Raw genomic sequence first — 56,946 nt, forward strand, 5'->3', positions numbered from 1 at the left:
CCGGAAGCCATCACCTTTGCGCCGCACCAAAGCGCCCTGATTGTGGTGGATATGCAAAACGCCTATGCCAGCCAGGGCGGCTATCTGGATCTGGCGGGATTTGACGTCTCCGCCACCCGACCGGTGATTGAGAACATTAAAACCGCAGTCAACGCAGCCCGCGCGGCAGGCATGCTGATCGTCTGGTTCCAGAACGGCTGGGACGATCAATATGTGGAGGCCGGTGGCCCGGGCTCTCCCAATTTCCATAAATCGAACGCCCTGAAAACCATGCGCAAACGGCCCGAACTGCAGGGCACACTGCTGGCGAAAGGCAGCTGGGATTACCAGCTGGTGGATGAGCTGGTGCCAGAGGCAGGCGATATCGTTCTGCCCAAACCGCGCTACAGCGGCTTTTTCAACACCCCGCTCGACAGCCTGCTGCGCAGCCGGGGGATCCGTCATCTGGTCTTTACCGGCATCGCTACCAACGTCTGCGTGGAATCCACCCTGCGCGACGGCTTCTTCCTGGAATATTTTGGCGTGGTGCTGGAAGACGCCACCCATCAAGCCGGGCCGGCGTTTGCGCAGCAAGCGGCCCTGTTCAACATCGAAACCTTTTTTGGCTGGGTCAGTAACGTCGCGGATTTTTGCGACGCTCTGAATCCACCGTTAGCCCGTATTGCCTGAGGAACAAGACCATGCCGAAATCCGTGATTATTCCGCCAGGAACCAGTACCCCGATTGCCCCGTTCGTGCCCGGCACGCTGGCCGATGGTGTGGTGTATGTATCCGGCACGCTGCCGTTTGATCAGCACAATAACGTGGTCTACCCCAACGACCCAAAGGCGCAAACCCGCCACGTGCTGGAGACGATCAAAAAAGTGATCGAAACAGCGGGTGGCACAATGGAGGATGTGACGTTCAACAGTATCTTTATCACCGACTGGAAAAACTACGCCGCGATTAACGACATTTACGCCGAGTTCTTTCCCGGTGATAAACCGGCCCGGTTCTGCATTCAGTGTGGGCTGGTGAAGCCAGATGCGCTGGTTGAAATCGCGACCGTTGCACACATCGCAAAGTGAGGCGGCCATGAAGCTCTCTGTCTCACCTCCCCCTTACGACGGCGCGCCCACGGTTGTCCTGATTGCCGGGCTTGGCGGGGGCGGCAGCTACTGGCTACCGCAGCTTGCCGTCCTGGAGCAAGAGTACCAGGTGGTGTGCTACGACCAGCGCGGGACGGGCAATAATCCCGACGTGCTGCCGGAAGCCTACAGCCTGGCGATGATGGCCGACGAGCTGGCCCGGGCGCTGAATGCCGCCGGGATCGTTCGTTACTGCGTCGTGGGTCATGCGCTGGGGGCGCTGATCGGCCTGCAGCTGGCGCTCGACCACCCCGATGCCCTCAGCGCGCTGGTGTGCGTGAACGGCTGGCTCACTCTGAATGCACATACCCGACGCTGTTTCCAGATCCGCGAACGCCTGCTTCATGCAGGCGGCGCACAGGCGTGGGTAGAGGCACAGCCGCTGTTTCTTTACCCGGCCGACTGGATGGCCGCCCGCGCGCCGCGTCTGGAGGCCGAAGAGGCTCTGGCACTGGCCCACTTCCAGGGCAAAAACAACCTGCTGCACAGGCTGAATGCCCTGAAGAAAGCGGACTTCAGTCGCCACGCCTCACGCATTCACTGCCCGGTACACCTCATCTGCTCCGCCGACGATCTGCTCATCCCTGCGGTCTGTTCCACTGAGCTACAGGCGGCCATCCCCGGCAGCCACAAGGTGGTGATGCGTCAGGGCGGGCACGCCTGCAACGTCACCGAGCCAGAAACCTTTAATACGCTGCTGCTGAACGGGCTTGCCAGCCTGCTGCACAGCCCTGAACCCGCTTTATAAGGAGCCCTGATGAGCGAAGCGATTACCCCTGGCGCGCTGGCATCACTGTTTACCGGCGCACGCACCCATAACGGCTGGCAGGCGATCCCCGTCAGCGACGAGACGCTGCGCGAGATCTACGACCTGATGAAATGGGGTCCCACGTCCGCCAACTGCTCGCCAGCGCGGATTGTGTTTGTACGAAGCGCTGAGGGAAAAGAAAAACTGCGCCCGGCGCTTTCCAGCGGCAACCTGGAGAAAACCCTTACCGCCCCGGTCACGGCGATTGTCGCCTGGGATAGTGAATTTTATGAACGCCTGCCCGCCCTGTTCCCCCACGGGGATGCGCGGAGCTGGTTTACCTCAAGCCCGGCGCTTGCCGAAGAGACCGCCTTTCGCAACAGCGCGATGCAGGCGGCTTACCTGATTTTCGCCTGTCGGGCGCTGGGGCTCGATACGGGCCCGATGTCAGGCTTTGATCGCCAAAAAGTCGACGACGCGTTTTTCACCGGCACGTCGCTGAAAAGTAATCTGCTTATCAATATTGGCTATGGCGATACCAGCAAACTCTACGGCCGTTTGCCGCGTCTGGCCTTTGAAGACGCATGCGCACTGGCATAAGGAGCCATCATGATGACACCCGATAAACAAACCTTCCGTGATGCCATGGCCTGCGTCGGTGCGGCGGTCAATATCATCACCACCGACGGTCCTGCCGGGATGGCGGGCTTCACCGCCAGCGCGGTGTGCAGCGTAACGGATTCACCGCCCACGCTGCTGGTATGCCTGAACCGTGGCGCATCCGTCTGGCCGACCTTCAGTGAAAACCGCACCCTGTGCGTCAATACCCTGAGCGCCGGACAAGAGCCGCTATCAAACCTGTTTGGGGGGAAAACCCCGATGGACGAGCGCTTCGCCGCCGCGCGCTGGGAGACCGGTGAAACGGGTTGCCCGCGTCTGGAGGAGGCGCTGGCCTCGTTTGACTGCCGTATCAGCCAGGTGGTGAGCGTGGGCACGCACGACATCCTGTTTTGCGACATCGTTTCGATTATTCGCCACCCCGCGCCGCAAGGGCTGGTGTGGTTTGACCGCGGCTATCACGCGCTTATGCGACCCGCCTGTTAACCCTCCTTAAGGAGTCAGCTCATGGCAATGTTCGGTTTTCCCCACTGGCAGTTGAAATCGACCTCTACGGAACCTGGCGTGGTCGCGCCGGATGAAAGGCTCCCGCTCGGGCCAACCTTAGTGATGGGGGTTCAGCACGCGGTCGCGATGTTCGGCGCAACGGTGCTGATGCCCATGCTGATGGGGCTTGATCCCAATCTGTCCATTCTGATGTCGGGCATCGGTACCCTGCTGTTCTTTTTCATCACCGGCGGGCGCGTGCCCAGCTATCTTGGTTCCAGCGCTGCGTTTGTCGGCGTGGTCATCGCCACCACCGGCTTTAACGGTCAGGGCATCAACCCGAATCTGAGCGTCGCGCTCGGCGGCATTATCGCCTGCGGGCTGGTCTACACGCTGATTGGCCTGGTGGTCATGAAGGTCGGGACGCGCTGGATAGAGCGGATGATGCCTCCCGTCGTCACCGGGGCTGTGGTGATGGCAATTGGTCTGAACCTTGCGCCAATAGCCGTCAGAAGCGTCTCCGGTTCGCCCTTTGAAAGCTGGATGGCGGTGATCACGGTACTCTGCATTGGCCTGGTGGCGGTGTTTACGCGGGGGATGATCCAGCGACTGTTGATCCTGGTGGGGTTAATCGTTGCCTGTCTGGTGTACGCCCTGCTGGCAAACGTCTTCGGTCTGGGCAAGCCGGTTGATTTTACGCTGCTGCATAATGCCGCCTGGTTCGGCCTGCCGCAGGTGACGTCTCCGGTCTTTAACACGCAGGCGATGATGTTAATCGCGCCGGTTGCGGTGATCCTGGTGGCAGAAAACTTAGGCCATCTGAAAGCCGTTGCGGGTATGACCGGGCGCAGCATGGACCCTTACATGGGCCGCGCCTTTGTCGGCGACGGTCTGGCTACCATGCTCTCCGGCTCGGTCGGCGGCAGCGGCGTAACGACCTACGCTGAAAATATTGGCGTGATGGCAGTGACCAAAGTTTACTCCACCCTGGTCTTCGTGGCGGCAGCGGTGATGGCGATGCTCCTCGGGTTCTCACCGAAATTCGGCGCGCTGATCCACACCATTCCCGCGCCGGTGATTGGTGGGGCATCGATTGTGGTATTTGGTCTGATTGCCGTTGCCGGGGCACGCATCTGGGTGCAGCATCGTGTCGATCTGAGCCAGAACAGCAACCTGATTATGGTGGCGGTCACGCTGGTGCTGGGGGCGGGAGATTTTGCCCTGACGCTGGGCGGATTCACCCTTGGTGGGATTGGCACCGCAACCTTTGGCGCAATCCTGCTTAACGCCCTGCTGAGCCGCCGGGAAGCGGCCGCACCGCAGGGCGACGTGGTACATCAGGACTCTTGATTTATCGCAGCGCTGTCACGCTCTGGCAGCGCTTTTTTCTTCCGTTTCAGCTTCAGCTCACTCACCAGCACGCCGGCGACAATAAACGCCGCACCCACCAGCGCCAGCAGCGGTAAACGCTCTCCGGCGATACGCCCGAAAATGCCCGCCCATACCGGTTCACCGGTATAGATAACCGTCGCACGCGTCGGGGAAACGCTGCGCTGCGCCCAGTTCATGGTGACCTGGATAATGGCGCTAAAGATACCCAGCCCCAGCGCCACCACAACCAGCCCGGTAGACATCGGCGGAACAGACTCCCCTGCCGGCACCATGGTGGCAAAAGCCACCAGCGACGCGGTCGCCAGCTGAACCACGGTGACGCGCTTGACGTCCACTTTGCCAGCCCAAGCGCTGATCAGAATAATTTCCGCGGCAATCGCGATAGCGCCCACCAGCGTAATGATTTCACCCGGCCCCAGCGCCAGCAGGTTGTTTTCCGGCCCGGCAAGCAAGATAAGGCCAATAAACGCCAGCACGATCCCCGTGCAGGACATCAGACCCGGTATTCTCCCCAGACAGAGCCATTGCAGTAACGGCACCAGTGGCACATACATGGCGGTGATAAACGCCGATTTGCTGCTGGTGATGGTCTGCAATCCCCACGTCTGCAGACTGTAGCCCATGGCAATCGCAACCCCAATGGCCACCCCCGCCTTCAGTTCTTTAAGCGTCAGCCCGCGCAAGGTTTTAAGCGAGAGTAATCCCACGGCAATCGCCGCCGTCGCAAAGCGCAGGCCGACAAAAAAGAACGGACCGCTCAGCGTGACCGCGTACTGGACGGCGAGAAAGGTTCCGCCCCAGAACATGGTGATCAGAATGAGAAGGGCTTCCTGAGGTTTGACGGAGAATGTGAAACGGGAGAGAGACATGCGGCACCAGCAAATAAGCATCAATCCTCTAGTGTGCGATGCCTTTGGTGACAGTTCAATGTTGCAGAAATAAAAAACCGCCGGGAGATCCCGGCGGCAGGGTATCAGCCCGGCGTATTACTTATTGCTGCCATGACTGTTTTTGCCCCCTTTTTTGCCAGCTTCTGATGCGCGCTGAGGGTCATTTTTGAAATTTCCCCCGCTAGACTGGCCACCTTTACGACCTGCTTCTGATGCTCTTTCACGGTCTTCAGCGAAATTACCTGAACCACCACGATGGTTTGCCATCTCTAACCTCCAGAGTGTGAAACATTAGACATCATATTGCATTCAGTAAAAGAGGATTCTTTCACCGCGCGGCTGAAGGACAGTGCCTTTATCTGTGCCGCGTGAAATTAAGCTTAGTGGAATGCGGCTATCCGGCAAGTCAGAGGTAATATTCTGCAACATGATCTCAGCCATTCGGGTGAGATTACGCGCCGGCCATTTATAAGCCTTTCTTATCATTTTAAAAATCCGCAGCGGGAAAGTTGTTTCATTTTGCTACAAAGCGCTTTTGTATCCATATTGTTATAAATCAAAGAAATGCCGTTCATTTTTGCAGTCTGGCTGTGATGACATATCTTTAAATGAACGCAGCGATCCGCTGTCAGAAAACACAAACGAGGAGTGATGCAAAATGGCAAAAGTTCTGGTGCTCTATTATTCCATGTATGGACACATTGAAACCATGGCTCACGCGGTAGCAGAAGGTGCAAACAGAGTGGACGGCGTAGAAGTTGTGGTGAAACGCGTACCGGAAACGATGCAGGCTGAGGCGTTCGCCAAAGCCGGGGGGAAAACACAAAATGCCCCGGTTGCCACCCCGCAGGAACTGGCTGATTACGATGCCATTATTTTCGGCACCCCTACCCGATTTGGCAATATGTCAGGCCAGATGCGGACCTTCCTCGATCAAACCGGAGGACTTTGGGCATCCGGAGCGTTATACGGCAAACTCGCCAGCGTCTTCAGCTCCACCGGGACCGGCGGCGGTCAGGAGCAGACGATTACGTCAACCTGGACTACCCTTGCTCACCATGGGATGGTGATTGTGCCGATTGGCTACGGCGCGCAGGAACTGTTTGATATTTCCCAGGTTCGTGGCGGGACACCGTACGGCGCCACCACCATTGCCGGCGGCGATGGCTCCCGACAGCCGAGCAACGAAGAGCTCACTATCGCCCGCTATCAGGGTGAGTATGTCGCAGGCCTCGCCAAAAAACTGAACGGCTAACTCAACAGGAGGACAAGTATGCCAACTCAAGAATCCAAAGCCCACCGCGTGGGTGAATGGGCAAGTTTACGCAACACCTCTCCGGAGATCGCCGAAGCCATTTTTGAAGTCGCGAACTATGACGAAAAGCTGGCAGAGCAGATTTGGGAAGAAGGCAGCGATGAAGTGCTGGAACGTGCCTTCGGGAAAACGGACAAAGACTCGCTCTTCTGGGGTGAGCAAACCATCGAACGTAAAAACGTCTGAACGTTTCCCCCCGCCTGAGCGGGGGGTTTTACCTATTTTGCCGCGTTATTCATCACCGCATTGAATTTATCGATTGGGCAAAAACCGTTCGCATCAACCGGACACCCCTTCAGCTCCAGCGTCACACGCTGTGCCGGCGCATCCAGTGACAGTACGCTGGCGTTACGCAGCTGGTCGGCGCTCTGATAGACATACTCAATCTTCATGAGCTCCTGGTTGGCGTTTTTATCATGCCAGCGCTGGAAAACAATTTTCCCGCCAATTGGCGTCCGCTCGTGCTGGTCATGCAGCTGGTACGGTTTGAAATCCAGCGCCGTAAGCAGCGACGCGATATTGGAATCATGCCCCACCAGCAGGGTGATTTTCGGCGCTTTCGCCTGCCCGGTGACGAGGGCCTGGTCGATATACTTCACCAGCGGTTTGGCCACGTTTTGCGCCACCTCGGTGGAGGTAAACAGCGAGTCCTGATAGCCATTTTTCAGCTGCGACAACACGCGCCACTGCTGATCGGTTTTAATTTCACCCCAGGCAACCTGGTCTGCCGGGAAGCCTTCGTAATACTGCAGCGTGAAGGCATCCACCAGCGAGTTACCGACTTTTAACGGCCCCGATACGCCAGGTTCTTTTTCATAGTCAGCGCTGAAGGTATCTTTCGCCTCCGCCAGCGAGCACACGTTCTTCTCTTTACAGGACGGTGAATCGGCGTAATTCGTCATCTGCTCCAGCAGCTTGTAGCTCTCGCCAAGCTGCATTTTCTGCCGCTCAGTCTCCATCGCCTTCAGGGCTTTTTCACGGAATGCAAGTGAGTTATCCGTAATCACCGGGTTAAAGGTCGGATCCATGGTGCCCATTTTTTCCTGATGATGCACAGGCACATCGCACCCCGGGAAGGCGCCGGTGATAAAGAACTGCGCGGTGGCGACAGTGCGCTGCAGGCTGTTGGCATAGGCATATACGCTATCCGCGGCCGGGCACTCGCCGGTTTTCACCATCCCCTGCTGTGCCAGCCACTCACGCATATAGTGGCCCATATAGACTTCAAGCACGCCACCTTTGGTGGTGAGCTGACCGCCTGGCACCTCCCATTCTGGCCACTGCTTCGGTGTGGATTGCTCGAGCACGCTGCCATTATTGGCGAGCGGCGCGCGCAAATTATGGCGACTCATGATTAAAACTTGTTCCAGCTGATACCCTTCCGGCGTCTCTTGCGCCTGCACGCCAGATGTCACTGCTATGGAACCGGCGATTGCCAGCGCGAGTAGTGCTTTTCTCATCCCTAATTCCTCACTCGTTTTAAAATGTCGCAGTGAGTGTGACAGATTCGTGACAATTTTCCGGGAAGCGTTTCGCAAACTGAGGATTACTTTTCAAGGCGATCGCCGTATTCGCTCATCCAGTCGGCCAGAGGGGAGAGCGCGCTCTGGAGGGTTAATCCCAGCGCGGTTATCTGGTACTCCACCCGCGGTGGGATCTCCGGGTAGATAGTGCGCGACACCAGCCCGCGCTGCTCAAACAGGCGCAACTGCTTCGTGAGCTCTTTTTGCGTGATGGGGGCAGCGGCGCGCAGCAGATCGCCAAACCGGACCGGTGCATTGAGCATAATCAGGCGATAGAGCACCGGGATGGCCCACTTACCGGAAATCAGGTTTACAAACTGCGTCATCGGGCAGAGATAAACCTCAGATTTTTTTTCACAGGGTATATTGAGTGATTCCGCCATAGCACACCTCTAGCCTCATTAGTATCCAAATGGTACCTGGTTTCCTTTCGATACTAACGTTTCTATAGTGCTTTCTCCAGAGTCATTTCAGGAGAAGCACATGGGTCGTTTAGCAGGTAAATATACGCTGATTACCGGCGGCACTTCCGGTATTGGTCTCGCTACCGCGCAGGAATTTATTGCCGAAGGGGCGCACGTTGCTGTCACCGGACGTAACCCGGATACCCTTGCCGAAGCACAACGCATTCTGGGCGATAATGCCTGGGTTATTCCGACCGATGCGGGTGACATCGCCGCGCAAAAAGCGCTGGCGGACACGCTCGCCTCTCGCTGGCCACGTCTTGATGCCGTGTTTATTAACGCCGGCGATGTGACGCACGGGCTGCTTGAAGAGTGGCAGGAAGACGCCTGGGATCGCCTGATGGGCATCAACCTTAAAGGACCGTTCTTTTTGATTCAGGCCCTGCTGCCGCTGCTCAATAATCCCTCCTCTGTGATCCTGTGCGGGTCCGTGAGCGCCCGCATCGGGCTGCCTGCCAGCAGCGTTTATGCCGCCAGCAAGGCGGGATTACTGTCGCTGGCACGCACGCTGTCAGGGGAGTTGTTGCCGCGCGGTATTCGCGTCAACGGCCTGAGCCCGGGTCCGGTAGAAACACCGGCATTTAATAAAACGGGGTTAAGCGAGGAAGCGCTCAAGGCGATGCTGGGGGATATCACCAAACTTGTGCCGCTGGGCAGAATGGGCACGCCGACGGAGCTGGCGAAAGCCGCGCTCTATCTTGCCTCTGACGAATCGCGCTATATGGTGGGAACGGAACTGCTGGTCGACGGCGGAATGGGAAACCTGTAGGTCAAAAGGCGCTGATGCCGGTGACGATGCCGACATACAGCGCCGCCCATACGACGGCTGAAATCAGGCTTACCGCGTACACCTTCGCCGCGTTCAGTCTGAGCATGCCCGCTGCCAGCGGGACGATATAGCGCAGCACCGCCAGGAAACGCGCGGTAAAGAGCACCAGCACGCCGTTTTTCTGCAGCTGATGTTGTACCCGCAAAAATTTCTCGGCGTGCCGGGAGGTAAAGCGCGTGACCAGCCGCGTGTGGCCCATCAACTGGCCGATATGATAATTCAATACCGACCCTGTTGCGGCACCCGCCGCGACAGCCAGCCACGTCAGTCCCGGATGCAGGCTGGTCTGGCTGACGGTGATCCCTGCCAGCAGCATCACCGAGGCCGGCGGAAGCACGGAGGAAACCAGTACCGTAGACTTGCTCAGCGCGATGACGAAAAGCAGCGCGAACAGATGCGTCGGATAGAGCGCAAAATGATTCAGCAGATTGTCAAACCACGTCATATTCCACCCCGCAGCGTTCGTGATGCTGACCATTAGAAACGAACAACCTTAAATGGGGTATCAACCGCTCAGACCTCCAGCAGGAAGGCATTAACGACACGCGAAAATGTCAGCGCCATTTAGAAACACAGAGGTGTGGAATTATACTCTCTTGAGCAATAACCACCGTCATTGATGAATAATCGATGTCATTAATACGCGGGATTAAATTATTGTTCTAAACGTTTCTTAAACGTCTTTTAAATTCCACAGCGCGATTTTTAAAGTGGCGTATTATCCCTCTCGTTTTACAACGATCTCGTTATGGCGAGGCTCCTGTACAAATACACGTTATCGCTCTGGTGGGTTCGAGAGAACCGGCACAGGGTAAAACAGGCACTGTCGAATCAAGGCTTTGTCAGTATAACTTCCCTTACGGGATACGGTGTACAGTGCTGAACCCAGGACGTGGGGATCTCCTCTTCGACATGCCCTGTCTTGCTCGCCCCTGAGAGATTTTATTATTCAAAGGGAATTCACTATGTCTTACGCTATTCACAATCAAAACCTGGCATTCAATGACAGCGCAATCGCGCAATATATGAATACCGATTTTATCGTCCTCGATATTTCATTATGCGTGGCGCTGGCACGCGAGCAATTTTTCGAAAAATTAAAAGACGATGATATTCCATCGCATATTTTCCTCGAAGATAACGGTCGGCTGGCAGGCATGGTTGCGGTGCGCAAACTGCTGCAGACCGCCGATACGGTACAGCCGGTGAAAACGCTGATGATTTCTCAGTTTCTGCAGGTCAAACCGGAAGACGAGCGTGCCGATGTCGCCGGGCTGCTGGCCCACGGCAAGGCGGATGTCGTGCCGGTGGTCACGCACGGTAAAGTGGTCGGCTGCCTGACCGAACGCGAAATCGCCCATCTGCTGGAAGATGATGTCACCGAAGATGCCCAGCTCCAGGGAGCAACGCTGCCGCTGGAAAAGCCGTATCTGGAAACCAGCCCCTTCAGCCTGTGGAAAAAACGCTCCGTCTGGCTGCTGCTGTTGTTTGTCGCTGAAGCCTATACCAGCTCGGTTATTCAGCACTTCGAAGAGGCGCTGGAATCCGCCATTGCCCTGGCCTTTTTTATTCCGCTGCTGATAGGAACCGGTGGGAACAGCGGGACGCAGATCACCTCCACGCTGGTGCGTGCAATGGCGCTGGGTGAAGTGCGCCTGCGCGACGTTGGCCGCGTGTTACGAAAGGAGATGACCACCTCGCTGATGATTGCCGCCACGCTTGGTCTTGCCGGGTGTGTTCGCGCCTGGATGATGGGTATCGGGCTGGAAATTACCCTTATCGTCAGCCTGACGCTGGTCTGCATTACGCTGTGGAGTGCGATTGTCTCGTCAGTTATTCCGATGGTACTGAAGCGCTGCGGCATTGACCCGGCCGTCGTTTCCGCGCCCTTTATCGCGACGCTTATCGACGGAACCGGTCTGATTATCTACTTCAAGATTGCGCAGTACACGCTGGGGCTGGAATAAGAGAGCAGCACCTCACCCACCGGGTTGAGGTGCTCACCGTTTTACATATCGCCAAGCTGATGTGCGATATCACGAAGCTGTTGCGCCAGCGCCTGCAGGTTTTTGCCCTTCTCACCTTTCGGCCCGGTCGACTGCCGCACCACCAGCCGGGCAGGCAAAATGGATGACATGCGCACGGCATTGTCTTCGCCACTGTCAAGAATGCGGCGCACCGCCTCCTTCCCCTGCAGATCCAGGTCCAGCGATACCGTGGTCAATGCCGGATAGAAGAATGAGCTTTCGTAGGTGTCATCGTAGCCAATCACCGATTTTTCACCCGGAATGGAAATCTGATGCTGATGGAAAGCACTTAATACCCCCAGCGCCATCTGGTCGTTGGCCACCAGCACGGCAGAAAATTGCGGCGTCTCGCGCAGCATCTGCAACGCACCCGCGTAACCGCTCTGCGCATCCCAGTTCCCGCGGATCACCGAGGCCGGCTCCAGACCGTAACCGTTCAGGGTTTCAATCCAGCTTTTCAGCCTGAGCTGCGCCGAGACAGAAGAGGCTGGCCCCGCCAGCAACGCGATTTCCCGGTGCCCCAGTTCGTAGAGATATTTGACGCTGGCACGGGTGCCATCTGCCGGGTTAAACGAAACGTTAAACACGGAACTGTAAGGGTCAACGTCGAGGAACAGACAGACGATATCGTCGTTGTCCGTCGCGATTTTCTGCGCCTGCTCTGCTTCCAGCGGGACGTTGATGATCACCTTACTGACGAGCTGAGATTTCAGTTCATTGATCGAATCCTGGATGCTGTGGTTGACGTTCTCATCAATCATGGAGATCAACACCTGATACCCTTCCACATTTGCATAGCGTTTTACCGCCGCGGCGACCTGTGACGGCGCATGCAAAGCCAGCGAAATCGTCACCAGTCCGACGGTCTGGGTCTGCTTTCCGACCAGCTGCTGCGCCAGGCGGTTCGGGACATACCGCAATAACTCTATGGATTTCTCCACCTTGTGACGCGTGGCTTCGGATACATTGGCAGATTTATTCAGTACCCTGGACACGGTCTGATAGGAGACGCCCGCATGGCGTGCGACGTCCTCTAACGTTGCGCTTTTCGACTTCATGGTCCGGTTCCTTATGTTGTTATGCGCTGATTGTATCAGGGGCGATATAAAAAAACGCCCACTGGGCACTTTCGGCTGCCATAACACCATCAAAAAGTATTACGTTCACAATACTACATTTCTGGTCACACCTCATCAATCGTAACAAAATTGGCTATTTTATTTGCACTTAATCACAGATTAACGATCGCGTAATTGCCAGAAAAAAGGTTTAGGCATTTTATGACAGCGGATTTGTGAACGTATTACAAAACAATAAGAGGGTAACAATGAACACGACGATCCGCTCTGTATCTGTTGCGTTGGCTGCCGCGTTAGCGTCTCCTTCGCTGTTTGCAGCGTCTTCAGTACCAATTGATTTTCATGGGTATCTTCGCTCCGGTGTGGGCGTCTCACGGGATGGTGGGATGGAGGAGTGGCAAAAAAATAAAATTGGCCGTCTGGGTAACGAGGCCGATACCTACGGCGAGCTGGAGCTGGGCTCAGAGGTGTACAAAAAGAACGAAGTCAGCTTCTACCTCGACAGCATGGTGAGCATGGTCTCTGACGGCTCTAACGACAATGAAACCACCTTCGGAGACGATGCGCAGTTCGGGTTGCGTCAGCTGAATCTGCAGATCAAGGGGCTGATCCCCGGCGATCCGAACGCGGTGATCTGGGGCGGTAAGCGCTACTACCAGCGCCATGACCTGCACATCATTGACACCAAATACTGGAACATCTCAGGCGCGGGTGCCGGTATCGAAAACTACACGCTCGGACCGGGTGCGGTGTCCGTGGCCTGGATCCGTGGCGATGCCAACGACGTAGACTACCGCGTGGACGGCGATAGTGACGTCAATATCAACTACATCGACCTTCGCTATGCGGGCTGGAAGCCGTGGGCGGGTGCATGGACTGAAGTGGGCATTGATTACGCCATGCCAAACCCCACCAATAAGCAGAAAGAGTACGGTGGGCTGTATGAGGCCGACAACGGCGTCATGGTCACCGGTGAGATCAGCCAGGACATGTTAGGCGGCTACAACAAGCTGGTGCTGCAGTATGCGAACAAAGGCCTGGCGCAAAACATGGTGTCCCAGGGCGGCGGCTGGTATGACATGTGGAACTACGTGAACGACGCCAGCGGCTACCGTGTGATTAACACCGGCTTAATTCCGATTACGGACAAGCTCTCCTTCAACCACGTGCTGACCTGGGGCTCGGCGGATGACACCACGCAATTCACCGATAAATCGCGCCTTGTCTCTCTGGTGGGTCGCGCGCAGTACCAGTTCACCGAATACGTGCGTCTGATTGGTGAAGTGGGCGGTTTCTACCAGAAAGATACCTACACCGACGGCTCCAGCTACAAGCAGAGCGGAGAGAAGTACACCCTCGCACTCGGACTGGCGGATGGGCCTGATTTTATGTCGCGTCCTGAACTGCGCGTCTTCGCCTCTTACCTGAATGACTCCGAGAAAGGACAATCCTTCGAAGACGGCACCGCAAATAATACCTGGAATTTTGGCGTGCAGGTGGAAGCCTGGTGGTAATGTTTATTTCCTGATATGCGTTAATCGTTATTGTATCTCCAACAACTGGCAGTCTATTCTCCTCGTTTGGGATAGCCATTATTTTGGCTATCCCTTTTTTATTATTAATGACTAAAATGCGCATCTAATAATTGCCGCAAGGTATCAGACTGCCGGCCAAATATCGCATGCACCTGCTGGCCGATAATAATCACGCCCAGCGCCCCCTCCTGTTGTAACGCCTGCGTATCCACCTTATTTAAATCTTTTACCGTGACGCGCAAACGGGTAATGCAGGCTTCAACATGTTCGATATTATCGTCGCCGCCGAATGCAGGAATTAAACGCTGAGTTATTTCACTGTCCATAATACGCCTCTCTGTTATGCAGATAAAAAAATGCCTGCTCATAGAGCAGGCGCCTTCAGATTGATTAGCCAGGGTTGTACGACGCGACGCCCTCAGCGACTACGCTTTACGCCTGAGTACCCGACAATCCCACGGCAGCAGAGCGGTATCACCCGCGGCGACGGCATCGGTCATGCAGTCGGTATACCCCTGCGGCAGCGTAATGAGCTGCTGCTGGGCGGTGTAGTTCTGCACAAACACCCACGTGGTTTCGCCGTCCGTGCGGGCCGTTGCCACCACACCCGGTGGGAAATCGCATTCCATGGCCCGCGGCAGCCCCAGTTCGTCAATAATCCCGGCGAAGAAATCACGCTGGAACGGCAGATCGTTGCGCGACGCCACATGCCACGCTTTCCCCTTGCCGAAACGGTTCACCGTCACGGCAGGCCGACCGGCGTAGAAATCATCCCGGTAGGTCGCCAGCGGCTGAGCGTTTTCGACATGGATCAGTTCGCACAAATGATGAACCTGATACGGCCCCTGCAGGCCAGCCGCATTACCCGCCAGCCCCTGTACCAGATTACGTTCTCCCTCACCGAGACAGTCAATCTCTTCTGCCCAGATGCCGAGCAGTTTACGCAGCGGCCCCGGGAACCCGCCGAGATGACAAAGATCGCTTTCATCCACGATGCCGCTCCAGTAGGTGGTCACCAGATGGCCGCCCCCGGCGACAAACGCTTCTGCGCGTTCGGCAAAGCCTTCCCGCACCATATAAAGCATCGGCGCAATCACCAGCGCGTACTGGCTGAGATCGCCATCGGCATCAATCACATCCACCGCGATGCCTTTTTCCCAGAACGGACGGTAGTGTTCGTTAACGGTTTTTTCGTACTCCATCCCCATATTACGCGGCCCTTCGGCATCGTCCAGCGCCCAGCGATTTTGCTGGTCGAAGATAATCGCCACCCGTGCCTGCGTGCGACACCCGACCACCCCCGGCAGGCGCTCAAGCATTTCGCCCAGACGCGTCACTTCGCGCCCGACACGCGTATCAAGATGCCCCACGTGGTCGATAACCGCCCCGTGGAATTTCTCCACCGAACCGCGGCTTTTACGCCACTGGAAGTACTGCACCGCATCGGCCCCGTGTGCCACCGCCTGCATTGACGAGAGAATATGCATCCCCGGCTTTTTCAGCTTGCTGGTCGGCTGCCAGTTGGTGGTGCTCGGCGTGGACTCCATCAGCACAAAAGGTTTTCCGCCTTTCAGGCTGCGCATCATGTCGTGGTACATGGCGGTATAGCAGGCGAGCTGGGTTTCGTCTTTCTCCTTGTGCCACATCGGGTAGCTGTCCCAGGAGATAAAGTCGATCGCTTTCGCAAGCTGCCAGTAGTCGTAATCGTAGAAGTACTCCATGAAGTTGGTCGTCACCGGCAACGCTGCGTTGACGGCTTTTAGCGGCGCAACCTCATGGCGGCAGAAATCTGTTACCTGCGCCGTATTAAAGCGGCGCCAGTCGAGGTTCAGACCGTGAATGGACACCTCGCCCTGCGGCGCAGGTGACTCAATCTGCGACCAGTCGCTATAGGTGTGGCTCCAGAAGGTGCTCCACCATGCGTGGTTCAGCGCATCCAGGGTTTTGTAGCGCGCTTTCAGCCAGTCACGAAAGCGCTCCTGGCACAGATCGCAGTGGCACTCACCGCCGTACTCATTGGAGATATGCCAGCCCAGCACCGCCGGGTGCTGTGAATAACGCTCAGCCAGTAAGGTATTCATTTTGAATGTCTTCTCACGGTACACCGGGGAAGACATACAGTGGTTATGACGCCCACCGTGCAGCGCAGGCACGCGGTTACGCCCTACGCGCAGCACCTGTGGGTATTTTTGCGACATCCATGCCGGGCGCGCACCGCTCGGCGTGGCGAGGAAAATATGGATCCCCGCTGAATATAATTTATCAATGACGTTATCCAGCCAGACAAAATCATATTCCCCTTCACGCGGTTCGAGCTTCGCCCAGCTAAATATGCCCACCGACATGACATTACATTTCGCCTGCTGCATCATGGCAATATCTTTTTCAATAATACCGGGGTAATTCTCCCATTGCTCCGGGTTATAGTCGGCGCCATGCAATAACGCAGCGACCTTCGAACTTAAAGGCGCAAATTTATTCATATTAAAAACGTCCTGAAGTGAAACAGAATACTATTTAAATACCGTTATCGACGGCAGCACTTTGCCATGACAATCAAATAACGCCTGGTTTTCGCGGGCATTTCCCTCTTTCCAGTCATCATGGATATATTTCATGCCAGTTTTGGTGGCCCATGTGGTGCCCGGTACGGCAATCCAGGTCGGCTCCCAGTAAAACAGGCCCTTACCGCGACGATCGGGAACGTCAATCACGGCCTGCATTAAATCGTGGATATAATCGTACTGACCCTGCACGGTGCCGGGATAGCCACCGTCCTTCTCTTCTTTGGCCTGGAAATTGTTTTCTGCGTTATCGCAGTTCTCCAGCGTATAGCCATAGGCCGCTTCCACCACAATGACGTCTTTGTTATAGCGTTTGCTGATGTCATCCATATTGGCTTTCAGCGCGCCGATCGGGCCATTCCAGTAGGTGTACATCGACAGGCCGATAATATCGAACGGCACTTCGCGCTTCGTGATCTCATCAAACCACCAGCGGAAGGTGTCATTTTTAGTGCCTTCGGCCAGGTGCAGCATAATTTTCACCTGCTCGCCGTCGGTCAGGTTCTCTTTCATCCCGCTGATTGCGGCGTTGAGTAACCCGGCTACGCGGTCAAACTCGCCGCCACCCTGCCCCCAGCTTTTGCCTTCCGGCCAGAGCAGCCCGCCATTGATTTCATTACCAATCTGGACCATGTCCGGCAGCACGCCCTCTTTTTTAAAGCGGGCAATGGTGTCGCGCGTATAGTCATGGATTGCCGTTTTAAGCTGCGGGTAATCCATCTTCTCCCAGGCTTTTGGTTTGAACTGTTTGCCCGGGTCGGTCCAGAAATCGCTGTAGTGGAAATCGAGCAGGAGTTTTATGCCCTGGGCCTTTACGCGCTTCGCCAGCGCCAGCGTGTTTTCCAGATTGTTACTGCCGCCCCCGTAGGTATTTCCGTTGGCATCCTGCGGATCCACCCACAAACGCAGGCGCACATAGTTCACACCGTTGGCTTTCAGAATGGCAATCGCATCCTGCTGCTGGCCGTTCTGGTTATAAAATGTTGCGCCATGCTGTTCCGCCTCGAGCAGCGTCGAGATGTCCGCCCCCTTAATAAAGTCTGCCGGCATGGCGTTAAAAGGACGCGTTTTTACCCCGTCCGCGGCAAACGCACTCGCGGCAAGACCGCAAGAAAGACAAACAGCAAGCAAAGCGGGTTTGAGTCTTTTCATGGTTATCCCTTAGTACTCCCGGAGGTCAGACCGGAGACGAAGTATTTTTGTAAGGCCAGATAAAGGATCGCGACCGGCACCGCAATCAGCACCGCGCCTGCCGCGTAGGTGGTGTAACTGGCACCCATTTTTTGCGCCACCAGGTTATAAAGCCCGATGGGTAAGGTGTATTTGTCCGGGGTGCGCAAAATGGTGCTGGAGAGAATGAAATCCCCCAGCGGCCCGGTGAAGGAGAACAGCGCCACCACCGCCACAATGGGTTTGGAAAGCGGCATGATGATCTCGATGAAGATGCGGAAGTTACTGGCTCCGTCCATGCGCGCGGACTCATCCAGATCCTTAGGAATGGCGTCCAGGTAGCCCTTCATCAGATAGGTATTCATTGGGATCATGCCGCCAACGTAAATCAGCACCAGCGCCAGATGGCTGTTGATTAAGCCCAACAGCTGCGAGAGCACGAAGATGGCAATCAGCGCCGAGAACTGCGGGATCATCTGCAGCAGCAGGAAGAGCATCAGTCCGTTCTGCCGCCCCTTAAAGCGAAAACGCGAGAAGGCATAGGCGGTAAAGCTAACGCTGATTAAGGTCAACACCATGGTCAGGAAGCTGATTTTCATCGAGTTCCAGTACCACGTCATGTAGTTCACCTGACCATTAAACAGGTCGGCGTAATGCTGGAACGACAGGTTCTGCGGAATAACAGAGGAGCTTAACAGGCTGTTGCCCGCGTTGAGTGAGGCGCCCACCGTCCACACCAACGGGTAAATGATGATGACCGACACCAGCACAATAACCAGCCAGGAGAGTGAAAGGCGGACCCATTTCTCACGTTTAATACTTTGTGATTTAGCCATTGTTACGTCCCTTACGCCATGTCGTCATTTTTGAAAGATTTGGTGGCGCGGAACTGCCATAACGCCAGGCCGACGACAAAAACAGACAGCAGGATGGTGATGGTCGCCGCAATGGCATATTGCGAAGATGACATCGTCAGTTTGTAGATCCACGACACCAGAATGTCGGTGCCGCCCGCATTCGACCCCACTACCGCCGGCCCGCCGTTATTGAACAGATAGATGATGTTGAAATTATTGAAGTTAAAGGTGTATTGCGTAATCAGGATCGGCGCTATGGCGTAGAGCACCAGCGGCAGCGTAATGGTCCGCAACCGGGTCCAGCTGCTGGCGCCGTCCATGGTGGCCGCTTCATACAGGTCATCAGGAATGGCCTGCAGCACGCCGGTGGTCATGGCGAAAACAAACGGGAAACCAAGCCAGGTTTGCATCATGATCAGCGCCGTTTTGGTCCAGAACGGATCGGTCATCCAGGCTTTAGGCGCAATCCCAAAGAAGGCCAGAATGGCGTTGTTAATCACCCCGAACGAGTCATTAAACATCCCGGCGAAAACCAGGATGGTGACAAAGCCCGGCACCGCCCACGGCAAAATAAAGATGGTGCGGATCAGCGGCTTAAAGCGTAAATCTTTCTGGTTCACCAGAATCGCCAGCAGTACGCCCACCGTACACTGCAGCGTAGTGGCGAGCAGCGTCCAGACCACCGTCCACTGCAGCACGTCGAAGAAGGTGGAACGCCAGATAGAGAGCGTAAAGATATTGATGAAGTTCTTAAACCCGACCCAGTCAACCAGCTTAGCCGGCGGCGTGTGGTAGAGGTTGTAATTGGTAAAGGCGATGGCAAACCCGAACAAAATGGGAAACACCACCACAAACACCAGCAGGATAAAGCCCGGGGTGATCATCAGATACGGGAAGCCGTCGCTCAATAGCATCTGATACTGTTTACGCACGCTGTTAAGCTGCAACCCTTCGTCACGTTTCAGGCCATTGACCCACGCATCACGCATCGACAGGTAATACACCATCACGCCGAACGCAGCGATTAACACGCTGATGATCCCCTCCGCCAGCAGGAAGATGGAGTTGTCGCGTGGCACCTCCTCACCCAGCGTCACCAGTCCCCACAGCCCTTCGCGCAGAAAATCAGCAAATACGCCGATAAAACTGGCAAGCAGCACCAGGAAGATGACCCCTTTCAGCCACTGACGGTGGTAAAACTGACCGAAGCCGGGAATGACCGCCAGCAGCAGGCTGGTCCAGGCGTGACGCCCGGCCACGCGCGGTTTGGCAAAATGTTCCGGGATGATACTCACAAACAACTCCTTTCAAAAAACGGGAGAGACGCCCTCCCGTTCTGCGACGTCAGAAAACTACTGGTTGCTGGCCTGCATGGCTTCGATTTGCATCTGAACCTGTTTTTCTGCGCTGTCGAGCGCGGCTTTCGGATCCTGTTTACCGGTCAGGCTCAGCTCGAGGGCCGCGTTCGCCGGAGCCCAGACTTCACCCATTTCCGGAATGCCCGGCATCGCTGTCGCCCGTGCGGCCTGCACGGCAACCGCGCTGGCTTTCTCGTCGTTCTTAATGAGCGGATCGTCAATCATCGCGGTCAGCGGCGGAATTTCACGCGTCGCGATATAGCGCGTTTTGACGTACTGCGGCTGGTTGATAAATTCGATAAATTTCTGCGCCATGGCTTTGTCTTTGCTCCAGGTAGAGACGACATAGCCCTTCACGCCCAGGAATGAACTCATTGGCTTACCGTCCGGCAGCGTCGGCAGCGGCGCAACGCCGTAGTTAATGCCCGCCGCTTCATACGGCTGGAACGCCCACGGACCGTTGATGACGGCTGCCGCTTTTTTCTCGGTAAACAGAGAATCGATCGCATTCAGACCGTTATCGCCAATGATCCCCGCCGGGAATACGTCATCGGCATAGAATTTTTTCAGGTAGGTGACCGCGTCTACCGCGCCCGGCTTGTTCAGGCCCACGTCGCTGGCGTTATAACCGCCTTTATCGTTTTTACCGAAGATGTACCCGCCCATCGGGGAGATAGCCCCCCAGCTGTAGTAAATCTGGTCGAACTTGGCGAGCAGGCCGTACTGGTTTTTGGCGCGCTGCTGTTTAGAAAAGTCATACCAGTCCTGAAGTGAATTGAGCGGCTTCGCGATCAGGTCTTTGTTGTAAATCAGCACCAGCGTCTCAACCGCTTTCGGCACACCGTAAAGGGTGTTATCCATTTTGAAGGCATTTATCGACGCCGGCGTGTACTGTTCGGTCTGCTTCGCCTCCAGATTCAGGGGGGTCAGCAGCCCTTGCACAACCGCGCCGCCGAGTTGATCATTGGGAATGACCAGCACGTCCGGGCCAATTCCTGCCGGGCCGTCGAGGCGCAGTTTTTCCAGCTGCTGCGCGTAAGGCATCTCCTGCAGGTTAACCTTAACGTCGTACTGCTTTTCGAAATCGGCGACCGCGTCTTTAATGCCGGACGACTTTTTGATGTCTTCCCAGACGTTAAGCTGCGTGGTGGCGTGAGCCTGCACCGCGAGCGTAGAGAGGATCAGAGCAGCGAGTATGTTCTTTTTCATTATCAACCTCATGTGAAGGTATAACAATTTTATGGTTGTTATTGCATTTCACCGCCATACACCTTCGCCAGAAAACCGACTAACACTGGCGTACAACGTATAACATCAAATGCCTTTGGTTTGGTATACGCTACCCTTCACATCATGATAACTCTACAAAAAACTGTAAGTTGTGTGATCGTCATAACATTAATGGAATATCGGTATAGGGTGCGTGAATACTGGAAGTTATAGTCAGAGCAGACAAATTGCACCGTCCAGCCATGTAGCAAATAATTGTTATACGTAATACATACGCGGCGGTTTACTCGGGGAATACAGATGTCGAACATACAATTGAGGAATGTCACCAAACGCTTTGGCGACACCGTAACCTTGCACAACGTGAATCTTGAGATTGAAGACGGTGAGTTTGCCGTCTTTGTCGGTCCTTCCGGCTGCGGTAAATCGACAATGCTGCGCATGATTGCTGGACTAGAGGACATTAGCGAAGGGGAAGTGTTGATTGGTGACGAGGTGATGAACGACGTTGCCCCCTCCCACCGCGGCGTGGCGATGGTGTTTCAGTCCTATGCGCTCTACCCACATATGACGGTGGCCGAAAACATGGGCTACGGCCTGAAGGTCAATAAGGTGCCGAAAGATCAGATCCGCCATCAGGTCGAGATGGTGGCCAAAACGCTGCAGCTTTCCCATCTTCTGGATCGCAAACCTAAGCAGCTTTCCGGCGGCCAGCGCCAGCGTGTGGCCATTGGCCGCGCCATCGTACGTAATCCGCGGGTCTTTATGTTCGACGAACCGCTCTCCAACCTGGATGCCGAGCTGCGCGTGGAGATGCGTCTGCATCTTGCCCGTCTGCACCAGGAGCTGAAAACCACCATGGTGTATGTCACCCACGACCAGATAGAAGCGATGACCCTGGCTGATAAAATTGTGGTGATGAACTACGGAAAGGTTGAGCAGATGGGCGCGCCGATGGAACTCTACTACAAACCGGCGAACAAGTTCGTGGCCGGGTTTATCGGCTCGCCGAAGATGAATTTCCTGCCGGCAACGGTAGAGTCCTGGCAACCGGGTGAGCTGACGGTGAGATTATCCCAGCAGAAGACACTCACACTGGCCCTGACCACCACACCGTTGAACGCAGGCAGCCCGGTGACGCTGGGCATTCGTCCGGAACATTTAACCACCGATCTCCGCCACGGCACGCGGCTGACGTTTAACTGTGAAGTGGTTGAGCGTCTGGGCAACAACACCTACCTCTTTGGTCAGTGCTACGGCCACGACAATGTGAAGATTTTGCTGCCGGGCGATGTGAAATTCGCACCGTGGCAGCAAATTGATGTGGCTTTTGATGATCGCCACTGCATGGTGTTTGACGAGCAGGATGTGCGGGTGAGCGCCGACATCGATGAAGCGGTACGCTCGGTCGCTTAACCCGCCAGACGCGTTACCGCACGCGTAAAGGCATCAATCGCCAGCGCGACATCCTCAGCCATCACCGATTCCGCCGGATGGTGGCTGACGCCTCCCCTACACCGCACAAACAACATCCCTACCGGCCAGCGCTCCGCCAGGGCGATGGTGTCATGACCGGCACCGCTCGGCAGCGATAATGTCTTCCCCTGCACCGATTCTACAGCCTCCGCCAGCAGCGCCTGCAGACGTGTATCGCATGGCGTGGCGGCGATTCGGTAAAATTCGTCGGCTGCAAAATGTATTCCGCGACGGGCCGCTATCGCCTGCGCCTGCGTCAGCAGTGCAGTAAGCAGAAGGTCAAGCGGCGCATCCTGCGGGCCGCGAATATCTAACGAGAGCGCGACCTCGCCGGGGATGACGTTTACCGCACCAGGCAGACAGCGCAACTCACCCACCGTGGCCACCAGGTTTCCGCCGTGCTGACGGGTGGTGTTTTCAATCAGCACCATCCATTCGGCGGCGGCGGCCAGCGCGTCCTTACGATGCGCCATCGGCACGGTCCCGGCGTGGCCGGCCTCACCGGTGAAGCGGCAGTTCAGACGACGCGCGCCGTTAATGGCTTCAACCACGCCCAGCGCCAGACCGGCCTGTTCCAGACACGGTCCTTGTTCAATATGCAGTTCCAGACAGGCGCTGAAATCATCCGGGCGTCGCGCGGCCATCGCGACACGGCTGGGATCTAACCCTGCCTGTACCATCGCCTGCGCCACGCTGATACCTCTGGCATCGCACGTGTCGAGCCAGCCCACAGGCCAGGTGCCCGTCAGCGCGCGGCTGCCCAACAGCGTGATACCAAAGCGGGTACCCTCTTCATCGCAAAAGCCGACAATCTCAACGGCCTGCGCCAGCCGTTTTCCCTGCTGATGCAGGCTGTCAACGACTTCAATGGCCGTCAGCACCCCCAGCATCCCGTCGTAGCGCCCGGCATTGCGCACGGTATCCAGATGCGAGCCAAGCAACACCGCCGGTGCGCCCTCCTGCTCGCCTTCATAACGTCCGCAGATATTCCCCACGCTGTCCTGCCAGACGGTCATGCCCGCCTGGTTCATCCACTGCCCGACCAGCTGGTTAGCCTGCAGATGCTGGGCAGAGAGATACACGCGGGTAAGAGAATCCTGGGTTTCGCTGATGGCGGCCAGCGCATCGGCGCGGGCCATCACACGTTCTGCCGCCTGCTGGCGTGTCGCGTGATTCATAGCGCCGTCTCAGTGCGGTAATGATCCCACGCAGCCTGCATCGCAGCACCCTGCGTAGTGGAAAACTTCAGGTAGTTCAGTACCGACTCCAGCGCACTCAGGGTGGTCATCACGCAGTCTTTACGCGCGTTATAGCCCATGGTGCCAATACGCCACACTTTGCCGTGCAGCGGACCAAACGAAGTACCGATTTCAATGCCGAAATCCTCCAGCATCAGTTTACGCACCTGGTCACCGTTTACGCCCTGAGGGATAAGCACGCCCAGCACGTTGTTCATCTTGTGCCTGAGGTCGCCGAAGGTCTCGAGTCCCATCGCCTGAATACCTTTCAGCAGCGCATCCCCGTGCAGCTTGTGGCGGGCGATACCGTTATCCAGCCCTTCCTGCAGAATCAGGCGGGCACATTCGCGGGCGCCAAACAGCGCGGTGGTCGCTTCGGTGTGGTGGTTCAGACGCTCGGGTCCCCAGTAATCCATCACCATGCCGAGGTCGAAATAGTTGGAGTAAATCATCTCTTCGTCGCCGTCGCGATGGGCATCGGTACGGATCCCCTCTTCGATGCATTTGCGGCGACGGATTGCCTCTTCCATCCGCGGGCTCAGGGTAACAGGCGAGGTACCGGACGGACCGCCAAGACATTTCTGCATCCCCGCCGAGACCGCATCCAGCCCCCAGGCATCGGTCTCCAGAGCGTTGCCGCCGAGCGACGCGGTAGCATCGGTATAGAACAGGACATCGTAACGACGGCAGATTGCCCCGAGTTCTGCAAGCGGCTGCAGCATGGTGGTGGACGTATCCCCCTGCACGGTTAACAGCAGGCGCGGACGCACGCGTTTAATTGCATCTTCCACCCGATCCGGTGTGAACACCTCGCCCCACGGTACCTCGATGGTGTGGACCTCTGCGCGGCAGCGGCGGGCAATTTCGCACAGCAGATGGCCGAAGCGACCAAAAACGGGCACCAGCACTTTGTCCCCCGGACGAATGGCCGATACCAGAATCGCTTCAATTCCCGCGCGGGAGGTGCCGTCCACCAGCATCGTCCAGCGGTTTTCCGTGCGGAACACGCCGCGGTAGAGTGCCATGACGTCGTTCATGTAGTGGGTCATCGCCGGATCGTACTGGCCGATAAGCTGGCTCGACATGGCACGCAGCACGCGCGGATCGGCGTTGATCGGCCCCGGCCCCATCAGCAGACGTTGTGGCGGATTGATTTGCGGAAATTGAGCGATATCCATTTTTAAGTCCTTAGTTAATTGAGGCCGCGCACGGAGGAGATAAACTGTTTAAGCTCAGTGGTCTGTGGGTTAGCGAACAGCGTTTTGCTGTCGCCCTGCTCCCAGACGCGCCCCTGATGCATAAACACCACGCGGTCGCCCACTTCGCGGGCAAAATTCATTTCATGGGTCACCAGGATCAGCGTCATCCCCTCAGCGGCCAGTTGTTCCAGCACCTTGAGCACTTCGCCTACCAGTTCCGGATCGAGCGCGGAAGTTATCTCGTCACAGAGTAAAACTTTAGGCGACATCGCCAGAGCACGAGCAATCGCCACGCGCTGCTGCTGGCCCCCGGAGAGGCTTGACGGGTAGTAATCCAGACGGTCACCCAGCCCGACTTTCTCCAGCATGCGCTGCGCCAGTGCCTGACATTCTGCTGCGCTTTTCTTCAGCACCCGACGTGGCGCGAGCATCACGTTTTCCATCGCCGTCATGTGCGGGAAAAGGTTGAAGTTCTGAAATACCATGCCGACCGAGCGGCTGATTTCACGCGCCTGGGAATCCCGGTCGGTAATGGTCATGCCGCCGAGCTTGATGCTGCCGTCCTGATACCCTTCGAGGCCGTTAATGCAGCGCAACAGCGTGCTTTTACCCGAACCGCTGCGCCCGATAATTGAAATAACCTGGCCCATGTCGATGTCCAGATCCACGCCCTTGAGCACGTGGTTATCGCCGTAGTACTTCTGCACCTGATTAATGGTGATGAGAGGCATTGAATTTAGTCTCCAGATAACGGCTGTAGCGCGACAGCGGATAACACAGAATGAAGTAGCCGAGCGCCACCAGCGCAAAGACTTTAAACGGCTGATAGGTCACGTTGGTCAGCATCGTCCCGGCCTTGGTCAGCTCGATAAAACCGATAATGGATGCCAGCGCGGTCCCCTTAATCACCTGCACGGCGAACCCCACCGTTGGGGCGATGGCGATGCGTAACGCCTGGGGAGCCACCACGCGAAACAGCGTCTGGCCGAAGGTCAGCCCCAGACAGCGCGACGCCTCCCACTGCCCTTTCGGCAGCGCACGAATACTGCCAAACCAGATATCAAGCAAAAAGGCGCTGGTGTAGAACGTCAGGGCCAGCGACGCAGCGGTCCACGGCGAAACATCGATACCCAACAGCGCCACGCCGAAGAAGGCCAGGAACAGTTGCATCAGCAGCGGCGTGCCCTGAAACAGTTCGATATAGCCGCGGATAAGACGTTTTACCGTACGCCCACCCGTGAGGCGCAACAGCAACAGCGGCAGCGTTACCGCCGCACCGCCGACAAACGCCACCAGCGACAGCAGCACCGTCCAGCGTCCGGCGAGCAGCAGATTGCGAATAATGTCCCAGTCGGTAAAGGTGGTCATCATGCCTGTACCCCCAGCCACTTCCGTCCTGCCGCCATCATTAGCTGGCGCAGGGTAATTGACAGCACCAGGTAAATTCCGGTGGTCACCAGATAGACCTCAAAGCTCAGGAACGTTCTTGACTGAATCAGGTTGGCGGCAAAAGTCAGCTCTTCATAGGAGACCTGCGACACCACCGACGAACCGAGCATAACGATAATGCACTGGCTAACCAGCGCCGGATAAATACGCTGCAGTGCCGGTGGCAGCACCACGCGTATAAACGTTTGCAGGCGGGTAAGCCCCAGCACGCGGCCGGCCTCCCACTGTCCTTTGGGCGTAACCTGAATACCGGCACGGACAATCTCCGTGCTGTACGCGCCCAGGTTGACAACCATTGCCAGCAGCGCCGCTTCGCCCGCCGTCATCTTCAGCCCCAGATTCGGCAGACCGAACACAATGAAAAACAGCTGCACGACAAAGGGCGTGTTGCGGATAATCTCCACGTAGCCGCCCCAGATTCGGCTGAACCACGTCGTCCGGCCGCTGCGAATCGCCGCCCCGAAAATACCGATCGCCAGCCCGCCGAGGGTTGCCATCACCGTCAGTTGAATGGTGACCCACAGCCCTGCCAGCAGCGCCGGCCAGTACGGCCAGAGCGCAGAGAAATGGAGTTGCTCTGTCATCGCCTTACACGCCCAGGCTTGCCGGCAACGGCGCTTTCAGCCACTGCTCAGAGAGGCTATTCAGGGTGCCGTCTTTAATTCCCTGCTCGATCACCGCATCAACTTTCGCTTTCAGCGCCGGTTCGTTTTTCTTCAGCCCGATAAAGCACGGCGAGTCCTTCAGCATAAAGCTCGGAACCGGGGCTTTGGCGGCGTTCTGGCGGGAAATCGCCGCCACGACCAGATTACCTGTCGCCACGTACTGGACCTGACCGGACAGGTAAGCCGACAGCGTGGTGTTATTGTCTTCGTAGCGTTTGACGTCTGCATCTTTCGGCGCAAGGCTGGTCAGCACCATGTCCTCCACCGCGCCGCGCGTCACGCCAATGGTTTTTCCACTCAGTTGAGCAGCATCTTTCAGCTCAGCCCCTTTCGGGCCGAACACGCCGAGGAAGAACGGCGCATAGGCACGGCTAAAATCGATCACCTTTTCACGCTCGGCGTTTTTACCGAGGCTTGAGATCACCAGATCCACCTTATCGGTTTGCAGATACGGCACGCGGTTGGCACTGGTCACCGGCACCAGCTGCAGCTTGAGCTTCATCTGTTTTGCCAGATAGCGCGCCATGTCAATGTCGTAGCCCTGCGGCTGGAGATCGGTCCCGACCGAACCAAACGGAGGAAAATCCTGCGGGACGGCGATACGAAGAGTGCCGCGTTTCTCAATATCCTGCAGCTGGTCAGCTTTTGCTGGCAGGTTTGCAAACAGACAGACGGCCCCGGTCAGTGCAATCAATAACTTTTTCATGGTGCTTCCCCGTAACGTTAACATGAAACAAAAGATTCTTTGAATTGGATTTTGCAACTAATGTGCCAGATGAAGCGAAACGGGAAATTTTCTCTGAAGGCCTGATAAAACGAGAGCGGGGCGGAAAAGACCTCCCTTTTCCGCCCCGCTTTTCTGCACCATTTTAATGCAAAGCACCAGCCTGATGCCCCATTATCGCTGTTCCAGTTCGTCCAGCTGCTGATACAGGGAGGCGATATCGTGGATCCGGGGACGGCCTTTATCGAGGATTTCATGCAGGAAGGCGTTAGCCAGCAGGTTGATCAGACTGTTGACCGACGAGTAGCTGTCGTACGCCGAGACGCTGTCCAGCGGGGCGCAGAGCTGCCAGCTGGTCAGCGGAAACAGGCTGTGCGCCTGCGGCTCACACATCAGCAGAACCGGAATACCGCTGTGCTGAAGCTGCTGCAACAGCGGCCGAACGATCCGCGGGCGACGGCGAAATGCCATCATAATCACCAGATCGTCGGGCGTTAAATCGACCAGTTCCTCGCTCAGGCTCTGCCCCGGCTGCGGCAGCAGCAGCACCTGCCCGCGCGCCTGCAACAGCTGCTGGCGCAGGTGCAGCGCCGCCGGATAGGCGTTGCGCATCCCGATAATCACAATCCGCCGTGCCTTCACCATTGAGGCCATGGCCTCGGCAAACTGCTGAGCATCCAGAGCGTTGACCCACTGGGTGAGGTTTGCCATCTCCTGCTTATAATGCCGCGCCAGCAGAGTGTTGCCCTGCACCGCATCGCGGTTATCGGTCAGCGGCATGCCGCTCTGGCGCAGCGTGCGCAGTTCGTCGCGCATCTCTTTATACTTCTCATAGCCCAGACGCTTAAACAGACGGCTCACCGTGGCTTTCGACACCCCGCTCAGCTGCGCCAGCTCGGCGCTGTTATAACTAATGAGGTCGTCGAAATGATCAAAAATAAAATCAGCCACCCGTTGCTCCTGCGGTGACAACGACGCGTATTGCGCTTTCAGACGTTCATCAAGCTGTTCCATAAAGCCTCTGTAACTTTTGTTTCACCTCACTATACCTTTCATTAAGCATGCCAGCTTCTTAAAACGTTATGTTACGACTGACGTGAAACTTTTCATTCATAACTGGAACAGCTTTTGCAGCACCTTGTGACTTTTGGGTTATGAGGACTCTCCATGCAAAGTAATGTCTCCGTACACGGAATGGCCGTGGCGCCCCACCATCTTGCCAGCCAGAGCGCCCTGGCCATTCTGCGCGAAGGCGGTAGCGCGATTGAGGCAATGGTCGCCGCCGCCGCAACCATTGCCGTGGTTTACCCGCACATGAACGGTCTCGGTGGGGACGGTTTCTGGCTTATCGTGCCGCCTGACGGCGAACCGGTCGCCATTGACGCCAGCGGCGCAGCAGGCTCACTGGCGACGCTTGCCGCCTATGACGATGTCTCTCAGATCCCCCATCGCGGGCCTCGCGCGGCGCTGACCGTGGCGGGAACGGTGAGCGGCTGGGACGAAGCGCTGAAGGTTTCGCGCACGCTGACGGGCACCGCTCTTCCCCTGAATCGCCTGCTGGCAGACGCCATTGACTATGCCCGAAACGGCACGCCGGTGACCGCGTCTCAGGCCGCCGCCACGGCCAGTAAGCTGGATGAACTGAAGGACCTGCCCGGCTTCGCGGAGACCTGGCTGGCTGACGGCAAACCGCCGCAGGTTGGCAGCCGGTTTTATCAACCGGCGCTGGCCTCCACGCTCTCGCACCTCGCAGAAGACGGTCTGGACAGTTTTTATCGCGGCCCGCTGGCGGAGCGTCTGGCCCGGGGCATGGCAACGCTGGGGCTGCCCATCACCCTGGCTGACCTAAACGCGCATGTCGCCCGGCGCACCACGCCGCTGAAATTACAGCATCAGCAGGGTGAAGTGTGGAACCTCGCGCCGCCAACGCAGGGGCTGGTGTCGCTGGCGATCCTCGGGATAACCGACCGCCTGTCCATGGCCGATGCTGACGAAGCGACCACCGTTCACCGCATTGTAGAGGCCACCAAGCTGGCGTTTGGTCTGCGCGATGCCCATATCACCGACCCGCGCGAGCTGAAAACCGATATCCAGAGTCTGCTGGATCCTGCCGCACTGGCCGCCCTCGCCGACCAGGTCGATGATAACCAGGCCGCACCGTGGGGCTGCGGCAAAGGCCCTGGTGATACGGTCTGGATGGGGGTGATGGATAACAGCGGTCTTGCCGTGTCGTTTATCCAGAGCATTTATCACGAGTTCGGCAGCGGCGTGGTCCTGCCTGATACCGGCATCGTCTGGCAAAACCGGGGAGCCTCATTCAGCCTCAATCCCCGTCACCTGCTGGCGCTTGCGCCAGGAAAACAACCGTTCCACACCCTGAACCCGGCAGCCGCGCGTCTGCATGACGGACGCGTCATGGTCTACGGCTCGATGGGCGGTGACGGCCAGCCGCAAACTCAGGCCACCCTGTTTACCCGCTATGTGGTGCAGGGGGTACCGTTGCAGGAGAGCATCGCCCGCCCGCGCTGGTTACTGGGGCGCACCTGGGGACAGACGTCCGACACCCTGAAGGTGGAAGGCCGCTTTACGCCGCAGACCGTCACGCGCCTGCAGGCGCTGGGCCACGACGTGGAGTGCTTCCCAGCCTTCAGCGAAGCCATGGGCCACGCGGGTGCGATTGTTCGTCATCCCAACGGGCTGTTTGAAGGGGCATTTGACCCGCGCAGCAACGGCGCCACCGCCGGATTTTAAGGAGAGACTGATGAATACCACACAACCTGACTGGCATGCCTATCTGGCGCAAATGGAGTCCGTGCTGGGCGTTGAGCTGGATGACGCCCGCCGGGCAGAACTCTATGTGCAGTTCTGCCGTATCGCGGCGATGGCCGCCCCGCTGATGGCGCTGCCGCTTGATGACCGTCTGGAGATCGCAGGAGTATACAAAGCATGACGCTACACGAGATGAGTATCAGTGAGATCCAGCAGGCGCTGAGTGCAGGCGACCTGAGCGCCCATGACATCGCCCGCCAGACCCTGGAAGCCATTACGCGCATCAATCCCCATATCAACGCCTGGACCACCGTCACGGAAGAACGCATGCTGGCCGAAGCCGAGAATATCGACACCCTGCGTCGGGAGAAACGCCCTCTGCCGCCGCTGGCGGGCATTCCCTACGCGGTGAAAAACCTGTTCGACGTCGCCGGGCATACGACCCTTGCCGGTGCAGAGCTGTTCAGCCAGCGCCCCCCCGCCACCGCTGACAGCTTTGCGGTACGCCAGCTGCGCAGTGCCGGAGGCTTATTGTCGGGGATGGTCAACATGGATGCCTACGCCTACGGCTTTACGACGGAAAACAGTTACTACGGCGCAACGCGTAACCCGCACGATGTGACGCGCATTGCCGGAGGATCGTCCGGCGGCTCTGCCGCCGCGGTCGCTGCCGGACTGGTTCATTTTTCGCTCGGTACCGACACCAACGGGTCGATTCGCGTACCGGCCTCCCTGTGCGGAATATACGGTCTTAAGCCCACTTTTGGTCGTCTGTCACGCGCCGGCAGCCATCCGTTTGTCGCCAGTCTGGATCACATCGGGCCGTTTGCCCGTCGCGTGAGCGATCTGGCGTCGGTGTACGATGCACTGCAGGGTCGGGATACCAGCGACGGATTTCAGGCGGAGAGCTCCCGGGAGCAGACCCGGCCCCTGCTCGACCGCGGTCTGGATGGTTTGCGCTGCGCGGTGCTCGGCGGCTATTTCAGTACCTGGTGCGACAGCGACACGCGGGACGCCGTAGCGCGGGTGGCAAAAGCCCTCGACGTGCAGGAAACGTTGCAATTCCCTGATGCCGAGCTGGCCCGCTCCGCGGCGTTTATCATCAGCGCCTCGGAAGGCGGAAATCAGTACCTGCCCGCGCTTCGCCGCGAGCCCGGGCGTTTTGAACCCCATTCGCGCGAACGACTGCTGGCCGGCGCGATGATCCCTTCTGCCTGGTATATTCAGGGCCAGCGTTTTCGCACGCAGGCCCGACAGGCGTTTAAAGCGTTGTTTGCGCAGGCCGACGTGCTGATCGCCCCGGCCACGCCGCGCAGTGCAACGCGGATTGGCGAAGAGATTATGGAGATCAACGGCCAGCCGTTACCGGTTCGCGCCAGCATGGGCATGCTGACGCAGCCGATTTCGTTTTTAGGTTTACCCGTTACCACCGTCCCGCTGCGCACCGCTCAGGGCGCACCTGTTGGCCTGCAGTTGATCGCCGCACCGTTTAACGAGCAAGCCTGCCTGCGCGTGGCGCGGGTGCTGGAAGCAAGCGGAATAACCGATGCCCGGCCGGCGGAGATGGCACCATGATAAATCACGATGACATTAACCTTCCGTGGGTCGTTGCAGAAGTGACCGCAGCCTTTTACCGCTATGAAGACGCGCTGGTAAGCAACAACATTCCGGTGCTGGATGAGCTGTTCTGGCACGACAAAAACACGGTGCGTCTCGGTGCGGGCGAAAACCTGTACGGCATTGAGGAAATCCGCGCCTTTCGGGCGGCGCGCCCGTCCGCGGGTCTGCAAAGGACGTTGCGCCATACGGTAATCACCACCTTCGGAGAAGATTACGCCGTGTGTAGCACCGAATTCACCCGCGAAGGAACGGAGCGGATTGGTCGCCAGCAGCAGACATGGGTACGCTTCCCTTACGGCTGGCGGATTGTGGCGGCGCAGGTGAGCGTGATGGCGTAATGTTAATAACCCTGCCCAGCCTGCTTCTTTTCCCATCAGATAAGCAGCAGGCCGGGACAGGCGTCACCGCCCCCCGGCGCACTGCTGGACCGTTATTGTTGAAACGGGTGCACTTCACGCCAGTGATCGGCTATCTGCTGGCGGGTACAGACCCATACCCGATCGTGCTGCGCAAGGTAATCGAGGAACCGCTGGAGTGCACGAAAACGCCCCGGACGCCCCAGCAGACGGCAATGCATGCCGATGGACATCATCTTCGGCGCACGTTCCCCTTCTTCGTACAACACGTCAAAGCTGTCTTTCAGGTAGGTATAAAACTGCTCGGCGGTGTTGAACCCCTGCGCGGTCGCGAAGCGCATGTCGTTAGCATCCAGCGTATACGGCACAATCAGGTGGGGTTTGCGCGTGCCGTCGCTGCACGCCACTTGCGTCCAGAACGGTAAATCATCGCCATAGTAGTCGCTGTCATAGTCAAAGCCCCCATGCTCCACTACCAGCTGACGGGTGTTTGGGCTGTCACGCCCGGTGTACCAGCCGGCAGGCGGTTTGCCAAACAGGTCAGTCAGGACATGCACCGCCTTGTGCAGGTGCTCGCGTTCCTGGTTGATATCCATACTTTGATAGTGGATCCAGCGCCAGCCGTGGCTAACCACGTCGTAATCAGCCGCTTTGATGGCGTCGACGATATCGGGATGTCGCGCCAGCGCCATTGCCACGCCAAAGACCGTCAGCGGCAGGCCACGCTTGCAGAATTCGTTATGGATCCGCCAGAACCCGGCGCGGCTGCCGTATTCATAGAGAGAGTCCATCGACATGTGTCTGTCCGGATAACTGGCCGCACCGATGATGTCCGAGAGGAATTGTTCTGAGCCGGCATCACCGTGCAGCACGTGGTTTTCCGCCCCTTCTTCATAATTGAGTACAAACTGCACGGCGATGCGCGCCTGGTTCGGCCACTGCGCGTGCGGCGGCTTGCCTGCATAGCCGCGTAAGTCCCGCGGATAATCTTCGTTAAAAAGCGCCATTATCACCCCCCTCAATTAAAATGGATTCAGTGCCTGAAAGTGTCCGCTCAACGCTTTTTTCTCCGGGAAAGCCAGGTCACCGTGCTTGCTGGTTGACAGCCCCAGCGCCACCAGCGACTCGACCATTTTCACCGCCGCACTGACGCCGTCGATCACCGGCACGTGCAGCTCACGCGTCAGCTCCTGCGCCAGCGTCGCCATTCCACCGCAGCCGAGCACAATCGCGCCGCAGCCATCTTCTTTCAGCGCCTGGATGCAGCGCGCGCGCACCTTCTCCTGAGCCAGGCCGCTACCGTCTTCCAGTGCCAGCACCGGCAGATCGATGGCATGCAGGGCTGCACAGTGGTCCTGGAAACCATACTGGTGCAAAAGATGGCGGGCGATAATCCGCGTGCGCGGCAGCGTGGTCACAACGGAAAAGCGTGTTGCCACCAGCGTGGCCATATGCATCGCAGCTTCTGCGATACCGATGACCGGCCCCTGCGCCAGCTCGCGCGCCGCCAGCAGGCCGGGGTCACCAAAGCAGGCAATCACGTGTCCATCCACGCCCTGTTGCCGTCCGCGTTTTATCTGTTCGAGAACGCCCACGGCGGCGATGGCCTCATCAAAATGACCTTCTATCGAGGGCACACCTGCGCTCGGGCAGACAGCGAGGATCTCCGTTCCCGGTGCTGCTACCGCGCGGGCTGCGGCGCCGATGGTTTCCGTCATCGCGAGGCTGGTGTTGGGGTTAATCACTTGTATACAAACAGACGACATTACGACTCCTTGTGGCTGGCGAACAGCCGGGCAAAATCAGGCAGGCACTCACCGGCCCGTTCGAAACAGAGACTGGCGACAATATGTTCAAAATGGTGCATTAAGGCCTCACTCAGGGGCTGGAGCGCCTTCTGGCGCAAGAGTTCCACCAGTTGCTCGTGGTCATTGCAGCGGCAGCCCTGACGCCACGGCGCGCCCCAGGCTGCGATCACCAGCGACGACCGCTGGCTCAGTCCGGTCACCATCTCTGTCAGCACCTGATTGCCTGAAATGGCCTGAAGCTGAATATGGAAATTGGCGGAGTGGCGGATTGCGGCGGGGCCGTCATACGCTTCGTGCGCCTGCTGCTCCTGGCGAATAATCCCTTCCAGTGCAGCCAGATGCGGCGGCTGACAGTGGGCCAGCACGTCCGGCAGGTTAGCCACCTCAAGCAGCGCGCGCGTGCGGAAGATCTGCTGCGCTTCTTCTACCGTCGGGCTGGCCACGTGTGCACCACGTTTGGGCGTTAAGGTGACCATTTGCACAGCGGCGAGTCGTTGCAGCACCTTGCGAATACCGGTGCGGCTCACGCCGAAGACCTCAGCCAGCGCCTCTTCAGGCAATTTACTTCCCGGGAGCAACTGATGTTCGACTATCGCGGTCATCAGCGCCTGAAAGATAGATTCATCTTTGTCATGCAGGTCTGGCGCGGTCTGCAGGCTGTTTATGTTGTTCATTAACCACTCCGATTTTTACTTTTCGCTATCGAATCGTATACATAAAAATAAAATATTGCATACAAGATTTATTATTTTGGCCTGGATCCTGCAACACCGTCTGCACTCCCACTTAACGGGTTTTCATTCACAGGAGCAGGTTTCATGCCAAACAGACAAAACGCGCAGCACGGTACGGCCGCTGATTCCGGTGCGGTTTACAGCCCACGGCTTTGCAATGAGGATCTGGCACCGACGCGTGACCAGAACTGGAGCTGGTACAACATCTTTTCTTTCTGGATGTCGGACGTCCACAGCATGGGGGGTTATGTTGTTGCCGCGAGCTTCTTTACGCTCGGGCTGGCAAGCTGGCAGGTCTTGCTCTGCCTGCTGATAGGGATTTGCATTGTGCAGTTGTGCGCCAACCTGGTGGCGAAACCGAGTCAGATGGCAGGCGTACCCTACGCGGTGATTTGCCGTCAGGCATTTGGCGTTTTCGGGGCCAATATTCCGGCGGTGATCCGCGGGCTGATTGCTTTCGCGTGGTACGGCATTCAGACCTACCTGGCCGCCAACGCGCTGATGCTGGTGGCGCTTAAGTTCTGGCCTTCACTCGCGACGCTCACCACCGGTTCGTTTCTGGGCCTGTCGCATCTTGGCTGGATCTGTTTCGCTATCATGTGGGTGCTGCAGGCGATGGTCTTCTGGCACGGCATGAGCGCCATTAAGCGCTTTATTGATATCGCCGGTCCGGCGGTCTACGTAGTGATGCTGGCGCTGGCGGGATGGATTGTATACAAGACCGGTTTTGACGGCATCTCCTTTACCCTCGCCAGCAAATCCCTGAGCGCCGGTGAGCAGACCTGGCAGATGATCACCGCCACGGCGCTGGTGGTCTCTTACTTCTCCGGCCCGCTGCTCAATTTTGGTGACTTCTCCCGCTACGGTAAAAGCATGGGAGAGATCCGCCGCGGTAACCGCTGGGGTCTGCCGTTTAACTTCCTGCTGTTCTCCATCGTTACCGTGGTGATTGTGTCGGGTACGCAATCGCTGTTTGGCCGCATGATCACTGACCCGATTGAAACCGTCAGCCGTGTGGGCAACGATCTGGCCGTGGCCATTGGCTTGCTGACCATGATCACCGCCACCATCGGGATCAACATCGTGGCGAACTTCGTCTCCCCGGCGTTTGATTTCTCTAACTGTTCACCGCAAAAAATCAGCTTCCGCACCGGGGGGATGATCGCCGCCGTCGGCTCTATCCTGTTAACCCCGTGGAACCTGTTTAACTCGCCGGAGCTTATCCACTACACTCTTGACGTGCTCGGGGCATTTATTGGCCCGCTGTTCGGGATTCTGATTGCCGATTTTTACCTGATTAAGCGCGGCAAGGTCTCCGTAGACGATCTGTTTGATGACACGCCAAAAGGCAAATACTGGTATCGCAACGGTTTCAACCCGAAAGCCATCGGCGCGCTGGTACCATCCGTTGCCGTTGGACTGGTGATAAGCTTTATTCCCTCCCTGCATGAAGTGGCAAACTTTAGCTGGTTTATCGGCGTCTTCCTGGGCGGGGTCACCTACCGCTGGCTGGCGCGGGAAGAGCGTGAAGCGGCAGGCGCCTCGTCGTTCAGCCCCCACGTGGCAACGCAAAAAGAGTAACCCTTCCTCCGGGCCGCAGTTCCTCTGCGGCCTTTTTCATTCTGGCACCGTTTTTGCTCAGTCTCATCACCCCGCTACGCAAACACTAAGGCAGGAATCATGATGGACTACCAGACTGCGATCCGCGGTGCATTTTTTGATATTGACCAGGTCTGCGACAGTGCAGACGTTATCGCCCAACAGGCGCGCTACCTTGAAGACGGGCTGTTGTTCATTCATAACGGCAAAATTCTGGCCCAGATGGCCTGGCAGGAGGGCGAGCAGTATCTTGATCCCTATAAAGGGTACACCGATCTGCGCGGCAAACTGCTGCTCCCGGGTTTTGTCGATACCCACGTCCATTACCCGCAGACGGAGATGATTGGCGCTTTTGGTGAGCAGCTGCTGGAGTGGCTGACCACCTACACGTTCCCGGTAGAAAGCCAGTTTGCCGATGAGGCCTATGCGAAAGAGATTGCGGCGTTTTTCATCAACCAACTGGTCAGCCACGGCACCACCACCGCGCTGGTGTTTTGTACGCTGCATCCTGAATCGGTCGAGGCGCTGTTCACCGAGGCCCTGCGCCTTAACATGCGCCTTATCGCCGGCAAGGTGATGATGGACCGCCACACGCCTGACTACCTGAGTGAAACCGCGAAAGAGAGCTACCGGCAGACGCGCGAGTTGATCCAGCGCTGGCACCACCGTGGACGGTTGGGCTACGCCATTACGCCACGCTTTGCCCCGACCTCCTCACCGGAACTGCTGGCCGCGGTCAGCCTGCTCAGAGAGGAGTTTCCCGACACGTGGATGCAGACCCATCTGAGCGAAAACCCAAATGAAGTGGCCTGGGTAAGCGATCTGTGGCCGGAACATGAACGTTATCTGGATGTGTATCATCATTACGGGCTGACCGGCGAACGCAGCGTGTTTGCCCATGGGATCCATCTCCATGAGAGCGAGTGGCGCTGTCTGCACGATACCGGCTCGGCAGTGGCATTTTGCCCCACCTCGAACCTGTTTCTTGGCAGCGGACTGTTCCGCTTACCCGCCTGCTGGCAACACCAGGTACGTATGGGCATTGGCACCGATGTGGGTGCCGGAACCACCTTCAGCATGCTGCGCACCCTCGGGGAGGCGTACAAGGTGGGTCAGCTGCAGAGCTACCGCCTGCGCGCCAGCGAAGCGTTTTATCACGCCACGCTGGGCGGCGCTCACGCCCTGAGGCTGGACGATAAGATTGGCAATTTCGCCCCCGGCAAAGAGGCCGATTTTATCGTCATCGACCCGGCCGTTACGCCGCTACAGCGCCTGCGTAACCGGCGCTGTCAGGACATTTATGAGCAGCTGTTTGTGCTGATGACCCTGGGCGACGAGCGCAATATTAGCGAGACCTGGGTCAACGGTGTGCAGGTGTGGTCAACTGCCGCGGTAGGTTGACCACCCGCCCGGCGCAATCACAAACGGCAGGTGGAAGTGCTCGTCTGCCGTTTCTCCCGTCACAAAATCGATCTGTGCGCAGGGGTAAAGCGTGTCGCGGCCGGTTTCGGTGAACCAAGCCCCTATCTCGGCCACCAGCCGGTAACGTCCTGCAGGCAGGAAAGGAATAAACGCGGTGATGCGCCCTTGGGCGTTAGTGAAAGCAGTGGCCAATACGACGCCGTCCTGCTCAAGATAAACCCTTACGCCCTGCGCAGGCTTTCCCGTTGAAATATCAAGAATATGCGTGCTTAACGTACTCATTCGTCAATGACTCCTTCCAGCCGAAGCAGCGTAATTTCCCGCAGCTGTTCCAGTGCGGCCTGTACCTCCTGCGCATCGCTGTTTTCCAGCCGGGCGTTCAGGGCGCGTAAAATCTCCTCACCGCTACGGCCTTTCGCGCGGATCAAAAACACGCGTCCAAAACGGGCCTCGTAGCGAGCGTTCCCTTCCTGCAGTGCCTGTGCCAGCTGCCTGTCGCGGTTGTCGACGGCACCCTGCTCCTGGCGCGAAAGCATCGCCTCCGCCCGGGCGCCCGTCGGTTTCTCACCAATTCGCGGGTGCGCATTCAGAGCCTGCGTAAGCGCCGTTTCATCCCAGTTTTGTGTCAGCGCCCGGGCGGCGTCGAACAGTGCTTTGCGGTGTAAATAGGGCCGCCCCTGCACCAGCGCATCGGCCCAGTCGGGCAACGCCACGCAGGGCTGCAAATGCGCGAGCGCCTCTTCGTGGCTCAGTTGATTAAAAGTTTGCAATGCAATCATACTCACTCCCGTCATATCGTCGTTTTCTCGCTTTGCACAAACTACGCCACTCTTGCCATCCCCCATGAAACAGTCGATTCCGGATCGCACAACAGGAAATTATTGATTCATAAAAAGGCATTCTCACCGCGTTTGCGCACCTTAGCAGTGCAAAACCACCCCATACAACGCGCTTCTCGCCACTCTGCAGCCTGGTACGCAAATTGCTCTTCCCTTTTTACACCCTGCAAAAGGAGAGAAGGATGAGAGCAATCGTTATTGGCGCGGGCATTGGCGGCCTGAGCGCCGCTGTAGCGCTGAAGAAGGCGGGAATCGACTGTACCGTGTTTGAGGCCGTGAAAGAGATGAAGCCCGTCGGTGCGGCCATCTCCATCTGGCCCAATGGGGTGAAATGCATGCAGCACCTCGGGATGGGCGACATCATCGAGACCTACGGCGGCCCTATGCGCTTTATGGCCTATAAGGATCACCGGCGCGGCGATACCCTCACCCGCTTTAGCCTTGCCCCGCTGGTCGAGCGCACGGGCGGTCGCCCCTGCCCCGTGTCGCGTACGGAACTGCAGCGCGAAATGCTGAACTTCTGGGGGCACGAGAACGTTCAGTTCGGCAAACGCGTTGAAAGCGTCCGTGAGGACGCGGCTGGCGTCACCGTCACCTTCACCGACGGTACTACCGCGACGGGGGATTTCCTGATTGCCGCCGATGGCAGTCACTCCGCGGTTCGCCCGTACGTGCTGGGCTATACGCCCGAGCGCCGCTACGCCGGTTACGTCAACTGGAACGGGCTGGTGAAGATTGATGAAGAGATTGCCCCTGCGCACCAGTGGACCACCTTCGTCGGCGAGGGCAAGCGCGTTTCGCTGATGCCCGTCGCCGGCGGACGCTTCTATTTCTTTTTTGATGTTCCGCTCCCCCTCGGGCTGGCGGAAGATCGCACTACCCTTCGCGCCGATCTCACGGGCTATTTCCGCGGCTGGGCGCCACCGGTACAGAAGCTCATCGCCGCGCTGGATCCCGAGACCACAAACCGTATCGAAATCCACGACATTGAACCGTTCGACACCCTGGTGCGCGGCAACGTGGCGCTTCTTGGCGATGCCGCGCACAGCACCACGCCGGATATCGGCCAGGGCGGATGCGCGGCGATGGAGGACGCCGTGGTGCTGGGTGACTGCCTGCGCGAGAACCACAACATCGCACTGGCGTTGCGGCAGTACGAAGCGCTGCGCTGTGACCGGGTCCGCGACCTGGTGCTTAAGGCCCGTAAACGCTGTGATATCACGCATGGCAAAGACATGGCATTGACCCGGGCCTGGTACCAGGAGCTCAAAGAGGAGACCGGAGAGCGCATCATTAACGGTCTGTGCGACACCATTCAGGCCGGGCCTTTAGGCTGAACGCGAGAGGGACAACCATGAAAATACAACCGACTCCACCCGCCCATTGTACGTTTGAGCCAGAGGACTGGCTGCGTCTGGCAAAATGCTGGCATCCGGTTGCTCGCGCCTGCGACATCGGCGCGGCACCGGTCAAAGCCACTCTGCTCGACGAACAACTGGTTATCTACCGCGTCAAAGACCAGGTTGTGGTCGCCCGGGACGTTTGCCCGCACCGCGGCGTACCGCTGACGCTGGGCTTTCACGATGAACACGGGATAATCTGCCCTTATCATGGCTTACGCTTTGGTGAAGATGGACGCTGCAACCGCATTCCGTCCAGCCCTGACCAGCCGGTTCCCGCGAAGCTTAACCTGATTAACTATGCCGTGGAGGAGCGCTTTGGGTTGATCTGGACCTGCCTGGCGTTTGATCCCGATAACCCAATGCCGCTGCCCACCATGCCGCACTGGGATAACGACGGATTTCAGCAGATCAACTGCCCGGCGTTTGAAGTGAATGGCTTCGCCGGCCGCCAGGTGGAAGGCTTTCTGGACGTGGCGCATTTTGCCTGGATCCACACTGACACCTTTGCTGACCCCAATAATCCGCTGGTACCCCATTATCAGCCCCAGGAGACGCCGTTTGGCTTTGTTGCCGATTACTGGAGCTCGGTGAGCAACTACCCCGCCAGCTCCGATGTCCAGGCCCCGGAAGGCTTCCAGTGGCTGCGTCATTTTGAAATGCATCTGCCGTTTACCGCCACGCTGACAATCCATTTTCCGGGGGAAGCCAGGCTGGTGATCATGAACGCCGCCTCGCCCGTCTCTTCACGGGTAACCCGCATGTTCGCCCCTATCGCGCGCAACTTTGACCTGCATATTCCGGTAGAGGAAGTGCACGCCTTCAATTTGCGTATTTTTGAAGAAGACCGCCTGATGGTTGAGACGCAGCGCCCGGAAAGCCTGCCGCTGGATCTGACTCTGGAAGCCCACATCCCTGCGGATAAAAGCTCGATTGCCTACCGCCGGGGGCTGAAAAAGATGGGCTTCGGCGAGTTTTTCCTGGTGTGACGGAGGAACGTGATGAGCGAAATGTTGAGCGTTATTGTCGACGGTCTCTGGCGCGAGGGGGATAAGAGTCTCGCCATCAGGCTGGTGTCAGAATGCGGTGAAGCCCTGCCGGGCTGGCAGCCCGGGGCGCACATTGACGTGCATCTGCCCTGCGGGCTGGTTCGCCAGTATTCGCTGACCGGAGCAAGCGACAGCGAGAGCTATCTTATTTGCGTAGGACGTGAAGCCGCCTCGCGCGGCGGGTCACGCTATGTTCACGAGACGCTACGTCCGGGGCAGAAACTGCTTATCTCCTCACCGCGCAATCTGTTTGCGCTGCACGAGGCTGAACGCTTCTTGCTGCTGGCGGCAGGGATAGGCATAACGCCCTTGTATGCAATGGCCCGGCAGCTGGAGGCTTTCGGCACCCCGTTTACGCTGCACTATTACGTTAAAGAGTATGGCAACGCGGCGTTTGCACGTGAACTTAGGCAATTTAAACACGGCGAGTGTGTCATCCATACCATCAGCCCGCGCACTGCGCTGGCAGAGCACATGCCCACGCCCGCGCCCGGTTTCCACGCCTGGCTCTGCGGGCCGGCAGGTTTTATGGAGAAAGTGTATCAGGTCGCCTTCACGAGAGGCTGGGCGGAGAGCAATCTTCACAGCGAAGCATTCCAGCCCGTTATGCCCGCCGACTGTAATGAAACGGGCGAGATTTTTACAGTCAAGCTGGCATCAACCGGCGAGCGCTGGCCAGTGCCGGCGGACAAAACTATCGCGCAGGTGCTGCTGGAAAACGGCGTGGCGGTACCGCTCTCCTGTGAAATGGGGATTTGCGGCGCCTGTCTGACGCCGGTTATCGACGGCGTAGTGGATCACCGGGATAGCGTGCAGTCGGAGGCGGAGAAAAGCGCGGCAGACCAGCAGGTGGCGCTGTGCTGCTCGCGAAGCCATACAGGGGAACTGGTGATTGGGTTGTAGAACGAAAAAAACCTGCGATATTGCTATCGCAGGGTTTTCGGATTTGGCGGAAGCGTAGTCCGCCAAATTAATGTCCGAGAATGCCAGAAATAGTCCGTTTTTACCATTAATAAACAATATGTTGTCAAAATTGATTGTTCGAGGACGTCTTGCTACATCCGAAAAAATCTGACATTTTATGCAGTACCTTATGCATGGCGGTTTGTATGACAGGATTAACTATGCCGAAAAAAGCAAAAGAACTCACCGGACTAGCAGTTGCTAAGTTAAAAAAAGAAGGCTCTTTTGCCGTCGGTGGCGTTGACGGCCTGTATCTTCGAAACAGAGGCCAGTCCCGTTCATGGGTGCTTTGCGTTGCTATGGGGGTAAGAGTAAATGCTCTAGGAAGAACCGTTCCGAGACGTTTAAACATGGGTCTTGGCCCCTACCCTGAAGTTTCATTAGCGGAAGCGCGTGACAAAGCTCGTGAGCTGCGTAAACAAATCCGTAATGGTATTGACCCTCTTGCAGAAAAGCACGCCCATAAAGCGCATCAGGAACGTCTGGCCCACAAGAACAAATCCTTTGCTAGCTGTGCTGAAGACGTTATCGCAATTAAGACCAAAGAGCTAAAGAACCAGAAACACATTGCCCAATGGCGGTCCACGCTGGAAACGTATGCTTATCCTGTTATTGGTCAAAAACCCATCGCTGAGATTACAAAGACTGACCTATTAGCGATACTTGAACCAATCTGGTTAACAAAAAACGAAACTGCCAGCCGTCTGCGTGGTCGCATTGAAGCGATCATTGATTACGCAAAAGCGAAAGAATACTTTGAGGGCGATAACCCTGCTTCATGGAAAGGTATGCTTAAGCCCCTCCTGCCAATGCCAAGCAAAGTTCAGACCCAAAAACATCATGCTGCATTACCCTACAGCGAGATCGGCTCGTTCATGACCGAATTACGTAAACGAGTAGGCATTTCAGCGCGAGCACTTGAGTTTTCAATACTTACAGTTTCGCGCTCTGGTGAAGTCCGTGGCGCTGAATGGTCAGAAATAGATCTGAAGAACAAAACGTGGACCATCCCTGCCAGCAGAATGAAAGCCAGCAAAGAGCATAGGGTTCCGCTGCCTGATGCTGCCATTGCCCTGTTAAAGGGTTTACCACGCTTCAAGGACAATAACCTTGTTTTTCCTGCCCCGCGTGGAGGACAGCTATCAGATATGTCATTGCTGGCTGTATTGAAACGAATGGAACATAGTGGCTTAACACAGCACGGCTTCCGTTCAACCTTTCGTGATTGGGCAGGCGAAACCACAGACCATCAACGTGAGGTCATTGAACATGCGTTAGCTCACCAGTTAGCTGATAAGGCTGAGGCTGCGTATCAACGTGGCACCCTGTGGCCTAAGCGGGTGGCGTTGATGGAGGATTGGACGGAGTATTGTATGAGCAACAAGCGTCCAGATCTGTAATGGTAATAGATTAAAAATTGATTGCTAACCTCTTGATAACACGTCACATAACAACATGTAACCCTTTGTTTTAAATATGTTTGAATAGCCATCACTGGTTGATGAGTATTCATTCATAACGTAGAATGTTTACCAATTTCGGGCACCGATTCCCCGTGACTTCAGGACGGATACTTTTTATGAACAAACTAACTTCTGATATGACAGAACTACAATCAATGAATATAACGGAAGATAATATTAGCAAACTTAACTCTTTGTTTCCCGAAGCATTTAATGAAGGAAGCATTGATTTTGATGTTTTGAAGCAGCTTTTGGGTGAAAATGTAGACGAAAAAGAAGAACGCTATGGTCTGAACTGGCATGGTAAACGTCAGGCTCGCCAGCTTGCTCTCACCCCTTCCCGTGGCACCTTACGTCCATGTAAAGGTGAAAGTGTTGATTGGGATAACACCAAAAACCTAATGATTGAAGGTGATAACCTTGAAGTATTGAAGCTTCTTCAAAAAAGTTATGCCGGAAAAGTTAAGCTTATTTATATCGATCCACCTTACAATACTGGTAAAGATTTTGTTTATCCTGATAACTTCCAAGATAATATGAAAAATTATCTTGAAATTACTGGGCAGACAGAAGACGGAGCACGTTTAAGCACAAATACAGAAACCAGTGGGCGTTATCACACAGACTGGTTGAATATGATGTATCCACGTATTAAACTTGCAAGAAATCTTCTCAAAGAGGATGGGTTTATATTTTTAAGCATTGATGACAATGAAGTTAATAACTTGAAATTAATGTGCGATGATATTTTTGGGCAAGAAAATTTTGTTGCCAATGTCATTTGGCAAAAAAAATATAGCACAAAAGCAGATTCAAAAAACTTTTCAGAGTCACATGACTATATTCTTTGCTACAAAAAATCAGACCAATCAAAAATACTCGGTTTACCAAGAAGTAAGCAACAAGAATCAACATACAAGAATTTAGATAATGACCCTAGGGGTGTATGGGCTTCAGATAATCTTCTCAGAACTGAAGTCAGAGATTATGCAGTTTTTGGTATCACATCCCCCTCGGGGATGGAACATTATCCTCCCGCTGGTAGTAGTTGGAGATTTAACAAGGATAAAATTGAAGAGTTAATTTCTGATAACAGAATATGGTTTGGCGAAGATGGTAATAACAAGCCTCGACTAAAAAGATTTCGCTCAGAGGTGAGAGACACTATTCCTCCACAAACTCTTTGGGGATTTGAGCATGTTGGGCATACAGATGAAGGTACAAAACAGTTAGCAGAACTATTTGATAGCACACGTTCACCATTTCCTAATCCAAAACCCGTAAGGTTGCTACAGCGGATTATACAAATAGCGACCAAAGAAAATGATATTATCATGGATTTTTTTGCTGGAAGTGGTACTACGGGGCAAGCAGTGTACGAATTGAACGAGACGGATAAACAAGATAGAAAGTTCATTCTGGTTCAACTCCCTGAAACACTATCTAAAAGCAATAAGGAAGATCTTTCTGCAATCTACTTCTGCGAAGAGCTTGATAAGCCATTGTATCTATCTGAATTAACGAAAGAACGCCTCCGCCGTGCAGGTAATAAGGTTAAAGCAATTAATCCAGACTGGAATGGAGATACCGGTTTTCGTGTGTTCAAACTTGATACATCCAACATCCGACCGTGGGAAGCGACGGCTGAAACACTTTCAGAACAGCTTGATGCCTATGTAAGCCCAATCCTCGAAGGACGTAGTGAAGAAGATTTACTCACAGAGTTGATGCTCAAACGTGGCATTGACCTGAATGTAAACATTGAAACCCGTCAGTTTGATGGATTAACAGTTTCTAGCGTCGAAGGTGGCAAATTATTTACCTGCTTTGCCAGTCAAATCCCAGCCTCTTCAGTTGAAGGACTGACTAAGGGGATCCTTGACTGGCATAAAAGCTTGAAGGCTGGCAAAGATACTGTCTGCTATTTCCTTGATGACGCATTTGAAAATAACGTTGCTAAAACAAATCTTTGCGCCATTCTGGAACAGCATGGCCTGACAAACTTGCACAGCCTGTAAGGGAATGAGATGAAACTACATTTTGAATCTGACCTTACCTATCAGCAAAACGCCATAACTTCGGTCTGTGATTTGTTTGTGGGACAGGAGAAGTGGGAGAGCGAAATGACTGTGCTGGCCCCAGCTCAGGGTGCTCTCTCATTTGAAGGCGCAACAGGTTCAATGCCTGTAAATCCACAAATACCCGAAGATGATGTTCTGCTAAAAAACTTAAACAATGTTCAGTTGAAAAATCAGCTTCCTCCCTCACCTATGCTCGACAGCCATGATTTTACTGTCGAGATGGAAACAGGGACAGGTAAAACGTATGTTTATCTTCGCACCATGCTTGAGTTGAACAAACGCTACGGCATGAGTAAATTTATTATTGTTGTTCCTTCCGTTGCCATCAAGGAAGGCGTGTATAAAACACTACAAATCACTGAAGAGCATTTCAAAAGCCTTTATGCGGGAGTTCCATACGAATACTATCTGTATGACTCGGCAAAACCTGCGGATGTGAGAAATTTTGCAACCAGCTCTGTTATGCAGATCATGGTAATGACGGTTGGTGCAATTAACAAAAAAGACGTTAATAAGCTCTATCAGTCCAGTGAAAAAACGACCGTTGACGATATGGATAAGCCAATTGATCTGATACGTGCCACACGTCCAATTATTATTGTAGACGAACCGCAAAGTGTTGATGGTGGTTTAAACGGTGCGGGTAAAACCGCACTTGATGCAATGCATCCCATGTTCACCTTACGCTATTCAGCGACACATGTGCATAAACATCATATGGTCTATCGTCTCGATGCCATTGATGCTTACAATCAGAAGCTGGTCAAACAGATCGAAGTTGCCGGGCTTGAAGTCCAGAATGCAAGCAACAGCCCCTATGTAAAACTGGTCAGTATTAACAGTAATAAAAATAACATTAACGCGACTGTTATTGTTGATATAGCCGATAAAAAAGGGAGCGTAAATCGTTCTGAGATTACAGTGTATGACGGTATGACACTTGATGACGAAACAGGACGTGATATTTATCAGGGATACCGGATAAGCGAGATCCGCACGGGCAAAGAAGGCTATCTTACACTGGAAACGCCTTCTAATACATATTATATGAAAGTAGGTGATGTCGTAGGTGATATTGACCCGATGCTCATCCAGCGCCATATGATTAGACGTACAATCCGTGAACATCTGGATAAAGAACTTCGCCTGAATACTCAGCAAATCAAGGTTCTCACCCTGTTTTTCATTGATAAGGTTGATTTCTATCGCCAGACTAATGATGAAGGGCTTCGTGAACCGGGTGAATATGCCCGTATCTTTGAAGAAGAATATCTTAAAGCAATCAAAAGCCCCGCTTATAAAGATTTACTCCCTTCTCATCCAGAACATGCTAAAGACGTTCATGATGGTTATTTCTCCATTGATAAAAAAGGTGCGTGGGCTGAAACAAGCGAAAGCAATAATGCAGGTCGCGAAAATGCGGAGCGTGGTTATAACCTTATCATGAAAAATAAAGAGAAGCTTTTAAGTTTCTCGAATCCGGTGAGATTTATTTTTTCACACTCTGCTTTGAAAGAAGGCTGGGATAACCCCAATGTATTCCAGATCTGTAGCCTCCGAGAGATGGGAAGTGAACGAGAACGTCGTCAAACATTAGGACGTGGTCTTCGCCTGTGTGTTAACCAAGAGGGTGAACGTGTTCGTGATGAAAGCATTAACATTCTGACTGTCGTTGCCAGTGAAAATTATGAAGCCTATGCCGAACGACTACAGAGCGAAATTGAGAACGAAACAGGCATCCGTTTTGGTATCATCGAAAAAGATGCGTTTGCCCATCTGATCTTCTCTGATTCCTCACAAGTTGTGGGTATCGCCGGTTCACATGAGATTTGGTCTGAACTACAGACCGAAGGTTATCTGGAAAAATCGGGGAAAATCACAAAAGCCCTGAAAGAAGTGTTATTCGAAGACACTTTTGTTGTTAGTGAGAAGTATGCCTCACTACAGGAACAAATTGAAACTATCCTGCGTAAATCAGCAGGGCGACTCAATATAAACAATGCTGATGAGCGCAAAACAATCAAATACCGGAAAGAAGTCTTAAACAGCCCGGAATTCGAAGCGTTATGGCAGCGAATTTGTCAAAAAACACTGTACCGACTGGCATTTGACGAAAACGAATTGATTAAATCCTGTACGAAATCACTTTCTGAAATGCAGCCTGTAGCAAAAGCGATGGTCAGTTTCAGCAAAGCAACAATCAAACAAAGCCAGTCAGGTCTTGATGTTAAGGCACAGTCTAATGGGACAACAAGCGCTGTTATTGATGTTGCTGAACAACCGCTGCCAGATATTCTTGGTGTTCTACAGGAAAAAACCGGACTGACAAGACGCAGTTTAAGCACCATCCTGAAAGAAAGTGGAAGACTCGTTGATTTTGCTAAAAACCCACAGCAGTTTATCAGTGAAGCTATAAGTCGAATCAACTATTGCAAACGCCTGTCAATTGTTGACGGTATTAAATATTATCCACTAAAAGGAGAGGTGTATGCGCAAAGTCTCTTTATTGATAAAGAGCTAACAGGATATGCCCGTAATCTTTTCGAAACCTCATTTAAGTGCGTTTACGAATATGTTCCTAAAGATTCTGAAGTCGAAAGCCGTTTCGCTCAGGAACTCGAAGAACAGGATGAAGTTAAGCTTTATGTAAAGCTTCCCGGTTGGTTTAAAATCCCGACACCACTAGGAACTTACAATCCTGACTGGGCTTTGGTTATTGAAGACAATGGTGAAGACCATATTTACTTTGTTGTTGAGACAAAAAGCAAACACGTTGGTCTTGGTAATGAAGAAGATGCAAAAATAACTTGTGGCAATGCGCATTTTATGTCACTCAAAGATCAGTTGATTAATCCTGCTAGATACATGCGCTCTACCAATCTAAATGAGGTTGTGAGCAGCATATAAAAGAAGGGGGCCAAGCGGCCCTTTCTTTTTATTTTTTGAATTAAACCAACTCGATTTCCGTGCCCTTACCCCCAGATAGTGGTGAGTGATTATTTCATGCTCAGGTCGAGACCTGTTATCAAAACTCTTTCAATTATAGTAAGTAAGAGTTAATCTCTTAATTTACAATTCTTATTGCAAAACATCTAACATTGTCCACTGAACAATTATTCCCGTCCTCAGTACAAGCATCAGACCCACTTGCGACCCAACCTTGTGCTGCCATTCCATTACTATTAATGTTGGATTGACAAATATCTCCATAATTACTACCACTAGAAACTAAAAATTGAGTTCTCTCAATTCTTGCAGAACTACTTTTCCACACACCATTAACACAAGATAAAATAGCCCCTTCTGGCGTTCTTCCCTGTAATCCATTAGGTGAACATCCCCATCCTACATTCGCTTGTCCATTTATATAAATAAATTCACCAGCATTTACTCTGCCATTAGCATCAATATTTCCTGTTGATTTTATATATCCACCATAGAAACCAGCGGATGTTTGGACATTTTTACCGCCATACGCATTTATTGTAGCTGTATCTCCCATATTCCAACCACCACCATACTTTTGGAAATAAATTCCTCCATCTCCTAATGTTCTAAACCAGTTTTGAGTATAGGTTTCAGAACGAGACGTTACAGTTGCGCCTGATAGGGTTTTGTTAGAATTTAAGTTCCCATTGACTTGTCCGTTTCCTGATACATTAAGATCAGAGGCTAATGTAGTAACTCCTGCTACGTTTAATGTTGCTCCAACGGTAGCAGTATTAGTTTCTAATATTCCTGTTGTTGTCGTTCCTGCTGCTGTTATATCCTGAGCATTATAGACACTTTGACCACCCATGTTAAGGTTTCCTGTCATTGGCAGTGTTCCATCTCGTCTTAAATAAACAGAATATAATGCACTATTAAACCCAACACGGAAAGCCAACTGTCCAGCGGAGGTAATATTATTGAAATTAGCAGAGGTTTCAGACCATTGACCACCATAACCGAAAGCATTTGATGTTGTTCTTGTCATGCCACTGTCAATACCCGCTTCCTGCATAGCTTTACCTAATAAATCGTAGCGAAGTTTTCCGCTTTCACTCCAAGGTAAAGTTGTTGTGATTAAGCCATTAACCACATAGTTAGGAGTAGCTCCTGAACGTTTTAACATTATCTTATAAGAAGATTTCTGGGCATTTACCCCGGTATATGATACTGGCAATAACCCTTCATTAATGAGTGTCTGATAAGTGATTTCACAACCTGAACCATTACAGGTACGGGGACCCGGATCGCTTGACTGACTACTGCTTGACGTCAGTGTAGAAAGCTTGTCATATCTGATATTGATATAGCCATTTACCGCCTCACCTATCTGCTTCATCTGTTGACCAACAGCCTTAGCCATAACATTTTCTTGTTCAGTTTTCATATCCTGAAAACGCATAAAAGCCATCATACTACCAACACCCAGCACCAAAATGAGTTCAAGTAATGAGAACCCTTTTTTATTTTGTTTTTTCATTTTCATCGTCCTTTTTGTTTCACGTACATATCAATTAACAAAAATAAAAAAGAGGTCAAGGTTGGTTAAGATATAATCCATAAAAAAGACTTAACAATAAATTTTAGGCGGGGTAATTTTATCCATTATCGTCTTTTGTATGTTATCCTGCTCATGACCTTAAACATTCAGGATAAAAGATAATGACTGACGCTATTAAAACACTTAATAACATCCGAACCCTTCGCGCACAGGCACGAGAAACAGATCTGGCTACTTTAGAAGAGATGCTGGAAAAATTAACTGCTATTGTTGAAGAGCGACGCCAAGAAGAATCACTTGCACTGCAACAAAATGCTGAACGTCAGGCCAAAATTGAAGCGCTTCGTGCACAACTGCTTGAAGATGGTATTGACCCATCAGAGCTGCTGGCTAATCCTAAATCTTCCCGTCCGGCTGCTGTTCGTGCTCCTCGTCCTGCTAAATACAAATACATTGATGAAAATGGTGATGAAAAGACATGGACAGGTCAGGGTCGTACACCAAAAGCGATTGCTGCTTCACTGGAAGGTGGTAAAACTTTGGAAGATTTCGCCATCTGAAATGGGGTGTGATTTATTGCCACGGAAGGCAGTAAAAATTGACTACCGCGCCCTCTGAGGCTTGGTCAACAGCTCCCCAGCCTAAAACAAGTTTTAAGCCGGAGAGCTGTTCGGACGTGAAATGATTTTATGGTCTGAATTTTTTGAGAACTCTTTCAATATAGATTTGTCCATTTACTTTATACTGTTCGATATCGTGTGTATGTAAAGATGGAACTTCTAACAACATTCCAAAGAGTAATTGTTTATCTACCTCATTTATATCACAGTTTAAAACCTTGGCAACCTCTGCACCGAGAATTATTTTTTGTCGTGTATTTTCTTTTTTGTTATCCCTCTTTTCTTTTGCTTTAAGATAATTGAGCTTATTTTGTGCTCCTGCTATTTTTTGCTCAAGTGTTTTCTTAATTTCAGGCCTACTTCTATCACTCTGAAAAACATTGCCAGTTAGATAGGTATTTTTTATTTCATCATCACTCATTCTTTTCTCCACTGATGCCTATGATTATAAGGAATATTACTTCTGAACTCATCATCTGAAAGTGCTCGTTTGATTGATTTAATCCGGGAACGGAACTGTTTCTTTTCCTGTTTCTTTTTAAACTCAACTCTTATTTCTGTGATTATCTTTTCTGCTTCACTATACGCTTTTTCCAGATCGGTATAGATTCCATTATCAAGTAATCTTTTTGCTTCAAGATCGATGGCTTCATCGTTATTTTTATACATAAAACCTCCTTGCCTTTATTTCCTTAACACCAATTAGCATAATTAATAAATTAATCAATAGTATACAAAAATTATTTTTATATATCTTCAAGTCTTTTAATGGACTTTAAAATTATCTCTATAACTAACTACATTCAGAAGTAATCATGGTAAGCGCAGTAAATAGTAAGAAAGGGCCAAAAGGCCCTTTCTTTAACACTTATGCGCACTCAGGAAGACTCAAAAGGTTATTAGGCTGTTCGCCATCATTTTGTGTTTTTAAGTATTTGTTACCAGAAGCGCTAACAGCAACAATCACCCACACTGAATGTCCTCCTGCATTAACATAAAATCTCCATTTCCCAGATTCTATTCCGCTTATAGCCTCTTGCTGTGTGAGCTTCCATCTGGTGCCATCAGCATTCTTACCGCCAATATGAGTTATCCTTTCATGAGCACTCTGGCGATTGCTTTTATTGATACATAACACTTGATGTTCGGACATTTTATCCTCATTATAATTGCTGTATGTAATTAATAAACTGATCATCATTCCCAATGCATCAAACTGCTTTAAGAAATGATGCAGACTGAGTTTAGGCCATATCCTCACGATTTCCAGTCAACAAGAACCTGAATCGCGCACTTTGTAATTTATGCAACACAAGTGATAGCAACTACTAACTTAAAATATCTGATACTCTCCGCGTTACTTATTTTTGTTTATATATGATTTTCATTTCACCTTTCGGTTTTTCACCCTAGTTTTTAAACCTCACCTGTTAATTATATAACGGAGAAGTCATCTCTAAATTTAACTATTTTATTTATGTTTTAGTTTTTCCCGCCTTACGGCGGGATAAATTAACACTCTTTTTGTCCTTCGGACGCTATCAAAACCCCATTTATGTAATATCGTGGAACACTTCGCCCTTTCATCCAGATTGCGCCGCTTAATTCGGCGGTTTGTTTTACAGCCATTCATATATTTAGTATTAATTAATAAAGGAAAGCCTTATACATTGCCGTTATTTTTGAGCCATTTATGGCGATAAAAAATAAAGCAATGCCCACTTACGCATTATCGCTTCGCTCTAATGCCGTGGGGTCTACCGACGGTTGCCTGCCGCAGGCTAAAACCGTTTCCTTCGGAAACAAAATCAAGGTCAACGTCAACCCCGGCGTTTTCCTTACGTAAAACGAAAAGCAGCATTTGGCATTGAGGAATACTTGGATGGCGATATACAGTTTTAAAATGGAGAACATCAGCAGAGGCGAAGGTCAGTCTTCGGTTAACTCTGCTGCATATCGTCACCGTAAAGTTTTCTTCGATAACAGAACGGGTGAAGTTTGTGGTCGCAAAACAGCACATAAAAAGGACCTTGCCTTTGCGCAGATTTTTGCACCTGAACATACCCCTCCTGCCCTGATTGTTGACAGTGAAACACTCTGGAATGCTGTCGAAGCCTCAGAGAAGAGAAAAGATGCCCGCCTTGCCAAAGAGTTTAAGATTGCCCTCCCCGCTGAGCTAACACCAGAGCAGAACATTGAACTCACTGCAGCTTTTGTTCTTGAGCACTTTACCAAGCAAGGCATCATTGCCGATGTTGTTATTCACGATATTAATGGTCATAACCCGCATATCCATATAATGGGAACCACCCGTGAGGTTCTTTCTACCGGCTTTGGTAAAAAGGTCCGTGAGTGGGACAAGCCTGAAACCCTTGATAGCTGGCGTAAAGGCTGGCAGGACATCTGTAATGGGTTCCTTGACCTGTATGGTCATGATGAACACATCGATCACCGTTCTATCAGGGTTCAGTATGAGGAAGCCCTTGAACAGGCTACGGCTGCTGCTACAAACGAAGAGAAAGCAATCTGGCTGGCTAAAGCTATTGAAACAAACCGCGATCCAATACTTCATATTCCTCGTGACCGCTGGGGCACTGTTGCCGCTCAGGAACAACGTGCTGCAGAGCAAGCGATACGTGATGAGCTGAAAAAAGAAGCTGACGAAGCCTACTTTACCTTTAAAGATCTACCATTAGACATCGTGGTTGATGTTGCCAGCTTTAGGGTTCATGCACTGGCTGAACCTGAAGAAATTGTTATCCCGGATAATACCGGGAGAGCTTCATCTTCAGACTCGCAAAAACCTGTTCTGGTTGCCCCTGCACCTCATACACGCACTACACTGAAAAACCCATCCTCTTTAACAACAAGAGCGATTAAACGCGCTCCTGTTAAAGCTAAGAGGAAGAATGTTGAACCACGTCAGGATGGGATTTTCAAACGTTTCACACTGTTGGTAGTCGGATATATAAAAGATAAATTCGTCTGGGCCAGAAAGAAACCGTCCCCTGTTTCAGTGGATGCTGAACATGATAAACGTATCGCTGAAAACTATGTCTTTGATGAGGTTCAGGGCATCTATGTGCCACGCGCTGAGTATGAAAGACGTGCCAGATTTAACAAGGATGACTATAAACCAACACCTGATGAGGTCAGGCGTTTTCCAAGTCGTCCTAAACTCGATCAGACAGAACATAATATTAGTCTAGATCTAATTACTCCCATACAGTCTGAAAGCAAAAGAAAATATATACCGCGTTTAAAACCGCCAAATCATAGATAACAAGAAAAAAGAGATAATAATTACATCCAATATCTCCTTTTTTCATGGCATGTGTTATTAAAATAATAAATTGCTACTCAACCATTTTTAAATTGTGAAACAGCCATAATAAAATCATCTTCCCATCGCTGCGTTCTGATTGTTCTAGGGTGCGGCGCTCTAAGCGTATACTTCGGAAGATCTGGATGATGTAATCTTGAAAAATGTTTCTTTGGCAATCCATCAATATTATTGAAAACCAGATCTTGGTATAAACCTTTCAGTCTTTTATCATACTTGTGATTTGTAAAAAATATACATACATCGGGCTTAAGAATACTAATTTCTTCTTTAACTAGATAGTCTAGCGAAGCAATATCCTGTGCAAGTTCCGTCCGATCTGGTGAGCCGCAATCAACATCAAATCTATTAAGATTTGACCACGCAATAGCATATGGCTCAATACTTAGTGATCTTTCCACTTTCCTAATTACATTCCAAAAAGCACTACTATAATATGATGATCCAAAATTAAATTCTTGATACGTAGCTCTTTGAGCTGCTATAGAGGGAGATTTATTCCAGCCAAACGTCTCCTGCCCCACAACCATTAGCTTTAATTTCTGAGATGAATAATTACTGATATTTAAAAGAAGTGGTCCATGTAGATTTTTATCTGAATGCTTTTTACTGTACTCATTAAGAATATTAATGTTTTTGATGTATAGCTGATTAAGTCTATCATTCATTTTATTCACTATAAAAACTCCAGTTAATGAAACACGACACCACTAGCATTGAACATGATAAACTTGTAGATAAAAACCACATCTTTTATTAAGTGGACTGGTTCTATACTTCGCCCATAAATTATTTAAAATGAGCAAATTTTGTAATTCACCACGATTGAGACCATACAATTATTGTGTCAATAAATAAGCTAATTCACCCATAATTTATCGATCAGTTAGCTATTTAGCTTACATTTGCAGGTTTTATATTCAACATCCAAAATGGTAGATATACTTTTAGATGAATTACCTAATGGTTTTAACTTTGAATATAATTTTCTTAATTTCCTGATATCCTTAACTTTTCTCATCTCCCTGATTGATTTTATTGCATCCTTTTTATCAACAGCAGCAACTAGCAGATTAACTTGTTTTATATACTCTGCATAATTTTTATCGCCTTGCTGTTTTAATGTATTTATTAATCCTCTAATTTTAAAATACAATGCAAGAATATCCATAATTCTTTCTTTTTCAATTACTTTTTTCTTCAAATTGAAAAGACACATCCTTGTGTTATCTTTTCTTTTTTGTGTTGGCCTAAGCTCTTTGATTACTTTTACACCATGTACGATTTTGGAATGACCATTCCTTAAAACTTTTGATTTCTGTCTATTTAATCTAACCCCACTTTTGAGCGCCATTGATAAAATCATTGTTTTTATTTTCGAAATATCTTCATTATTAACTTCTGACTCGAAGCTAATAGTTATATCATCGACATATCTCGTGTAGTTTCCACCTAATTTTCCGACTTCCGCACTGATAAGAGCCTCTTCTTCTAAAAATATCAAGTTGGCAATGTCAGTACTTAACTTAGTCCCTTGAACAAGTGAACCTTCAAGTGTTGATAGCTTGGCTATTAATGATGAAACTTCAGGAGAGAAGTTCATGTAATATTGAAATGCTTTAGCTATCAGTTCTTCTTTTATAGAAGGAAAAAAATCCTTCATATCTTCTTGAATGATAATTGACTTATCACGATGGAATATACAATCATCTATATAGCTGATTCCTTTCCTACCGCCAGTAATATACTCCGGTAGTGATATCTTCGAAAAAATACGCTGTTTAATAAGCTCATGTATTTTTAATAACTCACCAACTACTTTATACGTTGTTCTTTTTTTTCCTTTTCTTATTACTGGTACCGTTTTAAAATAATTCTTTTTGTTTTTTAAAACATAAGCGAGCCTCTCTTCGTTTGTTTCTAGCATTTTGAATAGAGACTCTAATTTAGCAAGTGGCCTGTTTGAATAACTCCAATTTTTATGCATTAACTAATGTATCCATTATAGTTTTTTTGAGCATATTATTGATATCAGAAAATTCATCATTTGCCTCTTCACTTTCAGAAAGAAGGATAATGATATTTAGTGGAATATGAAGCGCTGATGATATTTTTTCTAACGCTGTAATAGTAGGGTCTCTTTGATTATTTTCTATACGAGATAAATAAGATTTAGTTAAATCCGTACTATCTGATAGTTCTTGTAGTGTGAGCTTACGTGCCTCACGGCATAGTTTAATGGTTGAACCAATATCTAACATAATGCACCTCAGATAATGGGATTGACATGGCTGGCTGCTCGTTCAAAAAATGAAGATGGATACATAATAAATCTCCTTAGTAGGTAGATATCAATGAATATCAGAATCACCGTGTAGAAACTTAACTACAGCCAAGATCCTAGCAACATAGGGAAGATAATCTAAGG

56 protein-coding genes, 2 pseudogenes and 1 riboswitch (2 of these 59 only partly in view) are annotated in these 56,946 nt (G+C 52.9%); of the genes and pseudogenes, 26 read left to right on the forward strand and 32 right to left on the reverse strand.

Features of this window, described 5'->3' with window-relative positions; translation table 11 throughout:
- The 6 genes in view from rutB to rutG are tightly spaced (at most 21 nt apart) and all read left to right on the forward strand, a layout consistent with a single transcriptional unit that may run on beyond the window.
- A protein-coding gene (rutB, locus tag HV157_RS04795) for a pyrimidine utilization protein B (protein WP_020884717.1) crosses the window boundary here: on the forward strand, positions 1–669 show its 3' portion. It extends 21 nt beyond the left edge of the window; only the last 669 of its 690 coding nucleotides appear in the window; the start codon falls outside the window, past its left edge; it ends in the stop codon at positions 667–669.
- Positions 670–680: 11 nt separating this feature from the next.
- The gene (gene rutC / locus HV157_RS04800) at positions 681–1,067 is read left to right on the forward strand and encodes a pyrimidine utilization protein C (RefSeq protein ID WP_020884718.1); all 387 of its coding nucleotides are present in this window, start codon (positions 681–683) and stop codon (positions 1,065–1,067) included.
- Between the two features lie 7 nt (positions 1,068–1,074).
- Positions 1,075–1,875, forward strand: a complete 801-nt coding sequence (gene rutD, locus HV157_RS04805) for a pyrimidine utilization protein D (protein WP_020884719.1) — start codon at positions 1,075–1,077, stop codon at positions 1,873–1,875.
- A 9-nt stretch (positions 1,876–1,884) separates the two neighbouring features.
- A complete protein-coding gene (locus HV157_RS04810) occupies positions 1,885–2,475 on the forward strand; it encodes a malonic semialdehyde reductase (RefSeq protein ID WP_025204485.1) in 591 nt (196 codons plus the stop codon).
- A 9-nt stretch (positions 2,476–2,484) separates the two neighbouring features.
- Positions 2,485–2,979, forward strand: coding sequence for an NADH-dependent FMN reductase RutF (gene rutF / locus HV157_RS04815; protein WP_014169496.1), 495 nt, complete (start codon positions 2,485–2,487; stop codon positions 2,977–2,979).
- 21 nt (positions 2,980–3,000) lie between these two features.
- The gene (gene rutG / locus HV157_RS04820; RefSeq protein WP_014169495.1) at positions 3,001–4,329 is read left to right on the forward strand and encodes a pyrimidine utilization transport protein G; all 1,329 of its coding nucleotides are present in this window, start codon (positions 3,001–3,003) and stop codon (positions 4,327–4,329) included.
- Here rutG and HV157_RS04825 read toward each other — a convergent pair.
- Positions 4,317–5,240: a DMT family transporter gene (locus tag HV157_RS04825; protein ID WP_041162529.1), complete on the reverse strand. Its 924-nt coding sequence runs from the start codon at positions 5,238–5,240 to the stop codon at positions 4,317–4,319. The genes rutG and HV157_RS04825 overlap by 13 nt on opposite strands.
- Positions 5,241–5,357: 117 nt before the next feature.
- Positions 5,358–5,528: a general stress protein gene (locus HV157_RS04830; RefSeq protein WP_001273664.1), complete on the reverse strand. Its 171-nt coding sequence runs from the start codon at positions 5,526–5,528 to the stop codon at positions 5,358–5,360.
- 391 nt (positions 5,529–5,919) lie between these two features.
- Between HV157_RS04830 and wrbA the strand changes: the two genes are divergently transcribed.
- Positions 5,920–6,516: an NAD(P)H:quinone oxidoreductase gene (gene wrbA / locus HV157_RS04835; RefSeq protein WP_014169491.1), complete on the forward strand. Its 597-nt coding sequence runs from the start codon at positions 5,920–5,922 to the stop codon at positions 6,514–6,516.
- Between the two features lie 18 nt (positions 6,517–6,534).
- Positions 6,535–6,762 carry a YccJ family protein gene (locus HV157_RS04840; protein WP_182268444.1) on the forward strand — a complete coding sequence of 76 codons (228 nt, stop codon included), beginning with the start codon at positions 6,535–6,537 and terminating at the stop codon, positions 6,760–6,762.
- A gap of 32 nt (positions 6,763–6,794) precedes the next feature.
- Here HV157_RS04840 and agp read toward each other — a convergent pair whose 3' ends face one another.
- The gene (gene agp / locus HV157_RS04845; RefSeq protein WP_182268443.1) at positions 6,795–8,036 is read right to left on the reverse strand and encodes a bifunctional glucose-1-phosphatase/inositol phosphatase; all 1,242 of its coding nucleotides are present in this window, start codon (positions 8,034–8,036) and stop codon (positions 6,795–6,797) included.
- Positions 8,037–8,122: 86 nt separating this feature from the next.
- On the reverse strand, positions 8,123–8,482 hold the full coding sequence (locus tag HV157_RS04850; RefSeq protein WP_014169488.1) for a helix-turn-helix domain-containing protein: 360 nt from the start codon (positions 8,480–8,482) through the stop codon (positions 8,123–8,125).
- Between the two features lie 100 nt (positions 8,483–8,582).
- Here HV157_RS04850 and HV157_RS04855 point away from each other — a divergent pair, with 100 nt between their 5' ends.
- Positions 8,583–9,332, forward strand: a complete 750-nt coding sequence (locus tag HV157_RS04855) for an SDR family oxidoreductase (protein WP_032681279.1) — start codon at positions 8,583–8,585, stop codon at positions 9,330–9,332.
- Between the two features lies 1 nt (position 9,333).
- Here HV157_RS04855 and HV157_RS04860 read toward each other — a convergent pair whose 3' ends face one another.
- The gene (locus HV157_RS04860) at positions 9,334–9,837 is read right to left on the reverse strand and encodes a DedA family protein (RefSeq protein ID WP_025204489.1); all 504 of its coding nucleotides are present in this window, start codon (positions 9,835–9,837) and stop codon (positions 9,334–9,336) included.
- 290 nt (positions 9,838–10,127) lie between these two features.
- Positions 10,128–10,297: riboswitch (M-box (ykoK) riboswitch) on the forward strand.
- A 60-nt stretch (positions 10,298–10,357) separates the two neighbouring features.
- Here HV157_RS04860 and HV157_RS04865 point away from each other — a divergent pair.
- A complete protein-coding gene (locus HV157_RS04865) occupies positions 10,358–11,359 on the forward strand; it encodes a magnesium transporter (RefSeq protein ID WP_182268442.1) in 1,002 nt (333 codons plus the stop codon).
- A gap of 41 nt (positions 11,360–11,400) precedes the next feature.
- Here HV157_RS04865 and HV157_RS04870 read toward each other — a convergent pair whose 3' ends face one another.
- On the reverse strand, positions 11,401–12,477 hold the full coding sequence (locus tag HV157_RS04870; protein ID WP_041162527.1) for a LacI family DNA-binding transcriptional regulator: 1,077 nt from the start codon (positions 12,475–12,477) through the stop codon (positions 11,401–11,403).
- A 269-nt stretch (positions 12,478–12,746) separates the two neighbouring features.
- Between HV157_RS04870 and HV157_RS04875 the strand changes: the two genes are divergently transcribed.
- Complete coding sequence (locus HV157_RS04875) at positions 12,747–14,012, forward strand: maltoporin (protein WP_086532703.1); 1,266 nt, start codon at positions 12,747–12,749, stop codon at positions 14,010–14,012.
- 104 nt (positions 14,013–14,116) lie between these two features.
- Here HV157_RS04875 and HV157_RS04880 read toward each other — a convergent pair whose 3' ends face one another.
- The 6 genes from HV157_RS04880 to HV157_RS04905 all read right to left on the reverse strand — a co-directional run bounded on the left by HV157_RS04880 (position 14,117) and on the right by HV157_RS04905 (position 21,191).
- On the reverse strand, positions 14,117–14,359 hold the full coding sequence (locus HV157_RS04880; RefSeq protein ID WP_074164888.1) for a PTS transporter subunit EIIB: 243 nt from the start codon (positions 14,357–14,359) through the stop codon (positions 14,117–14,119).
- 99 nt (positions 14,360–14,458) lie between these two features.
- Positions 14,459–16,516, reverse strand: coding sequence for a beta-galactosidase (locus tag HV157_RS04885; RefSeq protein ID WP_182268441.1), 2,058 nt, complete (start codon positions 16,514–16,516; stop codon positions 14,459–14,461).
- A 30-nt stretch (positions 16,517–16,546) separates the two neighbouring features.
- Positions 16,547–17,749 (reverse strand): arabinogalactan endo-beta-1,4-galactanase, encoded by a 1,203-nt coding sequence (locus tag HV157_RS04890; RefSeq protein WP_182268440.1) that lies wholly within the window; start codon positions 17,747–17,749, stop codon positions 16,547–16,549.
- 2 nt (positions 17,750–17,751) lie between these two features.
- Complete coding sequence (locus tag HV157_RS04895; protein ID WP_014169479.1) at positions 17,752–18,603, reverse strand: sugar ABC transporter permease; 852 nt, start codon at positions 18,601–18,603, stop codon at positions 17,752–17,754.
- An 11-nt stretch (positions 18,604–18,614) separates the two neighbouring features.
- A complete protein-coding gene (locus tag HV157_RS04900) occupies positions 18,615–19,919 on the reverse strand; it encodes a sugar ABC transporter permease (RefSeq protein ID WP_020884733.1) in 1,305 nt (434 codons plus the stop codon).
- A gap of 57 nt (positions 19,920–19,976) precedes the next feature.
- On the reverse strand, positions 19,977–21,191 hold the full coding sequence (locus tag HV157_RS04905; protein ID WP_040017105.1) for an extracellular solute-binding protein: 1,215 nt from the start codon (positions 21,189–21,191) through the stop codon (positions 19,977–19,979).
- A 321-nt stretch (positions 21,192–21,512) separates the two neighbouring features.
- On the opposite strand from HV157_RS04905, the gene HV157_RS04910 reads away from it, so the two are divergent.
- Entirely contained in the window at positions 21,513–22,628 is a 1,116-nt protein-coding gene (locus HV157_RS04910; RefSeq protein ID WP_032681288.1) for an ABC transporter ATP-binding protein, read from the forward strand.
- On the opposite strand, the gene hpxK is transcribed toward HV157_RS04910, so the two are convergent.
- From hpxK to hpxU, 7 genes are all read right to left on the reverse strand, one after another.
- Positions 22,625–23,866: an allantoate amidohydrolase gene (gene hpxK / locus HV157_RS04915; protein WP_063214612.1), complete on the reverse strand. Its 1,242-nt coding sequence runs from the start codon at positions 23,864–23,866 to the stop codon at positions 22,625–22,627. The genes HV157_RS04910 and hpxK overlap by 4 nt on opposite strands.
- Complete coding sequence (locus tag HV157_RS04920) at positions 23,863–25,104, reverse strand: alanine--glyoxylate aminotransferase family protein (protein ID WP_014169474.1); 1,242 nt, start codon at positions 25,102–25,104, stop codon at positions 23,863–23,865. Before HV157_RS04920 ends, hpxK begins: the two co-directional genes overlap by 4 nt.
- A gap of 14 nt (positions 25,105–25,118) precedes the next feature.
- Positions 25,119–25,856, reverse strand: a complete 738-nt coding sequence (locus HV157_RS04925) for an amino acid ABC transporter ATP-binding protein (RefSeq protein ID WP_032677837.1) — start codon at positions 25,854–25,856, stop codon at positions 25,119–25,121.
- The gene (locus HV157_RS04930; RefSeq protein WP_025204495.1) at positions 25,837–26,493 is read right to left on the reverse strand and encodes an amino acid ABC transporter permease; all 657 of its coding nucleotides are present in this window, start codon (positions 26,491–26,493) and stop codon (positions 25,837–25,839) included. The genes HV157_RS04925 and HV157_RS04930 overlap by 20 nt, the downstream gene beginning before the upstream one ends.
- Entirely contained in the window at positions 26,493–27,158 is a 666-nt protein-coding gene (locus HV157_RS04935; RefSeq protein ID WP_014169471.1) for an amino acid ABC transporter permease, read from the reverse strand. The genes HV157_RS04930 and HV157_RS04935 overlap by 1 nt, the downstream gene beginning before the upstream one ends.
- A 4-nt stretch (positions 27,159–27,162) precedes the next feature.
- On the reverse strand, positions 27,163–27,945 hold the full coding sequence (locus HV157_RS04940; protein WP_020884739.1) for a transporter substrate-binding domain-containing protein: 783 nt from the start codon (positions 27,943–27,945) through the stop codon (positions 27,163–27,165).
- 192 nt (positions 27,946–28,137) lie between these two features.
- The gene (gene hpxU / locus HV157_RS04945) at positions 28,138–28,977 is read right to left on the reverse strand and encodes a MurR/RpiR family transcriptional regulator HpxU (protein WP_020884740.1); all 840 of its coding nucleotides are present in this window, start codon (positions 28,975–28,977) and stop codon (positions 28,138–28,140) included.
- Between the two features lie 153 nt (positions 28,978–29,130).
- On the opposite strand from hpxU, the gene hpxW reads away from it, so the two are divergent.
- The 4 genes from hpxW to hpxZ are packed head-to-tail and all read left to right on the forward strand — an operon-like array spanning position 29,131 to position 32,690.
- Positions 29,131–30,714 (forward strand): oxamate amidohydrolase, encoded by a 1,584-nt coding sequence (hpxW, locus tag HV157_RS04950; RefSeq protein WP_182268439.1) that lies wholly within the window; start codon positions 29,131–29,133, stop codon positions 30,712–30,714.
- Positions 30,715–30,724: 10 nt separating this feature from the next.
- Positions 30,725–30,913 (forward strand): oxalurate catabolism protein HpxX, encoded by a 189-nt coding sequence (hpxX, locus tag HV157_RS04955; RefSeq protein ID WP_014169467.1) that lies wholly within the window; start codon positions 30,725–30,727, stop codon positions 30,911–30,913.
- Positions 30,910–32,307: an AtzE family amidohydrolase gene (locus tag HV157_RS04960; RefSeq protein WP_182378402.1), complete on the forward strand. Its 1,398-nt coding sequence runs from the start codon at positions 30,910–30,912 to the stop codon at positions 32,305–32,307. Before hpxX ends, HV157_RS04960 begins: the two co-directional genes overlap by 4 nt.
- Positions 32,304–32,690, forward strand: coding sequence for an oxalurate catabolism protein HpxZ (gene hpxZ / locus HV157_RS04965; protein ID WP_032677834.1), 387 nt, complete (start codon positions 32,304–32,306; stop codon positions 32,688–32,690). The genes HV157_RS04960 and hpxZ overlap by 4 nt, the downstream gene beginning before the upstream one ends.
- A gap of 92 nt (positions 32,691–32,782) precedes the next feature.
- Here hpxZ and puuE read toward each other — a convergent pair.
- The 3 genes and pseudogenes from puuE to HV157_RS04980 all read right to left on the reverse strand — a co-directional run.
- Positions 32,783–33,694 (reverse strand): annotated as a pseudogene (gene puuE, locus HV157_RS04970) (allantoinase PuuE); the annotation flags it as partial.
- Positions 33,600–34,474, reverse strand: a pseudogene (hpxA, locus tag HV157_RS04975) (allantoin racemase). The pseudogenes hpxA and puuE, both read right to left, overlap by 95 nt.
- Positions 34,474–35,190, reverse strand: coding sequence for a GntR family transcriptional regulator (locus HV157_RS04980; protein ID WP_020884746.1), 717 nt, complete (start codon positions 35,188–35,190; stop codon positions 34,474–34,476). The pseudogene hpxA and the gene HV157_RS04980 overlap by 1 nt, the downstream one beginning before the upstream one ends.
- A 144-nt stretch (positions 35,191–35,334) precedes the next feature.
- Here HV157_RS04980 and HV157_RS04985 point away from each other — a divergent pair, with 144 nt between their 5' ends.
- Together HV157_RS04985 and guaD are read left to right on the forward strand one after the other, a co-directional pair.
- Positions 35,335–36,831, forward strand: coding sequence for an NCS1 family nucleobase:cation symporter-1 (locus HV157_RS04985; RefSeq protein WP_047744277.1), 1,497 nt, complete (start codon positions 35,335–35,337; stop codon positions 36,829–36,831).
- A 99-nt stretch (positions 36,832–36,930) separates the two neighbouring features.
- Positions 36,931–38,250, forward strand: coding sequence for a guanine deaminase (gene guaD, locus HV157_RS04990; protein ID WP_182268437.1), 1,320 nt, complete (start codon positions 36,931–36,933; stop codon positions 38,248–38,250).
- On the opposite strand, the gene uraH is transcribed toward guaD, so the two are convergent.
- Positions 38,230–38,553 (reverse strand): hydroxyisourate hydrolase, encoded by a 324-nt coding sequence (gene uraH, locus HV157_RS04995; protein WP_014169459.1) that lies wholly within the window; start codon positions 38,551–38,553, stop codon positions 38,230–38,232. The two genes, guaD and uraH, sit on opposite strands and share 21 nt — an antisense overlap.
- Positions 38,550–39,050 carry a 2-oxo-4-hydroxy-4-carboxy-5-ureidoimidazoline decarboxylase gene (gene uraD / locus HV157_RS05000; protein WP_182268436.1) on the reverse strand — a complete coding sequence of 167 codons (501 nt, stop codon included), beginning with the start codon at positions 39,048–39,050 and terminating at the stop codon, positions 38,550–38,552. The genes uraH and uraD overlap by 4 nt, the downstream gene beginning before the upstream one ends.
- Positions 39,051–39,292: 242 nt before the next feature.
- On the opposite strand from uraD, the gene hpxO reads away from it, so the two are divergent.
- From hpxO to HV157_RS05030, 6 genes are all read left to right on the forward strand, one after another.
- Positions 39,293–40,447: an FAD-dependent urate hydroxylase HpxO gene (gene hpxO, locus HV157_RS05005; protein ID WP_040017096.1), complete on the forward strand. Its 1,155-nt coding sequence runs from the start codon at positions 39,293–39,295 to the stop codon at positions 40,445–40,447.
- Positions 40,448–40,464: 17 nt separating this feature from the next.
- Entirely contained in the window at positions 40,465–41,499 is a 1,035-nt protein-coding gene (gene hpxD / locus HV157_RS05010; RefSeq protein WP_032677828.1) for a molybdenum cofactor-independent xanthine hydroxylase subunit HpxD, read from the forward strand.
- A 12-nt stretch (positions 41,500–41,511) separates the two neighbouring features.
- A complete protein-coding gene (locus HV157_RS05015) occupies positions 41,512–42,462 on the forward strand; it encodes a PDR/VanB family oxidoreductase (RefSeq protein ID WP_182268435.1) in 951 nt (316 codons plus the stop codon).
- 221 nt (positions 42,463–42,683) lie between these two features.
- The gene (locus HV157_RS05020; protein ID WP_116325667.1) at positions 42,684–43,922 is read left to right on the forward strand and encodes a site-specific integrase; all 1,239 of its coding nucleotides are present in this window, start codon (positions 42,684–42,686) and stop codon (positions 43,920–43,922) included.
- Positions 43,923–44,101: 179 nt separating this feature from the next.
- On the forward strand, positions 44,102–46,003 hold the full coding sequence (locus HV157_RS05025) for a site-specific DNA-methyltransferase (RefSeq protein WP_116325669.1): 1,902 nt from the start codon (positions 44,102–44,104) through the stop codon (positions 46,001–46,003).
- Between the two features lie 9 nt (positions 46,004–46,012).
- Entirely contained in the window at positions 46,013–48,973 is a 2,961-nt protein-coding gene (locus HV157_RS05030; protein WP_116325671.1) for a DEAD/DEAH box helicase family protein, read from the forward strand.
- 157 nt (positions 48,974–49,130) lie between these two features.
- Here the strand turns inward: HV157_RS05030 and pilV are convergent, their stop codons facing one another.
- Complete coding sequence (gene pilV, locus HV157_RS05035; protein ID WP_071992631.1) at positions 49,131–50,534, reverse strand: shufflon system plasmid conjugative transfer pilus tip adhesin PilV; 1,404 nt, start codon at positions 50,532–50,534, stop codon at positions 49,131–49,133.
- Positions 50,535–50,716: 182 nt separating this feature from the next.
- On the opposite strand from pilV, the gene HV157_RS05040 reads away from it, so the two are divergent.
- Positions 50,717–51,115, forward strand: a complete 399-nt coding sequence (locus tag HV157_RS05040; RefSeq protein ID WP_100280108.1) for an H-NS family nucleoid-associated regulatory protein — start codon at positions 50,717–50,719, stop codon at positions 51,113–51,115.
- A 127-nt stretch (positions 51,116–51,242) separates the two neighbouring features.
- Here HV157_RS05040 and HV157_RS05045 read toward each other — a convergent pair whose 3' ends face one another.
- The 3 genes from HV157_RS05045 to HV157_RS05055 form a co-directional block, all read right to left on the reverse strand.
- On the reverse strand, positions 51,243–51,596 hold the full coding sequence (locus HV157_RS05045; protein WP_116325673.1) for a conjugal transfer protein TraD: 354 nt from the start codon (positions 51,594–51,596) through the stop codon (positions 51,243–51,245).
- A complete protein-coding gene (locus tag HV157_RS05050) occupies positions 51,593–51,844 on the reverse strand; it encodes a hypothetical protein (protein WP_049842670.1) in 252 nt (83 codons plus the stop codon). The genes HV157_RS05045 and HV157_RS05050 overlap by 4 nt, the downstream gene beginning before the upstream one ends.
- 199 nt (positions 51,845–52,043) lie before the next feature.
- Positions 52,044–52,328 carry a DUF3892 domain-containing protein gene (locus HV157_RS05055; protein ID WP_032667201.1) on the reverse strand — a complete coding sequence of 95 codons (285 nt, stop codon included), beginning with the start codon at positions 52,326–52,328 and terminating at the stop codon, positions 52,044–52,046.
- A 729-nt stretch (positions 52,329–53,057) separates the two neighbouring features.
- On the opposite strand from HV157_RS05055, the gene mobQ reads away from it, so the two are divergent.
- The gene (gene mobQ, locus HV157_RS05060) at positions 53,058–54,458 is read left to right on the forward strand and encodes a MobQ family relaxase (protein WP_116325675.1); all 1,401 of its coding nucleotides are present in this window, start codon (positions 53,058–53,060) and stop codon (positions 54,456–54,458) included.
- Positions 54,459–54,535: 77 nt separating this feature from the next.
- Here the strand turns inward: mobQ and HV157_RS05065 are convergent, their stop codons facing one another.
- From HV157_RS05065 to HV157_RS05080, 4 genes are all read right to left on the reverse strand, one after another.
- Complete coding sequence (locus tag HV157_RS05065) at positions 54,536–55,186, reverse strand: hypothetical protein (RefSeq protein WP_047418154.1); 651 nt, start codon at positions 55,184–55,186, stop codon at positions 54,536–54,538.
- Between the two features lie 218 nt (positions 55,187–55,404).
- The gene (locus tag HV157_RS05070) at positions 55,405–56,505 is read right to left on the reverse strand and encodes a reverse transcriptase family protein (RefSeq protein ID WP_116325677.1); all 1,101 of its coding nucleotides are present in this window, start codon (positions 56,503–56,505) and stop codon (positions 55,405–55,407) included.
- Complete coding sequence (locus HV157_RS05075) at positions 56,498–56,779, reverse strand: helix-turn-helix transcriptional regulator (protein WP_047414193.1); 282 nt, start codon at positions 56,777–56,779, stop codon at positions 56,498–56,500. The genes HV157_RS05070 and HV157_RS05075 overlap by 8 nt, the downstream gene beginning before the upstream one ends.
- Before the next feature lie 90 nt (positions 56,780–56,869).
- Positions 56,870–56,946: the end of a hypothetical protein gene (locus HV157_RS05080; RefSeq protein WP_032667106.1), read on the reverse strand. The gene runs 139 nt beyond the window's last position; 77 of the gene's 216 nt are visible here — the last part of the coding sequence; the start codon falls outside the window, past its right edge; it ends in the stop codon at positions 56,870–56,872.

Origin of the sequence: Enterobacter sp. RHBSTW-00318 (assembly GCF_014101375.1) — a bacterium.
Lineage (GTDB): Bacteria > Pseudomonadota > Gammaproteobacteria > Enterobacterales > Enterobacteriaceae > Enterobacter > Enterobacter ludwigii.

Coding starts and splice junctions, on each gene's coding strand:
- rutC (WP_020884718.1), top strand. CDS start 681: ATGCCGAAATCCGTGATTATTCCGCCAGGAACCAGTACCCCGATTGCC.
- rutD (WP_020884719.1), top strand. CDS start 1,075: ATGAAGCTCTCTGTCTCACCTCCCCCTTACGACGGCGCGCCCACGGTT.
- HV157_RS04810 (WP_025204485.1), top strand. CDS start 1,885: ATGAGCGAAGCGATTACCCCTGGCGCGCTGGCATCACTGTTTACCGGC.
- rutF (WP_014169496.1), top strand. CDS start 2,485: ATGATGACACCCGATAAACAAACCTTCCGTGATGCCATGGCCTGCGTC.
- rutG (WP_014169495.1), top strand. CDS start 3,001: ATGGCAATGTTCGGTTTTCCCCACTGGCAGTTGAAATCGACCTCTACG.
- HV157_RS04825 (WP_041162529.1), bottom strand. CDS start 5,240: ATGTCTCTCTCCCGTTTCACATTCTCCGTCAAACCTCAGGAAGCCCTT.
- HV157_RS04830 (WP_001273664.1), bottom strand. CDS start 5,528: ATGGCAAACCATCGTGGTGGTTCAGGTAATTTCGCTGAAGACCGTGAA.
- wrbA (WP_014169491.1), top strand. CDS start 5,920: ATGGCAAAAGTTCTGGTGCTCTATTATTCCATGTATGGACACATTGAA.
- HV157_RS04840 (WP_182268444.1), top strand. CDS start 6,535: ATGCCAACTCAAGAATCCAAAGCCCACCGCGTGGGTGAATGGGCAAGT.
- agp (WP_182268443.1), bottom strand. CDS start 8,036: ATGAGAAAAGCACTACTCGCGCTGGCAATCGCCGGTTCCATAGCAGTG.
- HV157_RS04850 (WP_014169488.1), bottom strand. CDS start 8,482: ATGGCGGAATCACTCAATATACCCTGTGAAAAAAAATCTGAGGTTTAT.
- HV157_RS04855 (WP_032681279.1), top strand. CDS start 8,583: ATGGGTCGTTTAGCAGGTAAATATACGCTGATTACCGGCGGCACTTCC.
- HV157_RS04860 (WP_025204489.1), bottom strand. CDS start 9,837: ATGACGTGGTTTGACAATCTGCTGAATCATTTTGCGCTCTATCCGACG.
- HV157_RS04865 (WP_182268442.1), top strand. CDS start 10,358: ATGTCTTACGCTATTCACAATCAAAACCTGGCATTCAATGACAGCGCA.
- HV157_RS04870 (WP_041162527.1), bottom strand. CDS start 12,477: ATGAAGTCGAAAAGCGCAACGTTAGAGGACGTCGCACGCCATGCGGGC.
- HV157_RS04875 (WP_086532703.1), top strand. CDS start 12,747: ATGAACACGACGATCCGCTCTGTATCTGTTGCGTTGGCTGCCGCGTTA.
- HV157_RS04880 (WP_074164888.1), bottom strand. CDS start 14,359: ATGGACAGTGAAATAACTCAGCGTTTAATTCCTGCATTCGGCGGCGAC.
- HV157_RS04885 (WP_182268441.1), bottom strand. CDS start 16,516: ATGAATAAATTTGCGCCTTTAAGTTCGAAGGTCGCTGCGTTATTGCAT.
- HV157_RS04890 (WP_182268440.1), bottom strand. CDS start 17,749: ATGAAAAGACTCAAACCCGCTTTGCTTGCTGTTTGTCTTTCTTGCGGT.
- HV157_RS04895 (WP_014169479.1), bottom strand. CDS start 18,603: ATGGCTAAATCACAAAGTATTAAACGTGAGAAATGGGTCCGCCTTTCA.
- HV157_RS04905 (WP_040017105.1), bottom strand. CDS start 21,191: ATGAAAAAGAACATACTCGCTGCTCTGATCCTCTCTACGCTCGCGGTG.
- HV157_RS04910 (WP_032681288.1), top strand. CDS start 21,513: ATGTCGAACATACAATTGAGGAATGTCACCAAACGCTTTGGCGACACC.
- hpxK (WP_063214612.1), bottom strand. CDS start 23,866: ATGAATCACGCGACACGCCAGCAGGCGGCAGAACGTGTGATGGCCCGC.
- HV157_RS04920 (WP_014169474.1), bottom strand. CDS start 25,104: ATGGATATCGCTCAATTTCCGCAAATCAATCCGCCACAACGTCTGCTG.
- HV157_RS04925 (WP_032677837.1), bottom strand. CDS start 25,856: ATGCCTCTCATCACCATTAATCAGGTGCAGAAGTACTACGGCGATAAC.
- HV157_RS04930 (WP_025204495.1), bottom strand. CDS start 26,493: ATGACCACCTTTACCGACTGGGACATTATTCGCAATCTGCTGCTCGCC.
- HV157_RS04935 (WP_014169471.1), bottom strand. CDS start 27,158: ATGACAGAGCAACTCCATTTCTCTGCGCTCTGGCCGTACTGGCCGGCG.
- HV157_RS04940 (WP_020884739.1), bottom strand. CDS start 27,945: ATGAAAAAGTTATTGATTGCACTGACCGGGGCCGTCTGTCTGTTTGCA.
- hpxU (WP_020884740.1), bottom strand. CDS start 28,977: ATGGAACAGCTTGATGAACGTCTGAAAGCGCAATACGCGTCGTTGTCA.
- hpxW (WP_182268439.1), top strand. CDS start 29,131: ATGCAAAGTAATGTCTCCGTACACGGAATGGCCGTGGCGCCCCACCAT.
- hpxX (WP_014169467.1), top strand. CDS start 30,725: ATGAATACCACACAACCTGACTGGCATGCCTATCTGGCGCAAATGGAG.
- HV157_RS04960 (WP_182378402.1), top strand. CDS start 30,910: ATGACGCTACACGAGATGAGTATCAGTGAGATCCAGCAGGCGCTGAGT.
- hpxZ (WP_032677834.1), top strand. CDS start 32,304: ATGATAAATCACGATGACATTAACCTTCCGTGGGTCGTTGCAGAAGTG.
- HV157_RS04980 (WP_020884746.1), bottom strand. CDS start 35,190: ATGAACAACATAAACAGCCTGCAGACCGCGCCAGACCTGCATGACAAA.
- HV157_RS04985 (WP_047744277.1), top strand. CDS start 35,335: ATGCCAAACAGACAAAACGCGCAGCACGGTACGGCCGCTGATTCCGGT.
- guaD (WP_182268437.1), top strand. CDS start 36,931: ATGATGGACTACCAGACTGCGATCCGCGGTGCATTTTTTGATATTGAC.
- uraH (WP_014169459.1), bottom strand. CDS start 38,553: ATGAGTACGTTAAGCACGCATATTCTTGATATTTCAACGGGAAAGCCT.
- uraD (WP_182268436.1), bottom strand. CDS start 39,050: ATGATTGCATTGCAAACTTTTAATCAACTGAGCCACGAAGAGGCGCTC.
- hpxO (WP_040017096.1), top strand. CDS start 39,293: ATGAGAGCAATCGTTATTGGCGCGGGCATTGGCGGCCTGAGCGCCGCT.
- hpxD (WP_032677828.1), top strand. CDS start 40,465: ATGAAAATACAACCGACTCCACCCGCCCATTGTACGTTTGAGCCAGAG.
- HV157_RS05015 (WP_182268435.1), top strand. CDS start 41,512: ATGAGCGAAATGTTGAGCGTTATTGTCGACGGTCTCTGGCGCGAGGGG.
- HV157_RS05020 (WP_116325667.1), top strand. CDS start 42,684: ATGCCGAAAAAAGCAAAAGAACTCACCGGACTAGCAGTTGCTAAGTTA.
- HV157_RS05025 (WP_116325669.1), top strand. CDS start 44,102: ATGAACAAACTAACTTCTGATATGACAGAACTACAATCAATGAATATA.
- HV157_RS05030 (WP_116325671.1), top strand. CDS start 46,013: ATGAAACTACATTTTGAATCTGACCTTACCTATCAGCAAAACGCCATA.
- pilV (WP_071992631.1), bottom strand. CDS start 50,534: ATGAAAAAACAAAATAAAAAAGGGTTCTCATTACTTGAACTCATTTTG.
- HV157_RS05040 (WP_100280108.1), top strand. CDS start 50,717: ATGACTGACGCTATTAAAACACTTAATAACATCCGAACCCTTCGCGCA.
- HV157_RS05045 (WP_116325673.1), bottom strand. CDS start 51,596: ATGAGTGATGATGAAATAAAAAATACCTATCTAACTGGCAATGTTTTT.
- HV157_RS05050 (WP_049842670.1), bottom strand. CDS start 51,844: ATGTATAAAAATAACGATGAAGCCATCGATCTTGAAGCAAAAAGATTA.
- HV157_RS05055 (WP_032667201.1), bottom strand. CDS start 52,328: ATGTCCGAACATCAAGTGTTATGTATCAATAAAAGCAATCGCCAGAGT.
- mobQ (WP_116325675.1), top strand. CDS start 53,058: ATGGCGATATACAGTTTTAAAATGGAGAACATCAGCAGAGGCGAAGGT.
- HV157_RS05065 (WP_047418154.1), bottom strand. CDS start 55,186: ATGAATGATAGACTTAATCAGCTATACATCAAAAACATTAATATTCTT.
- HV157_RS05070 (WP_116325677.1), bottom strand. CDS start 56,505: ATGCATAAAAATTGGAGTTATTCAAACAGGCCACTTGCTAAATTAGAG.
- HV157_RS05075 (WP_047414193.1), bottom strand. CDS start 56,779: ATGTTAGATATTGGTTCAACCATTAAACTATGCCGTGAGGCACGTAAG.